The organism is Pseudomonas vanderleydeniana (genome assembly GCF_014268755.2).
Classification (GTDB): Bacteria; Pseudomonadota; Gammaproteobacteria; order Pseudomonadales; family Pseudomonadaceae; genus Aquipseudomonas; species Aquipseudomonas vanderleydeniana.
Genome location: NZ_CP077093.1, coordinates 2,405,617 through 2,463,287, shown reverse-complemented (window position 1 = coordinate 2,463,287; position 57,671 = coordinate 2,405,617). Strand labels below are relative to the sequence as shown.

Below are 57,671 nucleotides of genomic sequence, written 5' to 3'. Positions count from 1 at the left end.
CGCATCATCCTGTTCATCCTCCGCTTCCTCCTTGGCACTGAACGCGCTCATGCACACCAGGCGGTGCTCGCCGGAATCACCGACCAGAACCCAACTCTGCAGGGCCTCGTCGAAGGTGGCGGCCTGTACCTGGGCCAGGCTGAAGGTCCAGCGCTTGGCCGCGCGACCATCCATGCACTCGATCAGCAGGCCGGCATCGTCGAGGGTGAAATCGAAGGCGTGCAGCCCGTCGATTTCCAGCATGTCGCAGGCTTGGAGGGCGGAGAGCAAGGTGTCGGTCATGGCGTTTTCTATCATTTTTCGGGAAAGGGGCAATGATAGGCGATATTGCGCCATAAAGGTTCCAGGGACTCAGAAACCGATGTGGCGAGCGGGCTTGCCCGTGCGGGGCTGCGGGGTAGCCCCAAAACCTGCAGCCATGGTTTTCCAGATAAAACCCGGCCGCCCGCTTTACGACTGCTGCACAGTCGAGCGCGGGCAAGCCCGCTCGCCACATTGTCCGGCACCCGCCCTCAGTGGGCCAGCAACGAGCCCCCCACCTTGCCCGCCAGCTTCTCCGGCTTGATCAGGAACCGCGCCAGCGCCGGCAGCAGCCACAGCGCACCGAACATGTTCCACAGGAGCATGAAGGTCAGCATCAGGCCCATGTCGGCCTGGAACTTGATCGCCGAGAAGATCCAGGTGCAAACACCGATCGCCAGGCACAGGCCGGTGAACAGCACGGCCTTGCCGGTGGAGCGCAGGGTCTGGTAGTAGGCCTCCTGCAACGACAACCCGGCGCGCAGGAAACTCTCCAGGCGGCTGTAGATGTAGATCCCGTAGTCCACGCCGATGCCCACGCCCAGCGCCACCACCGGCAGGGTCGCGACCTTCACGCCGATCCCCATGAAGGCCATCAGCGCGTTGCCCAGCACCGAGGTCAGCACCAGCGGCAGGACGATGCACAGGGTCGCCGCCCAGGAGCGGAAGGTGATCATGCACATGGCCGCGACGCAGATGTACACCAGGATCAGGATGGTCAGTTCCGCCTGCTTGATCACCTCGTTGGTGGCCGCCTCGATCCCGGCGTTACCGGCGGCCAGGAGGAACTCCAGGCCATCCTTGTTGTTCTCCTTCGCGAAGTCCTGCACCGCATGCACCGCCCGGTCGAGGGTGGCGGCCTTGTGGTCGTTGAGGAACACCAGCACCGGCGCCAGCGAGCAGTCGGCGTTGTACAGGCCGTCGGCACGGGAGATGGAGTTGTTCAGCACGTCCGGGTTGCGCGACAGGGTCTCCCACTTCAGGTTGCCCTCGTTCATGCCCTTGATCATCTGCTTGGACACGGTCACCAGGGAGATCGCCGACTGCACGCCCTCGGTGTTCTGCAGTTTCCACATCAACTCGTCGATCGGTGCCATGGCCGCGTAGCGCGAGCAACCCTCGGAGGCGGTCTTGACCATCACCACCAGCACGTCGGAGCTGGTCGAGTAGTTGTTGATGATGAAGCTGTTGTCCTTGTTGTAGCGCGAGTCGGGACGCAGTTCCGGCGCGCCCTGGTCGAGGTCGCCGATCTTCAGGTTCTGGCTGTACCAGAGGCCGCCGCCGAAGGCCAGCAGGGCCAGGATGATGGACACCGGCGCGACCCGGGGGCTGGCGAAGTTCGACAGCAGGCGCCAGAACGGATGCTCGCGGGTCGCATCCTTTTTGCTGCGCTCGACGGCCTTGCGGCTGATGCCGACATAGGAAATCGCCACCGGCAACAGGATCAGGTTGGTGAACACGATCACCGCCACGCCGATCGACGCACCGATCGCCAGTTCGCGAATCACGCCGATGTCGATGATCAGCAGCGTGATGAAGCCCACGGCGTCGGCCAGGATCGCGATCATGCCGGGCAGGAACAGTTGCCGGAACGTGCGCCGCGCCGCCGTCAGGGCGTTGTCGGCCTCGCTGGACTGCAAGGCGATACCGTTGATTTTCTGCACGCCGTGGGAGATGCCGATGGCGAAGATCAGGAACGGCACCAGCATCGAATACGGGTCCAGCCCGAAGCCGGCGGCATGCATCAGCCCCAGTTGCCAGATCACCGCCACCAGGGTGGTGATCAGCACGGCGATGGTGCTGCGGATACACCAGGTGAACCAGTACAGCAGCACCAGGGTGATGACGAAGGCCACGCCGAAGAACAGCACCACCATGATCAGGCCGTCGATCAGGTCACCGACCTTCTTGGCGAACCCGACGATGTGGATCTTCACATTGGGGTTCTGCGCCTCGAACTTGTCGCGGATCTTCTCTTCGAGCTGGTGCGAGAACTTCTGGTAGTCCAGCTTGAGCAGCTTGCCCTGGTCCTGCGGGTCCGGGTAGGCCTCCAGCAGCGGGATGTCGACGATGCTCGACTTGAAGTCGTTGGCCACCAGGCGGCCGACCTGGCCGGACTTGAGCACGTTGTTGCGCAGCTGGTCGAGGCTGTCGGCCGAGCCGTTGTAGCTCTGCGGGATCACCTCGCCGCCGGCGAAGCCCTCCTCCGTCACTTCGGTCCAGCGCACGCTGGGGCTCCACAGCGACTTGAGGCCGGAGCGGTCGACGCCGGGGATGTAGAACACCTCGTCGTGGATCTGGCGCAAGGTGTCCATGTATTCCTTGCTGAAAATGTCGCCGTCCCGGGCCTCCACCGATACACGCACGGTGTTGCCGAGGTTGGCCAGGTCGTTGCGGTGCTCCATCATCTTTTCAATGAACGGATGCTTGAGCGGGATCATTTTCTCGAAACTGGTGGACGGACGGATCAGCGTCGCCTGCCAGAACAGGAAGATACTGACCAGCAGGCAGATCGCGATCACTGCCGGGCGGTTGTTGAAAATCAGGCGTTCGAGAAACGTCGCCTTGTCCTGATGATGACTGCTCATGTGAAACTCCCCGCCTTCTTGTTATTTGCCCTGCTCGCTGCCGGTTGGCGAGGTGAGGTGGGCGCCGCCCTGGCCGACCAGGATCAGGTTGCCGTTGCCGGCCGTGGTGACCGCCGATAAGGAAATGCGGTCGGGACGATTGAAGACACTGAAGGTCACGCCGTCATCGGTGCTGCGGATCACGCTGCCACCGTTGCCGACGATCACCAGCGAACCGTCGGCCAGCAGCGCGCCGCCGGACAGGCCGAACTCCAGCGCACCACGGGCGGCCTTGAGTTCCACCGGCTCCCAGCTGGAGCCGAAATCGGTGGAGCGATAGAGGTTGCCGCGCAAGCCGTAGGCCATCAGCGTGGCCGGCTCCGCGGTACCGATCACGCCGAACAGCGAGCCCTGGTAGGGGCCATCGAGGCGCTCCCAGGTCTGGCCCCAGTCGGCCGACCGGAACATACTGCCCTGCTCCCCGACGATGAACAGGCCGGAGTCCTTGACCGCAGCGATGGCGTTGAGGTGGTACTGGTCTTCGTTGTCGAGGCGGTCGCTGGCGTCTTCCCAGTGCTGGCCGCCATCGGTGGTTTCGAGCAGGGCCCCATAGGCGCCCACGGCAAAACCGGTAGTGGCATCCTTGAACCAGACGTCCAGCAGCGGTGCTTCACGCTTGAGGTCTTCGAACTGCTTGGTCCAGGTGGCGCCGCCATCACTGCTGGCGAGGATCTGTGCGTCATGGCCGACAGCCCAGCCGTGCTTGTCATCGGCGAAGTAGACCGCCGTGAGCAGTTGCCGGGTCGGTACCCGGGCCTGGGTCCAGGTCGTGCCCTGGTCATCGGAAAACAGGATGTGCCCGCGATCCCCCACGGCGACCAGGCGGGCACCGGCGTGGACCACGTCGAGCAGCAGGCCCTTGGCGGCCTTGGAGGACTCGATGGCATAGACACCGTCAGCCGCACCGGCAGCGGTCGCGTCCACGGGGCCTGCCAGCAGCGCCAGCCCGGACAAGGAGAGCATCGAGGTCAGCAAGACCGCGCGCCGCCAGGTTGGCGGTCGGCGGGAACCCGTACCCTTCACAGGCTCATTCATAGACCTTTTCCCCCTTTATTATTGTTAGGTCGTCCAACCTTTCAGGGCGCCTTCAAGGGCGTTTTCAGCGTTGCCGATCGTCTGAAACCAGCAATCTAGAGCCCCTTCCAAGGCTGGAGCTATCCTATCGGGCTTTGGAATCGTCTGACAATCGACGCCACGTTATCTTTTGTTAACCCGGGGCCTTGCGGGGGGACATGAATATCGGGGCATCAGGAGGGGTGATGAACGAGGGCCACGGATGTGGCCTTTGCAGGGGGTTGGCTGTCGATGCACAGAAGCACTGCTTAAGGTGTGCTGCTTGTGCTGCATTGCATTGTGGCGAGCAGGCTTGCCTGCGCTCGGCCGCGCAGCGGCCGCAAAACCTGACAACCCGGTATACCTGATACACCGCAATCGCCGGGTTTGGGAGCGCCTCGCGCTCCAGCGCGGGCAAGCCCGCTCGCCACAAGATCGGCTCAGGCCTGACATGGAAAGCTCAGTCCGGAGCCACCCACTGGTCTGGCAGAACAACCTCAGGCCAGGCTCTTGCTGACCACCTCGTAGACATCTGCCGACAGTTCGCCCGAAGCACGAATGCGCTCCAGCTCGGCCTTCATCAGCGCCTGGCGGGCCTTGTCGTACTTGCGCCAGCGGGTCAGCGGCGCCAGCTGGCGCGAGGCGATCTGCGGGTTCAGCGCGTTGAGCTGGATCACGATGTCCGCCAGGAAGCGATAGCCGGAGCCGTCCGCCGCATGGAAGTTGATCAGGTTCTGCCCGGCGAACGCACCGATCAGCGCGCGCACCTTGTTCGGGTTGCGCAACGTGAATGCCGGGTGCTCCATCAGCGCCTTGACCCGCTCCAGGCCACCGGGCAGCGTACTGCCGGCCTGGACGCTGAACCACTGGTCCATGACCAGCGGGTTGTCCTTGAAGTGCTCGGCGAACACCGCCAGGGCCTTGGCCTTCTCTGCCTCGAACGGCGAATTCACCAGCACCGCCAGGGCGGTCAGGCGTTCGGTCATGTTGTCGGCGGCGTCGAACTGCTCCAGGGTCGCGGCCAGCACCTGCGGCTTGCCACTGAGCATCAGGTAGGACAGCGCGATGTTCTGCAGCGCACGACGGGCGAAGTGCTCGTTTTCGGCAATGTAGGCGGTGTTCTTCGACACTTCGCGGTTGGCCTGGTAACGCTGCCACAGGCTGTCGAACAGTTGCTCGGCCAGTTGCTGGCGGGCGAATTCGCGGGCCGCGTGGATCGAGTCGACTTGCGCCACCTCGCTGATTTCGGTGAGGTAGGCCTCGCTCGGCAACGACAGCATCTCGGCGACCATCGCCTGGTCCAGCTGGTCGTTGGCCAACACGCTGCGCAGTGCGACGACCAGGCGCTGGTCGAGCACCAGTTCCTGCCCCTGCTGATGCTGCCCGATCAGGTCCTGCAGCACCTGCACCGACAGTTGCTGGCCGGCGTCCCAGCGGTTGAAGCCATCGCGGTCATGCTGCATCAGGAACATCAGCTGGTCGCGGTCATAGGGGAAGCTCAGCTTGACCGGTGCCGAGAAACCGCGCAGCAACGACGGCAACGGCTTGGCCGCGATGCCAACGAAGGTGAAGGTCTGCTCGGCCTCGCTCACCGACAGCACGCGGCTGGTGGCGCCCGGAGCGGCCTCCCCGGCCAGTTGCAGGGCGATTTCCGCGCCCCGGGCATCCAGCAGGCCCAGTTCCACGGGGATCACGAACGGCAGTTTTTCCTGCTTGTCCGGGGTCTGCGGGCAGCTCTGGCGGAAGGTCAGGCTATAGGTCTGCGCCTGCGCATCGTAGCGTTCGCTGACCGCCAGGCGTGGCGTGCCGGCCTGGCTGTACCAGCGCTTGAACTGGGTCAGGTCGACGCCGTTGGCGTCTTCCATGGCCTTGACGAAGTCATCGCAGGTCACCGCCTGGCCGTCGTGGCGTTCGAAGTACAGGTCGCTGCCCTTGCGGAAGCCCTCGGCACCGAGCAGGGTGTGGATCATGCCGACCACTTCCGAGCCCTTCTCGTAGACGGTCAGGGTGTAGAAGTTGGAAATCTCGATGAAGCTGTCCGGACGCACCGCGTGGGCCATCGGGCCGGCATCCTCGGCGAACTGGTGGGTGCGCAGGTAGGCGACATCCTGGATGCGCTTGACCGTGCGCGAGTTCATGTCCGAAGAGAAGCCGGCATCACGGAAGACGGTGAAACCTTCCTTGAGCGACAGCTGGAACCAGTCGCGGCAGGTCACGCGGTTGCCCGACCAGTTGTGGAAGTATTCGTGGGCGACGATCGCCTCGACCCGCTGGTGCGCGGCGTCGGTGGCGGTTTCGGCGCGGGCCAGCACCGCGCTGGAGTTGAAGATGTTGAGGCCCTTGTTCTCCATGGCGCCCATGTTGAAATCGTTGACCGCGACGATCATGAAGATGTCCAGATCGTACTCGCGGCCGTAGACCTCTTCGTCCCAGCGCATCGACTTCTTCAGGCTGTTCATGGCGTGCTGGCACTTGTCGATGTTTTCCGGCTCGACATAGATACGCAGCGCCACGTCGCGCCCGGTCATGGTGGTGAAGCTGTCCTCGACGCACCACAGGTCACCGGCCACCAGCGCAAACAGGTAGGCCGGCTTCATGAACGGGTCTTCCCAGGTCGCCCAGTGCCGCCCGTCTTCCTGCGGACCACTGCCGATCGGGTTGCCGTTGGACAGCAGCACCGGGTACTGGTGCTGCTCGGCAATGATCGTCGTGGTGAAGGTGCTCATCACGTCCGGGCGATCGAGGTAGTAGGTGATCTTGCGGAAGCCTTCGGCCTCGCACTGGGTGCAGAACATGCCGCTGGACTTGTACAGGCCTTCCAGTGCGGTGTTGCTTTCCGGGTGGATCTTTACGCTGGTGTCGACGGTGAAGCTGTTGCCCGAGGGCTGCAGGGTCAGGTGATTCTCATCCAGCTGGTAGTCCGCGGCGCCCAGCTCACGGTCGTCCAGGCTGACCGACAGCAGTTCGAGCAACTGGCCATCGAGCACCAGCGGCGGCAGGCCGGCCCCGCGTACCGGGTTGCGGCGCATCAGTAGTTGCGCATGGACCAACGTGTGGTCCTCGAACAACTCGAAGGTCAGGTGCGTCTCGTCGATCAGGTACTCGGGGGCCTGATAGTCCTTCAGATAGATCATCTTCGGCTGTTCGGTGCGCATGGGTGCGTCCTTTTACTGATGCACGGCGAGCTGGTAGGCCGTGTATTTACGGATATTGATCACGCCGGTGTCGAAGATCAGGTACTGACCCTTGATCCCCATCAGCGTGCCTTCGGCAATCGGGTTCTTGTCCAGGTTGAAGCTGACGATCTTGGTCGGATAGGCCTCGATCGGGTAACGGATTTCCAGCGGTTCGATGTCCAGCACCGGCTGGATCGCCTGCAGGCCGAAACGCTCCTGCAGGGCCAGCAGGCCTTCGGCGCAGGATTCGAACAGCTGGTCGCGAACCTGGCACAGGTCCACTGCCTGCGCATCGCCCTTGAGCAAGGCGCGCCAGTTGGTCTTGTCGGCCACCTGGCTGCGGAACAGGTCCTCGACGAAGCCGGACTGCTGGCGGGTCGCCACGCGCATGATCGGCAGCGCCTGGCTGGCGCCCTGGTCGAGCCAGCGGGTCGGCAGCTGGGTAGCCCGGGTGATACCGACCTTGATCCCCGACGAGTTGGCCAGGTAGACCACATGGTCGGTCATGCAGAACTGCTCGCCCCAGGCCGGCTCGCGGCAGGTGCCGGCGTCGTAATGGCAACGCTCCGGACTCATGATGCAAGTGTCACACTGCGCCAGCTTGGTCATGCACGGGTAGCAGTAACCCTGGCTGAAGCTGGTCTTGGTCTTGCGCCCACAATGGGTGCAGTGGATGGCGCCCAGGAACTCCAGGCGCAGCTTCTGGCCGATCAACGGATTGACCGGCACCTCGCTGTCACCCAGGCGGAAAGTGTATTGCACGGTCGACGCGTCCAGACGCGTCGCCATCTTGCTGACTGCACCACGGCCGAGCTCGATCAATGGATGGCATCCGACTTGAACAGGATGTTCGGGATCGGCGCCGACTTCGACGCGCATTCCTGCGGCCCCATGTAGCCGGTACGTTCCTCTTCCGGCAGGTTTTGGGTTTCCCAGGCGATCATGGCCTGCAGCGACAGCTCGCGCTGTTCAGGGGTGAGCTTGCGGCCATCGGACCATTTGCCGATTTCCACCGCCAGTTTCAGGCTCTGGTAGATATCGGGCGTGATGTTTTCAATCATTTCGATGAAAGAGGACATTAAAAGTCTCCAGACTTTTTCAAGACATTCGAATCAGGCGGCCAGTTTACGCCGGGACCACAGCCCGCCCAACAAGCCGGTGAAACATCCGATGAGCAGCCCACCGACGTGGGCGCCGTTGGCGATTTCGCCGAAGCCCATCAGCGAGACCAGCCCGGACAGGCACACCAGCAGCCAGATCAGCATCATTGCCAGCACGCCACGCGGCAACCGGTAGACCGGATTGGGCGACAGCCACTGGTAGATCCAGCAATGGCCGAGCAGGCCGTAGAGCACGCCGGACAAGCCGCCGAACAGGGTCGGGCCGCTGACGTAGTATTGGGTGAAGTTCGACACCAGGCTGAACAGCAGGGTCAGCCCCAGCAGGTTGACCCCGCCCTGGCGCAGCTCGATGCGCTTGCCCAGCTCCCAGTACCACATGCCGTTCATGGCGATGTGCAGGACACCGAAGTGCAGCAGCATCGGTGTCACCAGCCGCCACCACTGCCCCGCCGCCAGGCCATCGGCCAGGGGCGTGAACTGGATGTACTCGCCGCTGACACGGAAGTCGAGGAAGGTGAACCAGTGCACCATCGACAGGCTGTCACCGAGCCAGGTGATCGCACCGACCACCAGGCTGAGCAGCAGCACCCCTGCCGTGATCGGACTGTGCCGTACCTGCAGCGCCAGGCTCGGGCGGCGTGGTGCCTGCAGTGGCGGCGGTGCCTCCAGCTGATGGTGTGGATCGCCTTCGGGAAAACGCTGGTAGAGCTCCAGCACGTCGGCGCTCATCGACTCCGGCACCCACAGCACCTGCTCACCCGCCTCCTCGTTGATCCGATGCGGCACCTGCAGGCGCTGCAGCAATTGCACGAAGCCGCTGAGGTCGATGCCCAGCGGCAGGCGCAAGACGGCAATGGCGGTCATTTCAAGGCCTCGGGACGTTCGACGTCGACCCAGACGAACTTGTTCGGGTCGAGCTGGGTTTCCTGGTCCAGGCGATAGGCCGCCAACTTGCCGTACAGCACCGCGCTGTAGTCCAGGCAGGCCAGGTTCGGGCGGATCGGCATCGGCCGGCCGCTGCGCCAGTAGTGCCCGACGAACAGCATCGGTTCATCCAGGCCGTAGCGCAGCAAGGCGTTCTTCTCCCGCGGCGACAGCGGCTTGCTCGCCACCTGTTCGGGCAAGGCATCGGGCTGGAAGACGATGTCGCCGTAGGTCTGCGGATCGTCTTCCCAGAACTTGGTGCGGAAGAACGCGCGGGTCAGGCCGTCGCCGCCGGTGAGGGTCAGGCCGTCCGGCAGGCGCATGTCGGTGCCACGCAACAGGCGGTTGAGCACCGTGCTGGCAAAGCTGCCGGACACTGCCGAGGCCTGGACGAAATGCTCGTCGATGCGCCCCTGCGGATACTGCGCGCGTAGCGGCTCGATCAACCCGGCGTCCCAGCAAGCGTGAACCACACGGAAACGCCCGGCATCGATGAACAGCGGCAGTTCGTAGAACCAGCCGAGGAAGTCATGCCAGTCAGCCGGGTGCCCCTCGAACTGGGTCAGGGTCTCCTGCAGCAGACGGGCATGGCGCGGCGTGTGCTCGCGCACGAACTGCTTGCCGCTGTCCGGCGGTGCCGCAGTGGTCCAGCCCAGGGCGTTGAACTCGTGGTTGCCCATGATGCACAGCGCCTGCCCCGCCTCGACCATGTCGTGGACGATGTGCAGCGCCTCGCGAATCCGCGGGCCACGGTCGATGATATCGCCGAGGAAGACCGCCATGCGCGAGGAGTGCCGCCAGACACCACCCAGCTTGTGATAGCCGAGCATGTCCAGCAGGTGTTCGAGGGTATGGGCGCAACCGTGCACATCACCGATCAGATCGTAGCCACGCGCGGGATCGAGCATCAGTCGCCTCCACCACCCAACCGGCTGCCCCAGCCGAGCTTGGTCCTGCAGACTTCATAGTAGTTGTGATCCAGCGGGTGGATCAGGCGCAGTTTCTGCGGCTTCTTGCTGATGGTCACCGTATCACCCGGCGCGCAGGTGAAATGGTTCTGGCCGTCGCAGGAGACTTGTGGGTAGATCTGCATGTCCCGGGATACCACGATCTTCAGTTCGCTGTTGCCATCCACCACGATGGGGCGGCTGGACAAGGTATGGGGGTACATCGGCACGATCACAATGGCATCGAGCTTGGGATGCATGATCGGGCCACCGGCCGACAGCGCGTAGGCGGTGGAACCGGTGGGGGTGGCGACGATCAGGCCGTCGGCCTTCTGGCTGCAGACGAACTGGCCGTCGATGTACAGCTCGAACTCGATCATCCGCGTCGACTTGCCGGGGTGCAGCACCACGTCGTTGAGCGCATCGCCCTGGCCGATGGCTTCGGCATGGCGGCGGACCTCGGCCTGCAGGAGGAAACGGTTTTCCACCAGGTAATGGCCGTCGAGGACCTTGGCCACCTCGACCTCGAGGTCGTCCGGACGGATGTCGGTCAGAAATCCCAGGTTGCCGCGGTTGATCCCCAGCACCGGCACGTTGTGCCGCGCCAGCGCACGGGCCGCGCCCAGCAGGCTGCCGTCGCCACCGACGACGATGACCATGTCGCAGACCTCGCCGAGCATCTTGCGCGAGGATGTCTGCAGACCGTGCCCGGGCAGGACTTCGGCGATGGTGTCCTCGAGGATCACATGCATGTGCCGCTCGAGCAGGAAGCGCTTGAGACGGCGAACGGTATCCAGCACCTGCGAACTGCCCAGGCGGCCAATGATGCCGATATTGCGAAATTGCTCCATGGGGCTCCTGAAAAGGTTCTGCAGCAGGCAAAAGAACGATTATGGGCGAAAGCCGGTCCCAGACAAAATCCTTTCAGCCTTCAAGCAAACGGCTATGCTCGCAGAATGATCCTGTTTCCCGGCTTGCTCAACCTCCCCCGCCAGTTGCGCCATCCCGAAGTGCGCGACCTGGCCTGGGTCATCCTGGCACCGCCGATGCTGCGCGACACCCCCTGGCCACAACGCCATCCGCTGGCCGGCAGCGACTGGGTGCAGTCGCCCGGGCAACTGGAACATTGGCTGCGCGGGCTGGATGACGACAGCAGCGACCTGCAGCACTGGCTGGCCCAGGCCACCACCCGGCGCCTCGGGCTGTACTACGAACGGCTCTGGCAGTTCGCCGTGCGCCACGCCCCCGGGATCGAACTGATCGGCGCCAACCTGCCGATCCGCCGCGAAGGCCACACCTTGGGCGAACTCGACCTGTTGCTGCGCGACCGCGACGGTGTGCACCACCTGGAACTGGCGATCAAGCTCTACCTGGGACCGCAACAGGGCCACGGCGAAGCGCTGGAGCACTGGCTCGGTCCCGGCTGCCATGATCGCCTGGACCGCAAGCTGGCGCACCTGAGCGAGCATCAGTTACCGATCTCCGCCCGCCCGGAAAGCCGCGAGGCGCTGGCAGCGCTCGGCATCGAGCATTTCAGCGCACAGCTATGGCTCGGCGGCTACCTGTTGTATCCGTGGCCCGGCAATTCATGTCCGCCACACGGGGTGCATCCGCAACACCTGCACGGGCGCTGGCTGCATCAGCGCGACTGGGCGGACTTTCGCGTGCAGAGCCCGCCCGGCCGCTGGCAGCCGCTACCGCGCCAGGCCTGGCTGGCGCCGGCGCACTACAGCCAAGAGCAGGCCTGGAGCGAAGAGCGGCTGGACGACTGGCTGGACCAGCTCGATCCCCAGGCGCCGGCGCAACTGCTGGTGCGCCTGATCCGCAATGGCGACGGGGACTGGGAGGAAGCCGAGCGGCTGTTCCTGGTTGCCGATCTTTGGCCGAATGTGCCAGGTTCGGCCTAGGCTGGGGCAACACGGGCGGGGCCTGTTCGCGGATAAATTCGGCTCCCACAAGGTACCGTGCCGCCCACAAATCGTGTGATCGACGCAAACTGTGGGAGCAGGCGGTCCGGCGCCCCGGTTTATCCGCGAACCGCCCAAGGCGGCCAGTATCCGACCGCTCATCGCAGGGGGAATTAAAGACAGTTGGCTCCCACAGGTTTGTGTCCGAGCCGGACTCAGCGATGCGTCGGACTGCCGCGAACAGGGCCTACAGGGACAACCGCAAGGCCAGGGCCGCGAGGGTCACCAGCAGCACCGGCAGGGTCAGCACGATTCCGACCTTGAAGTAGTAGCCCCAGCCGATACGGATATCCTTGCGCTCCAGCACATGCAGCCAGAGCAGGGTCGCCAGGCTGCCGATCGGGGTGATTTTCGGCCCCAGGTCGCTGCCAATGACGTTGGCATAGATCATCGCCTCCTTGACCACACCAGTGGCATGACTGGCCTCGATGGACAGCGCACCGACCAGCACCGTCGGCAGGTTGTTCATGATCGACGACAGCAACGCGGTCAGCAGCCCGGTGCCCATCGCCGCGCCCCAGACCCCGTGGTCGGCGAAACGGTCGAGCCAGCCGGCGAGATAGCCGGTCAGCCCGGCATTGCGCAGGCCGTAGACCACCAGGTACATGCCCAGGGAAAAAATCACGATCTGCCAGGGTGCCTCGCGCATCACCTTGCGCGTGGAAATCCGGTGGCCACGGGCGGCAATCCCCAGCAGCAAGGCGGCGCAGGCCGCCGAAATGGCGCTGATGGGAATCCCCAGTGGCTCGAGGGCGAAGCAGCCGACCAGCAGAATGCCCAGCACCCACCAGCCGGCGATGAAGGTCGCCCGGTCGTGGATGGCACTGGCCGGTTCGGCCAATTGGGCCGGATCGTACCGCTGCGGAATGTCGCGACGGAAAAACACCAGCAGCACCAGCAACGTCGCCGCCACGCTCACCAGGTTCACCGGTACCATCACCGCCGCGTAGGCATTGAAACCGATGTGGAAGTAGTCTGCCGAAACGATGTTGACCAGGTTCGACACCACCAGCGGCAGGCTGGCAGTGTCGGCGATGAAGCCGGCCGCCATAACGAAGGCCAGGGTCGCCGCCGTAGAGAAGCGCAGTGCCAGCAGCATGGCGATGACGATCGGGGTCAGGATCAGCGCCGCGCCATCGTTGGCGAACAACACCGAGACCAGCGCCCCCAGGAGCACGAAGGCGGCGAACAGTCGGCGCCCGCTGCCCTGCCCCCAGCGTGCGACATGCAGCGCCGCCCAGGCGAAGAAACCGGCCTCGTCGAGCAGCAGGCTGATGATGATCAGGGCGATGAACGTGCCGGTGGCGTTCCAGATGATCTGCCACACCAGCGGGATATCGCCGAGGTGGACTACCCCACTGAGCAGGGCCAGCAGCGCACCAAGCGTGGCGCTCCAGCCGACGCCGAGGCCCTTTGGCTGCCAGATCACCAGGGTAATGGTCAGCAGGAAAATCAGTACTGCAATCAGCATGAGGGCAAGATCCGTGAGGGCGGCGGGTGATTCGGGGAGGACGGCTCAGCAACAGACTGCCAGGCCAGGCTGATAATTCCGAAGGCAGGCGATGAAACACCATCTTCCCATTCGCGGGCAAGCCCGCTCCCACAGGGTGGCGTGGCTCATCCCAGAGGGCGAGGGAGACCGCCAGGAAAAGTGATTTTCATTCACGAAACTTCGCCCCTCCCCGGCCAATGTGTCTCAGGCAAAGGGTACAAAAGCGTATTAGAGTGTAAGAAGACTCCGTCACTCAAGAACGGAGCTTGCAAGCCCTGATGGCTGCCCCTGATGAGTGAGGTACAACGTATGCCCTGGAAGAACACCGACAGCCGCTATAGCAGCATGTCGATCGCTCTGCACTGGCTGATGCTGGTGCTGCTGGCCATTGTCTACTGCTGCATCGAGTTTCGCGGTCTGTTTCCCAAGGGCAGCGGCGGCCGGGCGCTGATCGTCGAGTTTCACTACATGCTCGGGCTGACCGTGTTCGCCCTGGTCTGGTTGCGCCTGGTGGCCCGGCTGATCGGCACGGCGCCACGGATCGTACCGACGCCACCGAGCGGGCAGATGCTGCTGTCGAAGCTGATGCACATCGCGCTGTATCTGTTCATGATCGCCACGCCGCTGCTCGGCTGGCTGGTGGTCAGCGGCCAGGGTCACCAGGTGATGTTCTACGGCATCGACCTGCCGACACTGATTGCCGAGAACCGCCCGCTGGCCAAGGAAATCAAGGGATGGCACGAGCTGGCTGGCACCCTCGGCTACTGGTTGATCGGCCTGCACGCACTGGCCGGGCTCTATCACCACTATGTGGTGCGCGATAACACCCTGGCGCGCATGCTCCCCAGGCACAGGACCTGAACACCCCGCTCCTACAGTCATTGGTTTTTGATGATCGTTCCCACGCTCCGCGTGGAAACGCAGCCCGTGAGGCTCGGCGTCGCAAGAGCGGACGCAGAGCGTCCTGGGAGGCATTCCCACGCAGAGCGTGGGAACGATCGAAAGTCCGGCTCCTACAGGTTTCGGTTACGACGAGGGGACACGGTTACAGCGCAAAACCACGGCGCCCCTGCAAACCGCCGGTATGCACGAAGACCCATCGCGTGCCCATGCCGAAGCATCCGGCAGTTACCTGCTCCCGTAACGCCAGCAAGGCCTTGCCCGTATACAAGGGTTCCAGCGGCAACCCACCCTGCTGTTCGCTATCGGCAATGAACGCCAGCAGTTCCGGGTCAACCTTGGCGAACCCGCCACGACAGGCCTCGATCAGTTCGTAGCCGCTGTCCGCTACACCCGCCTCGACGAGAATATTCCTCATCGATGGCGCGACGCCGTGATCGTCCGGCACCGCCAGAGCGGCATGAACCGCACGCTGCCCGGCTTCGGCCAGCACCAGGCCGGCGGCAGTGGTACCGGTACCCGCCGCCAGCCACCAACCCTGGAAATCGTCCCAACCGAGCGCGGGCAACTGCGCCTCGACCATCGCGACAAGCCCCCGGCAACCCCGTGCCCCCGCCAACCCACCACCACCCTCGGGCACGGCATGCAGCCGCGGGTAGCGCGCTTGCCAGGGCGTCCAGAAATCCGCCTGATGGCGCTTGCGATAGCCCTCGTAGCCGAGCCAGTGCAACTCCATGCCGAACGCCTGGAGATCGAGCACGGTCGGGGTGTCGAGTGGATGCCCACGCAGCAGGCCAACGGTGGCAAAGCCGAAGCGCTTGCCGGCGGCGGCCAGGGCGTGCAGGTGATTGGAATGGGCACCACCGAGGCTGATCAGGCCTTCGGCGCCGACCTGGCGGGCGGCGACAATGTGCTCGTTGAGCTTGAACCACTTGTTACCGCTGATCAGCGGATCGATCCGGTCCAGACGCAGGACGGCCACCTCGACACCGGCTCGGGAAAGCCAGTCGAAATGAAGGGGTTCAAGTGGCGCATGGGGGCGCCAGTCGGGCGGTGGCAGCATCGGGTGAGGGTCACGGAGCAGGATGACACCAGTCTACCAGTCCCTGAAGAAGTATCGACTGTCGCGCCGAGGAGCCAAGTGGCGAGCGGGCTTGCCCGCGCTAGACCGCGAAGCGGGCGCAAAACCGGATAGCGCGGGTTACCTGGTTCACCGTGGGCTCAGGCTTTGGGGCTGCTACGCAGCCCAGCGGGGCGGTGCGGCGTCCCGACAAGCCCCTCGCCACAAGATGTCGGGCCGCCCTGGATCGGTCAGAGTTCGGCAGCCAGCCGCGAGCCCTGGTTGATCGCCCGCTTGGCATCCAGCTCGGCCGCGACATCCGCACCACCGATCAGGTGCACGTTCTGCCCCGCCGCCAGCAGCCCTTCCTGCAGCTCGCGCAGCGGGTCCTGGCCGGCACAGATGACCACGTTGTCGACCGGCAGTACCTGCGGTGCCTCCTCGCCGATGCGGATATGCAGGCCCTCGTCGTCGATCTTCAGGTACTCGACGCTGTTGAGCATCTGCACCCGCTTGTTCTTCAACCCGGTACGATGGATCCAGCCGGTGGTCTTGCCCAGGCCATCACCGACCTTGGACGCCTTGCGCTGCAGCAGGAACACCTGCCGCGCCGGCGCATGCACCTCGGGCTTGATCCCGGCGATACCACCGCGAGCCTCGAGCGCGGTGTCGATCCCCCACTCGTGCCAGAACGCCTGGCGATCCTGGCTGGTGGCCACGCCCTGGTGCACCAGGAATTCCGAAACGTCGAAGCCGATACCGCCGGCACCGATCACCGCGACCTTGCTGCCCACCGGCTTGCGGCCCAGCAGCACGTCCAGGTAACTCAGCACCTTGGCGTGCTCGACACCCGGAATCGCCGGCACCCGCGGGCTGATACCGGTGGCGAGGATGATCTCGTCATAACCGCCAGCCACCAGTTGCGCGACGTCCACACGGGTGTCCAGGCACAGTTCGACATGGGTGGTCTGCAACTTGCGCTTGAAGTAGCGCAGGGTCTCGTAGAACTCCTCCTTGCCGGGCACGCGCTTGGCGACGTTGAACTGGCCGCCGATCTCGCCGGCCGCATCGAACAGCGTCACCTGGTGCCCACGCTCGGCCGCCACGGTCGCCGCTGCCAGCCCCGCAGGCCCGGCGCCGACCACGGCGATCTTCTTGATCTGCTTGACCGGCAGGTAGTTCAGCTCAGTCTCGTGGCAGGCCCGCGGGTTGACCAGGCACGACGTCAGCTTGCCGCCAAAGGTGTGGTCCAGGCAGGCCTGGTTGCAGCCGATGCAGGTGTTGATCTCGTCGGCACGCCCGGCCGCCGCCTTGTTGACGAAGTCCGGGTCGGCCAGGAACGGCCGGGCCATCGACACCATGTCGGCATCGCCCTCGGCCAGCACCTGTTCGGCGACCTCGGGGGTGTTGATGCGGTTGGTGGTGATCAACGGGATCGACACCGCACCGCGCAGCTTGGCGGTGACCTTGGTGAATGCGGCGCGCGGCACCTTGGTGGCGATGGTCGGGATACGCGCCTCGTGCCAGCCAATCCCGGTGTTGATGAGGGTCGCCCCGGCCTGCTCGATGGCCTTGGCCAGTTGCACGATCTCCTCCCAGGTACTGCCGCCTTCCACCAGGTCGAGCATCGACAGGCGGAAGATGATGATGAAGTCGGTGCCAACCGCCTCGCGCACCCGCCGGACGATTTCCACCGGCAGGCGCATGCGGTTCTCGTAGCTGCCGCCCCAGCGGTCGGTACGGTGGTTGGTGTGGGCCGCCAGGAACTGGTTGATGAAGTAGCCTTCCGATCCCATGATCTCGACACCGTCGTAGCCGGCGGACTGGGCCAGGGTCGAGCAGGTGACGAAATCGACGATCTGTTTCTCGATGCCCGCTTCGTCCAGTTCCCTGGGCTTGAACGGGTTGATCGGCGCCTGGATCGCGCTCGGCGCCACCTGTTTCGGGCTGTAGGCATAACGCCCGGCATGCAGGATCTGCAGGCAGATCTTGCCACCGGCCTCATGCACCGCGCGGGTGACGATGCGATGCTGCTCCGCTTCCTCGCGGGTGGTCAGCCGGGCCGCGCCGGAGTAGACCCCGCCCTCCTCGTTCGGCGCGATGCCGCCGGTGACCATCAGGCCGACACCGCCACGGGCGCGCTCGGCGAAGTAAGCGGCCATGCGTTCGAAACCACCGGGCTTTTCCTCCAGGCCGGTATGCATGGACCCCATCAGGGTGCGGTTGCGCAGCGTGGTGAAACCCAGGTCGAGCGGGGCCAGCAGGTGCGGGTACGAGGTGGCGGTCATGGCAACTCCAGTACAGGCTAGATCACGGAATGCGGGGGCTCTGCGGCTCCCGTCAGGTGTATGAGTGGCACATTAAAGAGCCGCCGATGACGGCTCAATGATCGAAACTGACAAGTTATTGATCCAAATGTGCAGCCGCTCTTGGCAACTGCGGCCATCAGTCCTACCCTAGTCGACGAATTCCGCCCAAGGCCGCCCGCTTTACCCCATGCGCAAACTTTTCGCCGGTTTCCTTCTCATCGTCCTGATCGTCGGGCTGACCAGCTACGGCCTCTGGACCAAGCAGCGCAGCAGCGGCCACTACCTGTCCGACCTGCGGATCCGGCTCGCGCTGAACCAGGGCAGCCCCGGCGAACATGGCAACCTGCTGGGCATCCAGCCGGAGTTGTTTCCCAGCGACTACCAGAGCCTGCCACGCCTGCACCGCAAACTCGCCGCCTACCTGCAACAGGCGCGCAGCCTCGGCCTGCTCAACGCCCGAACCGTGGTGGTACTGCCCGAGCATGTCGGCACCTGGCTGGTGCTGCGCGGCGAAAAGGACGACCTGTTCCAGGCCCTCACCCAGCAGGAGGCGATGAATTGGCTGATGGTCAGCAACCCGCTGAAATTCAGCGATGCGTTGTCCAAGGCCAAGGGACGTAGCCGCCTGGACGATGCCCGCCTGCGCATGAAGGCCAAGGCCATGGCCAGCGACTACCAGGCGCTGTTCGGCGGGCTGGCGAAGGAGTTCGGAGTGACCCTGGTGGCCGGCACCCTTCTGCTGCCGACGCCGTTCGTCGAACAGGGCACGCTGAAATTCGGCCGCGGCTCGCTCTACAACGCCAGCGTGACCTTCGGCGCCGACGGCCTGCCCCTTGGCCAACCCCAGCGCCAGCGGTACCCGACCTTCGAACAGCGCGGCTACGTGCTGGGCGCCGCCGACCAGGGGATGAATGTCGTCGATACCCCGGCCGGCCGCCTGGGCATCCTGATCGGCAGCGACAGCTGGTACCCGGAAGCCTACCGCCAACTGGACGCCCTCGGGGTCAAGCTGATCGCGGTGCCGGCCCATGTCGCCGGCAAGGGTGCCTGGGACAGGCCCTGGCGTGGCTTCAAGAGCGCCATCACGCCAGCCGAGATCAGCCTGCGCCCGGGCGAACTCAGCGAAGGCGAAGCCTGGCACCGCCTGACCCTGATCGGCCGGCCACCCGCCAGCCAGTCCATCGCCGGAATCAGCGTGTTCCTGCGCGGCCAGCTCTGGGATCAGCGCAGCTCGGGACAAAGCTTCATCAGCTACAACGGGCAGACCTTCACCCAGGATGACGCCGGTGGACGCGGCGCCCGCCTGATCAACCTGTGGTTGCCATGAAACCGGTCGCCATGCGCCTGGGCGACCTGTCGGTGGGCTTCGTCCACAGCCTCGTCGATGCGGTCCGCGAACTGGGCTGCAATCCCCAGGAACTGCTGGAGCAGTACGGACTGGATACGGCCCGCCTGGCCGAGCCGGGGGGCAGGCTGTCGATCCCGCGCTACATGCGCCTGGGCCATGCCGCCATCCAGCTCACCGGCAACCCGGCCCTTGGCTTGCACATGGGCCGCTTGAGTCGCCTGAGCCAGGCTGGCCTCGCCGGTATCACCGCGGCCCAGGCGCCAACCGTGCGCGAAGCAGCCCGCACCCTCACCCGCTTCGAACCGCTGTACGGCTCCAACTACCGCGGCCAGTCGAGCTTCCACGAGGATGCCGGGGGCGCCTGGCTCCGTTTCTATTCGATCAGCCCCTACAACGCCTACAACCGCTTCGTGGTCGATTCGATCATCGCCGGCTGGCTGAAGCAGCTGTCGAGCGTTGCCGGTCAACCGCTACGGGCCGAACGAATCGAGATCGAGTTCGCCACGCCGGACTACGCCGCCGATTACCACCTGCTCGGCGACTGCCCGCTACAGTTCGACGGCGAGATCAACCAGCTGCGCCTGGACCAGGCCAGCCTCGGCCTGCGCAACCCGGAGCATTGCCCGAGCACCTGGCGGCAACTGCTGCAACTCTGCGAGCGGGAACTGGAACAATTGACCCGCACCCGCAGCCTGCGTGAACGCATCACCCGATTGCTGGGACCGTTGCTCAATGGTGGCCGGGAACCCGACCTGGAAGAAGTGGCGGCACGCCTGAAACTGCCGACCTGGACCTTGCGCCGCAAGCTGGCCGAGGAAGGCACGCAGTTCCGTGCGATTCTCAACGACACCCGCCGCGACCTGGCGATGACCTATATCCGTGATACCGAGCTGGCCTTTGGCGAAATCGCCTACCTGCTTGGTTTTGCCTCGGCCGAGGCCTTTCAGCGCGCCTTCAAGCGCTGGAACGGCCAGACGCCCGGCGAATTTCGTCGCAGCCAGCGACATTCCGCCTGAGCAAAAAAAAACGCTACCGTTTACAGCTCGGTAGCGTCGTCTGCCGGTTCGACAGGGTCCATCTCGAACGCGTGGAATTCCAGCAGTTCTTCTTGATAGTCATCCATTGTGAAGCTCCTTGTATTCGCAGGTAAAAGCGCTTGTATTACCGACCCGCAGGGCCAGCATAAGTTGCCCGTATGAAGAAAAAATGAAGCGCTCCCTTACCAGACGAACTCCCTGTTTGAAAAACTAGCAGATGGGTCAGGTTTTTTTCCAGTCATTTTTCATTCACATTCAATTTAATTGCATTTGCAATCAGATATCAACCTGCCTTAGGGTAAAAAGCCCCCCCAGGCAGACCCGAACATGAGCGCATCCGCCAGATCCACCGAAACCGCACGTGCCTGCATCGAAGCCCTGCTGGCCGACACCCCGGCAGCGGGTTCACCGCTGTCCAGCGTGCTGGCGATCGCCGACCGGCTGGAGCATGGCAGCACGGCAACCCGGCAGGCCTGGGTCATCCGCAATCATCGGCACCCCACGGCGAAACCATCGGCCCACATCAGTGCCTGGTCGATGCGCTTCTCCCGGCAGCGAGCGGAAAGCCCGCTGTTGTACCTGCTCAGCGCCGAGCATTGCACCGGGCTCCGCGCGGCGACCGGGGAAACCCGGCAGCGAGGTATCTTCTGCAACGATATCGAGACCCTGCCCTCGCGCTGGCCCAAGGGGGCGCAGCCTTCGCTGCCGTTATGGCTGGCAGGCAATCCGCGCTGCCAGCCGTTCGACCCGGCTTCCGGTGCCGAAGCGCGGGCGATTGTGCTGGGCGCCTTGCAGCGGCTGTATGTCGAGGGTGACTCGGGGTTCTACTACCTGGCGCTGCACGATCGCGAGCAGGGTTTGACGTTGACCCCGGAGCAGGCCAGGGATGCATTCAGTGGCATGTATTGCCTGGGCGAACGGCGTCCGGCGCAGGTCCGCCTGCTTGGCGCGGGTCGCGCGCTTGAAGAAGTCATGGCGGCCGCCCGCCTGCTGGAGCAGGACTGGGGAGTGACCGCTGAGGTCTGGAGTTGCCCCAGCTACACCCGCCTGGCCCGCGATGCCGGTCGTGCCGAGCGCTGGAACCGCCTGCACCCGAGCACGCGCAAGCGGCGCTCGCACCTGGCGGCCTGCCTGGGTGACAGCATCGCTCCGGTGATCGCTGTCACCGGATATCCGCAGACCGTGGTCGCCCCGCTGGCCGGGCATGTCGCCGCACGGTTCGTCGGGCTGGGGGCCGGCTCACTCGGCCCGACGGCGCCGGACCGTCACTGGATCACCGCCCTGGCGCTGGGGGCGCTGGCGGATGAGCAGCAGGTTGCAGCGGGGGTCGTTGGACAGGCGTACGAGCGTTATGGACTGGCTTGACAGTTGGGACGCTATCGCCAGCAAGCCGGCTCCCACAATGGCCGCAGCGCTCCTGATCCTGTGCTCGGCACAACCCCTTGTGGGAGCCGGATTTATCCGCGAAGCTTTTTAGCGATTTCAAGGATGCTAAAAGCTTCGCGGATAAATCCGGCTCCCACAGGACCAAGGCCAGCCAGAATGCCAGAGGCGATCACTCAGCCCTTGCCGCGCTTGCGTGACTCGCTGCCGGCACTGCGCGCCAGGTCGGCGGTACGTTCCAGCGCATCGGCGAACCCCTGGCGCTGGCCGTCGTCGAGCTGCGAGAGGAACAGTTCGGCCACCGCCTCTTCGTAGATTTTCCACATCTGCTTGCGCAGTACCCGCCCGGACTCGGTGATCGACGCCAGGGCGCCGCGCCCATCGCCCTCGGAACGCGAACGTTGTACCAGGCCGTCCTTCTCCAAGCGGTCGACCAGCCGCGTGAGGTTGTAGCGCTCAATGGCCATGACATCCGCCAGTTCATGCATGCGCCGGCTGCCATCCGGGCCGCTCTCCAGCCCCCACAAGGCATCGTACCAGGCATACGGCGGCAACCCGGCCTCGGCCAGCCGCCGCTCTATCTCACGGATGACCGTACGGTGAGCCCGGACAAAGCGAAACCATACATCGGGCTCGTTGGAAGCCATGGATACCCTCCGGGGGAAATCAAGAAGGTTGCAATGGTAGCGCATGCCGGGATAGATTCGGATATGTGATTGCAATTGCAATCACTTTCCCAGCGCAGCGCGACACCACCCACAAGGTCCGAATGTCGCCCCCGCGCCGCCATCACGCTGCCCATCGGCAGCCTCCAGGAGCCCGGCATGACTCACCCCAACGCCCTGATTCTCGACGACGACCCGCAGGAAACCCGCGAGTGGCTCGAATCGATCGAGTCCGTCCTGTCCACCGAAGGTCGCCCTCGCGCGCACTACCTGATCGACCAGTTGCTGGATTTCGATGTCGCCCGCCATGGCGACTTCCACGGCCGGGTCACCACGCCCTACGTCAACACCATCAGCCCCGAACGGCAGAAACCCTACCCGGGCAACCTGGCCCTCGAACGCCGGCTGAATGCCTATATCCGCTGGAACGCGATGGCCATGGTGCTGCGCGCCGGCAAGCATTCCGGGGTCGGTGGCCACATCGCCACCTATGCCTCGGCGGCGGTGCTGTACGACGTCGGTTTCGATCACTTCTTCCGTGGCCGCACCGACCACTTCGACGGCGACATGATCTACATCCAGGGCCACTCCTCGCCGGGCATCTACGGCCGCGCCTACCTCGAAGGCCGGATCAGCGAAGCCCAGCTCGACAACTTCCGCCGTGAAGTCGGCGGCGAGGGCCTGTCGAGCTATCCGCATCCACGGCTGATGCCGGACTTCTGGCAATTCCCCACCGTGTCCATGGGGCTCGGGCCGATCACCGCCGCCTACCAGGCACGCTTCATGCGCTACCTGGAATATCGCGACCTCAAGCCACACCAGGGCCGCAAGGTCTGGGCCTTCCTCGGTGACGGCGAGATGGACCAGCCGGAATCCCTGGCGGCGATCTCCCTGGCCGGGCGGGAAAAACTCGATAACCTGATCTTCGTCGTCAACTGCAACCTGCAGCGCCTCGATGGCCCGGTGCGTGGCAACGCCAAGGTGATCCAGGAGTTCGAGAGCCTGTACCGCGCCGCCGGCTGGAACGTGATCAAGGTGATCTGGGGCAGCGGCTGGGATGCGCTGCTGGAGAAGGACCGCAGCGGCCTGCTGCGCCAACGCATGATGGAATGCGTGGACGGCGAGTACCAGAACTACAAGTCGCAGAACGGCGCCTATGTGCGCGAGCATTTCTTCGGCAAGTACCCGGCCCTGCTCGAACTGGTGGCCGACCTGAGCGACGACGAGATCTGGAAACTGTCCCGTGGCGGCCACGATCCGGACAAGGTCTACAACGCCTACGCTGCCGCGATGCGCCACAGCGGCCAGCCGACGGTGATCCTGGCCAAGACGGTGAAAGGCTTCGGCATGGGCGAAGCCGGTGAAGGCCAGAACATCAACCACCAGTTGAAGAAAATGGACCTGGACGCGGTCAAGGCCTTCCGCGACCGCTTCGGCCTGGAAGTCTCGGACGCGCAATTGGCCGAGGAAATCCCCTACCTCAAGCCGCCGGTCGACAGCGAAGAGGCCCGCTACTTCGCCGCTCGCCGGCAGCAACTCGGCGGCCATGTACCGGCCCGGCATTCGGCCTGCCAGAGCCTGCAGATTCCGCCACTGGAGAGCTTCGACGCGCAGTTGAAAGGCACCGGTGAGCGCGCGATCTCCACCACCATGGCCTTCGTGCGCATTCTCGGCACGTTGCTCAAGGACCCGCACATCGGCAAGCTGGTGGTACCGATCGTGCCCGACGAATCGCGCACCTTCGGCATGGAAAGCCTGTTTCGCCAGATCGGCATCCACTCCGCCGTTGGCCAGCTCTACACACCGCAGGATGCCGGGCAGTTGAGCTACTACAAGGAAAGCCGCGACGGCCAGATCCTCCAGGAGGGCCTGAACGAATCCGGTGGCATCTCCTCGTGGATCGCCGCCAGCACCTCCTACAGCAACCACGGCCTGATGACCGTGCCGTTCTACATCTACTACTCGATGTTCGGTTTCCAGCGGGTCGGCGACCTGGCCTGGGCGGCCGGTGACGCACGGGCGCGAGGCTTCCTGCTCGGCGCCACGTCGGGGCGGACCACCCTGATGGGCGAAGGCCTGCAGCACGACGACGGCCACAGCCACGTGCTGTCCTCGACCATCCCCTGCTGCGTGTCCTACGACCCGACCTTTGCCTTCGAGCTGGCGGTGATCATCCGCGAGGGCATGCGGCGCATGTACGTCGAGCAGGAGGACGTCTACTACTACATCACCCTGCTCAACGAGAACTACCCGCACCCGGCGATCCCCGAAGGGGCCGAGGACGGCATTCTCAAGGGGCTCTACCTGCTCGAGCGTGGCGCCGAGCCGGTCGACGAACAACCCCGCGTGCAGTTGATGGGCAGCGGCTCGATCCTGCGTGAAGTGCTCGCGGCAGCACAGTTGCTACGCAGTGATTTCGGCGTGACGAGCGATGTCTGGAGCGCCACCAGCCTGACCGAGCTACGACGCGAAGGGCATACGGTGGAGCGCTGGAACCTCTTGCATCCGCAGGAGGAACCGCGCCGCAGCTACGTGGAAAGCTGCCTGCGCGAGCACAGCGGGCCACTGGTGGTGGCGACCGACTACATGAAAATCTTCGCTGACCAGATTCGGCCGTTCGTCAATGACCGGCGTTTCGTCGCCCTCGGTACCGATGGCTTCGGCCAGTCGGATACGCGCGAGGCCTTGCGGCAGTTCTTCGAGGTGGATCGCCACTTCATCGTCCTGGCCGCGCTCAAGGCGCTGGCTGACGACGGACAGGTGCCGCGCAGCAGCGTGGCGCAGGCTATCAGTCGCTACGGGATCGAGGTCGACAAACCCGATCCCGCGGCGATCTGACCCGACGCCTCACTGGGCCGGCGTAGCCGGTTCGGTGGTGGCCGGAGTGGCTGCCGGAGCGGACTCGGCTGCCGGCGAGGTCGTTGTCGGCGGGGTCGGTTTCTCAGTGGCCGGCGCCGTTTCGGCAGGTGTTGCCGGGGCAGCCGGGGCCGCTTCAGGCAGCGGTTTGATCTGCTCGGGAACTGCCGGGGCACTCAAGGCCGGAGCGGCCGGGCTCGGTTCAGCATGGGCAGGTGCCACATGACTGGGCTCCGCGTGCGCGGGCTCGGCCGTCTTGGCCGGTTCAGGGGCCGCTTCCGGCCTGGTCGCCGCGGCACTCTCCGGCACGCCCAGGTCAGCCTTGGGCTTCTCGTCGGTGTGCTGCTCCTTCTTCACCTCGGGCGGCAGGAACAGTTCCACCAGGTTGAAGAAACGATCATAGAAGGTCGCCGAGGACACCGTCTCACTGGCGACCTTGACCATCGAGTCATCCGTCGAGCCGATCGGCATCGACACCGAACCCAGCACGCCCACGCCCAGGCTCGCCGAGTTGTTGACCTTCTTCAGCGCGTAGCGGTCCTGCAGGGCGTTGGCGAACACTGTCGAACGCTTGCCACTGCTGCCATCGGCCGCGCAGACGATGCTGAAGCTGATCTGCAGGTGGGTCTCGCCAGTCTGCTGGAAGCTCTTGTTGCCGGTGATCAGCTTCGGATCGGTACTGGTGATGATGTAGCCCTGGCTGAGCAAGGCGCGCCGGGCCGCTTCGCAGGAGGCCTTCTCGTTCACCGAATAGTTGCGCGAGAAGGTCCCGGAATCGGCGAAGTTCTCATGCTCGTAAACGGCGGTCTTGGGCGAGGAGCAACCTGCGGCGCCCACCAGCACCACGGCCAATGCCAGGGTACGCAAGTGGAATGATGTCGACATTGAAAATCCTGAGTAAATCGGTCCGGGGCGTATTGTGCATCAGATCGCCATTCCAGAGCGCGCGCTTTTAGTGTCTTAAATACCTTACGACAGCGTTTTTTCAGGAAAAAGACCTTCGCTCAGGTGATCGATCAGTACCCGCAGTTTTGCAGAAGCATGACGACTTGACGGCCAGAGCATCCAGAAAGTTCCGCTGTGCTCCAGGTAATCGTCGAGAACCCGCACCAGTCGACCCTCGGCCACCGCCTCGCCGATCATGTAGTCCGGCAGGCAGGCAATGCCCAGCCCCTGCTGGGCCACATAGCTCAGCACCTCGATCGGCGAGGAGATCATCAGCGTCTTCATCGCCGGTTCTTCCTCGCCCGGGGCCAGGCGCAGGGGCCAGGCCTCCAGCTTGCCGGTGGCGCAGAACTTGTGCCGCAGGCTCGCATGCCCGGCCAGGTCCGCCGGCACCCGTGGCAAGCCGTGCCGGTGAAAGTACTCGGGGGCCCCCACCAGCGTCAGCTGGTAACGCCCCAGCGCACGGGACATCAATCGCGAATCCTGCGGCTGGCCGGTACGCACCACGGCATCGAAGCCCTCCTCGATGACGTCCACCATGCGATCGGACATATCGACTTCCAACTCGATCTGCGGGTAGCGCCGCATGAAGTCGACCAGCACCGGCATCACCAGGCCCCGTGATTGCGGCAGGCTAATGCGCAACTTGCCATGCGGCTCGCGAGTGGTATCGATCAACTCCTGCTCGGCGGCCTCCGCCTCGGCCAGGATGCGCCGGCTGCGCTCCAGGAACAGCGCGCCCTCGGCAGTGAGCGTGATACTGCGGGTGCTGCGGTGAAACAGCCGCACGCCAAGCCGCGACTCAAGACGGGCGATGCTCTTGCCGACCGCCGAGGAAGACACCCCGAGCACCCGGCCGGCTTCGGTGAAACTGCGGGTGTCGGCCACCTGCACGAACACCGAGATACTGCCCAGGCTGTCCATCATCCGCGCCTCCATGATTGCGGACTTCAATGTCCGATAAGTTTGGAACTCTAGCCTGTTTTTCTCCCTCACGCAGCTCACTAACCTCGGAGCCCTGTTCCAGACATCGCAGACAAGGACTCCCATGAACACACAGAGCTGTCGTCTCACGCCCTCGGCCACCGCCGATCGCCTGCCGCTTTCCGGACTGCTGGCCCTGGCCGCGGCCGGCTTCATCACCATCCTCACCGAGGCACTGCCCGCCGGTTTGCTGCCGCAGATGAGCAGCGACCTCGGTGTCAGCCAGGCGCTGATCGGACAGTTGATCACCGCCTATGCGCTGGGCTCGCTGCTCGCCGCCATTCCGCTGACCCTGCTGACCCAGGGCTGGCGGCGTCGACCGTTGCTGCTCAGCGCCGTCGCCGGCTTTGCACTGGTCAATGCCGTGACCGCGCTGTCCAGCCACTACTGGCTGACCCTTCTCGCCCGGCTGCTGGCCGGCGTGTTTGCCGGGCTACTGTGGGCACTACTGGCCGGGTACGCCAGCCGCATGGTGGCCAGCCACCTGCAAGGCCGGGCAATCGCCATCGCCATGCTGGGCGCGCCGCTGGCGCTGTCCCTGGGGATTCCGCTCGGCACCTTCCTGGGCAGCAGTTTCGGCTGGCGCCTGAGCTTCGCGATCATGACCGGCCTGACCCTGCTGCTGATCGGCTGGGTACGCTGGCAAGTACCGGACTTCCCCGGACAAGCCGCCAGCCAGCGTCCGCCCCTGCGGCGCGTGGCCGGCCTGCCGGGCGTACAGGCGGTGCTGCTGGTGACTTTTCTCTACGTGCTGGGGCACAACATCCTCTACACCTACATCGCGCCGTTCCTGGACCCGGCGGGCCTGGCCGAACGGGTTGACCAGGTGCTGCTGGTCTTCGGCCTGGCCGCCCTGCTCGGCATCTGGGGCACCGGCCTGTTGATCGACCGCTGGCTACGACCACTGACCCTGACCAGCTGCGCACTGTTCGCCGGCTCGGCCATGGCGCTGGGATTGTGGAGTGCCTCGACGGTGTCGATCCACGTCGCCGTGGCGGTCTGGGGCCTGTCGTTTGGTGGGTTGCCGGCACTGCTGCAGACCGCACTGGCGAAAACCGCCGGGGAAGCAGCCGACATCGCGCAATCGATGCTGGTGACCGTGTGGAACCTGGCGATTGCCGGTGGCGCCATGAGTGGCGCGCTGGCATTGAGCGGACTGGGCGTCGGGGCCTTGCCGTGGATGGTCGCCGCCTTGTTGGCCATGGCGCTGCTGATCACTGTCCAGGCCAGGAGCAACGGATTCCCCGCCAGGGGCTGAAATCCCGGGCGCTTTCCTACAGGCAAAAAAAAAGCCCCGACAAGTCGGGGCCTTTCTTTCGCTTCGAGGAGTTCAAGGGCCTCGAAGCCTTGTATGGCGCAGCGGACGGGACTCGAACCCGCGACCCCCGGCGTGACAGGCCGGTATTCTAACCGACTGAACTACCGCTGCGTATCGCTCGGACTTACATCCGTTTGAAACTTTTGAAACCCATGATAAGAAAGCTTCGGTACTTTCAAATCGCAGGCCGTCTGTTTGATTAAACAGGCGACCTGTACAAAATATGGCGCAGCGGACGGGACTCGAACCCGCGACCCCCGGCGTGACAGGCCGGTATTCTAACCGACTGAACTACCGCTGCGCGTCGGTTGGATGCTCCTCACGGAACGTCCGATTCTCTTGCGAGATGCTTTCTTGCGAAAGACTCGAGAAGTGGTGGGTGATGACGGGATCGAACCGCCGACCCTCTGCTTGTAAGGCAGATGCTCTCCCGGCTGAGCTAATCACCCTTTGCTTCGTCGAGGCCGCGAAATTTACGCAGGTAGAGAAGCTAAGTCAATAGCCCGCTTGAAGTTTTTCTGAAAAAGACACATCCGTGTCAGTTTCGGAGCCACCAGAACCTCATGCCAAGCGGGCTGCAGCCCCCTACTCGGCGTAGATCATCTTCTTGCTCATGCCGCCATCGACCACGAATTCCTGGCCTGTGACGAAGCCTGCGCTTTTCGACAACAACCACGCCACCGTCGCGGCCACATCCTCGACCGTGCCGACCCGGCCCACCGGATGCTGGGCATGATCGCCCTCGCCCAGCGGCTCGGCCCGACGCTGCGCCGGATCACGGGCATCGATCCAGCCCGGGCTGACCACGTTCACACGGATCTCCGGACCGAGGCTCATCGCCAACGCATGAGTCAGGGCGAGCAAGCCACCCTTGCTCGCCGCATACGCCTCGGTATCCGGCTCCGACTGCGAGGCACGGGTCGAGGCGATGTTGACGATCGCCCCGCAATGCGCGCGCAGGTACGGCGCACAATGCTTGGCCAGCAGCATCGGCCCACCGAGATTGACCGCCAGCACCCGGTTCCAGTGCGCCAGGTCGAGGCTTTCGAGGGTGATATTGTGCGGATCGGCAATCGCCGCGTTGCTCACCAACGCATCGAGCCGACCAAAACGCCCCAGCACCTCGGCCACGCCACGGGCCACTTGCGCCTCGTCAGAGACGTCCATGGTGATGAAGCAGGCATTCTCGCCAAGCACCTCGGCCACCTTGCCACCACGCACCGGATCGAGATCCGCCAGCACCACCTGCCAGCCTTCGCTGATCAGCCAGGCCGCGATCCCCAAGCCGATGCCCCGCGCCGCGCCAGTCACCAGCGCGACGCGACCGTTGCTAGCAACGGTCGCGTCGAAGTCCAACTCGATCACAACGCAGCCAGGCCGCGCGCCAGGTCGGCCTGCAGGTCCGCGACATCTTCCAGGCCGACCGCCACGCGGATCAGGCTGTCACGGATGCCCGCCGCTTCACGCTCCTGCGGCGACAGGCGGCCGTGGGAAGTAGTGCTCGGGTGGGTGATGGTGGTCTTGCTGTCGCCCAGGTTGGCGGTGATCGAGATCATCCGGGTGGCGTCGATGAAGCGCCAGGCGCCCTCTTTCCCACCCTTGACCTCGAAACTCACCACCCCCCCGAAACCGCGTTGCTGACGCTGGGCCAGCTCGTGTTGCGGATGGCTCTTGAGGCCGGCGTAGTGAACCTTCTCGATGCCGTCCTGCTGCTCCAGCCATTCGGCCAGGGCCAGGGCGTTGGCGCAGTGCGCACGCATGCGCAGGTTCAGGGTTTCCAGGCTCTTGAGGAAGATCCAGGCATTGAATGGGCTGAGGCTCGGTCCGGCGGTACGCAGGAAGCCGACGACTTCCTTCATCTGCTCGCTGCGACCGCAGACCACCCCACCCATGCAACGACCCTGGCCATCGATGTACTTGGTCGCCGAATGCACCACCACGTCCGCACCCAGCTTCAGCGGCTGCTGTACCGCCGGCGTGCAGAAACAGTTGTCGACCACCAGCAGCGCGCCCTTGGCATGGGCGATTTCCGCCAGGGCGGCGATATCGACCAGCTCGGCCAGCGGGTTCGAAGGGGACTCGACGAACAACAGCCTGGTGTTGGGCTTGATCGCCGCGTCCCAGCCGGACAGTTCCGCCAGCGGCACGTAGTCGACCTCGACGCCAAAGCGCTTGAAGTACTTCTCGAACAGGCTGATGGTGGAACCGAATACGCTGCGCGACACCAGCACATGGTCGCCGGCACTGCACAGGCTCATGACCACCGCCATGATCGCCGACATGCCGGTCGAGGTCGCCACGGCCTGCTCGGCGCCTTCCAGGGCGGCGATGCGCTCTTCGAAGGAGCGTACGGTCGGGTTGGTGTAGCGCGAATAGACGTTACCTGGCACATCGCCAGCAAAGCGCGCGGCCGCGTCGGCGGCGGTGCGGAACACGTAGCTGGAGGTGAAGAACAGCGGGTCGCTGTGCTCGCCTTCCGGGGTGCGGTGTTGACCGGCACGGACGGCCAGGGTGTCGAAGGCTACGCCGTCGAGATCGCTGTCCAGCCGACCGGCATCCCATTCCTGACTCATGCTGCCACTCCTTGCTCTCAATCTTTGGAAGATACGGAACCGGCCCCTGGAGAGACGCATATGACTGTAGGCGCGCGGCTTGCCCGCGAAGCTTTTGGTGGCCTTGGGCGGCCTCTTCGCGGGCAAGCCCTGCTCCTACAGGGATCGCGGCCAGTTCAAGGAACGCGGCATACCAGACGCCGCGCCGCAGGGCCGGGTTCCAATCAGTTGTTGTAAAGGTCGATGATCGCGCTGACCGCCTGGGTCTTGGCCTTGGCCGCGTCGTTGCGCGCCTGCTCGATCCGGTTCAGATAGTGCTCGTCGATATCGCCGGTCACGTACTTGCCGTCGAATACCGCACAGTCGAACTGTTCGATCTTGATCTTGCCACCGCCCACGGCCTCGATCAGGTCCGGCAGGTCCTGATAGACCAGCCAGTCGGCACCGATGAGGTCGGCAACGTCCTGGGTGGTACGGTTGTGGGCGATCAGTTCATGAGCACTCGGCATGTCGATGCCGTAGACGTTCGGGTAACGCACGGCTGGTGCCGCCGAGCAGAAGTAGACGTTCTTCGCGCCGGCTTCACGGGCCATCTGGATGATCTGCTTGCAGGTGGTGCCGCGCACGATCGAGTCGTCCACCAGCATCACGTTCTTGCCGCGGAATTCCAGCTCGATGGCGTTGAGCTTCTGGCGTACGGATTTCTTCCGTGCGGCCTGGCCCGGCATGATGAAGGTCCGGCCGATGTAGCGGTTCTTCACGAAGCCTTCGCGGAACTTCACACCCAGGTGGTTCGCCAGCTCCAGGGCCGCGGTACGGCTGGTGTCCGGAATCGGGATGACCACGTCGATGCCATGGTCGGGACGCTCGCGCAGGATCTTCTCGGCCAGCTTCTCACCCATGCGCAGACGCGCCTTGTACACCGACACACCGTCGATGATCGAGTCCGGACGCGCCAGGTAGACGTGCTCGAAGATGCACGGGGTCAGGCTCGGGTTGGTCGCGCACTGACGGGTGTGCAGCTTGCCGTCTTCGGTGATGTAGACCGCTTCGCCCGGGGCCAGGTCGCGGATCAGGGTGAAGCCGAGCACATCCAGGGACACGCTCTCGGAGGCGATCATGTACTCGACGCCTTCATCGGTGTGACGCTGACCGAACACGATCGGACGGATGCCATGGGGATCGCGGAAACCGACGATACCGTAGCCGGTGATCATCGCCACCACCGCGTAGCCGCCAACGCAACGGTTGTGCACGTCGGTGACTGCGGCAAACACGTCTTCCTCGGTCGGCTGCAGCTTGCCGCGCAGGGCCAACTCATGGGCGAACACGTTGAGCAGCACTTCCGAGTCGGAGTTGGTGTTCACGTGACGCAGGTCGGACTCGTAGATTTCCTTGGCCAACTGTTCGACGTTGGTCAGGTTGCCGTTGTGCGCCAGGGTGATGCCGTATGGCGAGTTGACGTAGAACGGCTGGGCTTCAGCCGAAGTCGAGCTGCCGGCAGTCGGGTAGCGCACATGACCGATGCCCATGTGACCTACCAGGCGCTGCATGTGGCGCTGCTGGAATACGTCGCGGACCAATCCATTGTCCTTGCGCAGGAATAACCGGCCGTCATGGCTGGTCACGATACCGGCAGCGTCCTGGCCGCGGTGCTGGAGCACGGTTAGCGCGTCATACAGCGCCTGATTGACGTTCGACTTACCGACGATACCGACGATGCCACACATGCGACGCAACCCCTACTTAATGAATCTGAACTGAACGACTCTTACTGGGCGGGTTTGCCCGGCAAGAGATGCTCCTTGAACGGAATATCAGCGGGTACGCTGATTCCGCTGGCTAGCCACTGACTGCTCCACCCCAATATGAGGTTCTTTGACCAATCTGCAACCATTAAAAATTGTGGCACGAGCCGGGACTCCTGCCACCACTGGTCCTGCTGTACCGGCCCGAGGCTGAGCAGCCCGACCGCGACGACCACCAGCAGCGCGCCACGCGCGGCGCCGAAGGCCATGCCGAGAAAGCGATCGGTCCCGGACAGGCCGGTGACGCGAATCAGCTCGCCGATGAGGTAATTGATCATGGCGCCGACCAGCAGGGTCGCGACGAACATGATTGCACAGCCCGCGATCACGCGTGCCGAAGGTGTCTGGATATAGTCGGTGAGGTACACGGACAGCGAGCCACCGAACATCCAGGCGACGACACCGGCGATGATCCAGGTGAGCAGGGACAAGGCTTCCTTGACGAAGCCGCGGCTCAAGCTGATCAAAGCAGAAACGACGATTACCGCGATAATCGCCCAGTCAACCCAGGTAAATGGCACAGTGCAGCCTACAGACGGATAAGGCGGCGCATTTTAGCAGAGCGCCGCCTTGCTGGTAAGGCGATTGTTCGGTGGATTTCGTACAACCCGGCGCTTAACCGCGCTCGGGTTGGAAACGGACGACAAAACCCTTCAGGTTCTGCTGACGACCGAGCAGGTCACGCAGGCGATCAGCCTCCGCGCGCTCGATCAGGGGACCGACAAATACCCGGTTCTTGCCTTCGGCGGAACGGATATAGGCGTTGTAGCCCTGACTACGCAGGTTCTTCTGCAGGCTCTCGGCGCCCTCTCGGCTCGACAGGCTGGCCAACTGCACCGACCAGCTGATCGGCAGGCCGTTGGGGTCCACGCGGTTCTGCGTGGTATCGAGCTTGGCAGGGGCCTGTGCCACGACCTGGGCTGGCGTCTGCACGGGGGCAGCCGCTGGCTTGGCGGCCGGGGCAGGCACCGGCGTCGCCGGCTTGGTCGCGACCGCTGGAGCCACCGGCTTGGCGGCGGGTGCGACAGGAGCCGTAACGACCGGCTTGGCCGCGGGCGCTGCCGGAGCAGCCACCACCTCGTCTTCCTCAGGCGGCATCGATTCCTGCGGCAGCACCTGCGGCTCAGGCACCGCCACCGGTTCGACACGCACCTGGGGCATGGCCGAAGCCTGCGGCGCCGGCGGTGGGTCGACACGCACCTGACGCTGCTCATCCTGACGGGAAAACAGCATCGGCAGGAAGATCACCGCCAGCGCCACCAATACCAGCGCGCCAACCATCCGCTGCTTGTAAGCCCTATCCAGCAATGCCATCTGCAGCTTCCTCCGTGTCGCGCCGGGCCAGCCATTCCAGCGCCTCGGCTACGCAAAAGAACGATCCGAACAACAAAATCTCATCACCGGCTTCGGCCTGGGCACACTGCCCTTCCAATGCCGCCGCAACACTTTCGTAAGCCGTCACCGCCGCACCACGGGCCTGCAAGGCAGCCTGCAGGTCCGAGGCCGGGCGACTGCGCGGCGACTGCAGCGACGTGACCGCCCAATGCTGCACGTGGGCCTGCAACTGCGCCAGCACGCCATCGAGATCCTTGTCCGACAGCAGGCCAAACACCGCCAGGCGTCGCCCGGCCAGCGGCTGGCGCGCCAGGCGCTGGGCCAGGTACTCGGCGGCATGCGGATTATGCCCGACATCCAGCATCAACCTGACCGGCCGCCCCTGCCAATTGACGGTGCGCCGGTCCAGCCGACCCACGATCCGCGTTGCCTGCAACGCTGCGGCGATACGCTCGGGCTGCCAGGGCAAGCCCATCAATGCATAGGCCTGGAGCGCCAGCGCGGCGTTTTCCATCGGCAGGTCCAGCAACGGCAGGTCCTGCAGCTCGAGCGGCCGGCCCTTGTCATCAAGCCCCCGCCACTGCCAATACCGCTCGGTGGAAGCGAGATCGAAGTCGCGACCACGCAGGAACAGCGGGCTACCCAGCTCGCGCGCCTTGTCCAGCAGCGGCTGGGGCGGGTTCAGGTCGCCACACAGCGCCGGCCGGCCGGCACGGAAGATCCCGGCCTTCTCGTAGGCCACCGACTCACGGGTGTTGCCCAGGTACTCGGCATGATCGACACCGATGCTGGTCACCAGGGCGAAGTCGGCGTCGACCACGTTGACCGTGTCCAGACGCCCGCCCAACCCCACTTCCAGCACCACGGCATCCAGCTGCTCACGCTCGAACAGCCAGAACGCCGCCAGGGTGCCCATCTCGAAATAGGTCAGCGAGGTTTCGCCACGACCGGCCTCCAGTGCGACGAAGGCTTCGCACAACTGGGCATCGCTCGCCTCGACACCATTGATCTGCACACGCTCGTTGTAGCGCAGCAGATGCGGCGAGCTGTAGACACCGACCTTGAGGCCCTGCGCCATGAGCAGGGAGGCCACGAAGGCACAGGTCGAGCCCTTGCCGTTGGTGCCGGTCACGGTCACTACCCGAGGCGCCGGCTTGCCCAGCCCCATGCGGTTCGCTACCTCTTGCGAGCGCTCCAACCCCATGTCGATGGCCGATGGATGCAATTGCTCCAGGTAGGCGAGCCAGTCGCCCAGGGTACGTTCGGTCATACGTTTGCCGGGGCCGGTGGAACAACGACAGGCTCGACAGGTGCCGCCACGTAAGCCGGCGTCGGCAGACCCATCATCTGGGCCAGCAGGCTACCCAGGCGTGGGCGCAGTTCCTGGCGCGGGATGATCATGTCGATGGCACCGTGCTCCAGCAGGAACTCGCTGCGCTGGAAGCCTTCCGGCAGCTTCTCGCGCACGGTCTGCTCGATCACGCGCGGGCCGGCGAAGCCGATCAGCGCCTTCGGCTCACCGACGATCACGTCGCCGAGCATCGCCAGGCTGGCGGAAACGCCACCGTAGACCGGGTCGGTCAATACGGAGATGAACGGCAGGCCTTCTTCACGCAGGCGAGCCAGCACGGCCGAAGTCTTGGCCATCTGCATCAGCGAGATCAGCGCTTCCTGCATCCGCGCACCGCCGGAAGCCGAGAAGCAGACCATCGGGCAGCGTTTTTCCAGGGCATAGTTGGCGGCACGCACGAAACGCTCGCCGACGATGGCACCCATGGAACCGCCCATGAACGAGAATTCGAACGCGGACACCACGATCGGCATGCCCAGCAGGGTACCGCTCATCGAGACCAGGGCGTCTTTTTCGCCGGTCTGCTTCTGCGCCGCGCTCAGGCGGTCCTTGTACTTCTTGCCATCGCGGAACTTCAGGCGGTCGACCGGCTCCAGGTCAGCCCCCAGCTCGGCACGGCCTTCGGCGTCCAGGAAGATGTCGATGCGGGCGCGGGCGCCAATACGCATGTGGTGGTTGCACTTGGGGCAGACGTCCAGGGTCTTTTCCAGCTCCGGACGATAGAGCACCGCGTCGCACGACGGGCACTTGTGCCACAGGCCCTCGGGCACCGAGCTCTTCTTCACCTCGGAACGCATGATCGAAGGGATCAGTTTGTCTACTAACCAGTTGCTCATGCTTTCTTTCTCCAATTCGTTTTCGGCCCGTCGGACAACCGGGCCCGCCTGTTTTCTGTGGCGGTAAGCATGGACGGCGGCAGATTGCCGCCCGTCACATCGGCGATCAACTGGCGCGTACGGCCTGGATGAACGCCTTGATCTTCGCGGGGTCCTTGATGCCCTTGCTCAGTTCGACCCCACCGCTGGTATCCACGGCATACGGCTTGACCTGGGCGATGGCCTGCGCCACGTTGTCCGCGGTCAGGCCACCGGCCAGGATGATCGGCTTGTCCAGGCCCTGCGGCACCAGAGACCAGTCGAATACCTCACCGGTTCCCCCCGGCACGCCTTCGACATAGGTGTCGAGCAGGATGCCACTGGCCCCGGGGTAGGCCTGGCAGGCCGCGGCGATGTCGTCACCGGCCTTGACCCGCAGCGCCTTGATGTACGGCCGATTGAAGCCTTCGCACTGCGCGCTGGTCTCATCGCCATGGAACTGCAAGAGGTCCAGCGGCACCGCGTCGAGAATTTCGCCCAGTTCGCAACGGCTGGCGTTGACGAACAGGCCCACGGTGGTGACGAACGGCGGCAGCGCGGCAATGATGGCCCGCGCCTGCTGGAAGGTCACCGCCCGGGGACTCTTGGCATAGAACACGAACCCGATGGCATCGGCTCCGGCCTCGACCGCGGCCAACGCATCTTCAATGCGGGTGATTCCGCAAATTTTGCTGCGAACGGCGGACATTTCGTCAGAACCCCAAGGTTTTCCGGATAAAGTCCCGGATGGTAGCAAATGCTTTTCCGGGCGTCAGCCGGCAAGCTCCGAGAATCCGGTCAGGAAGTGTGGCCCGATATAACGCTCGGGCAACTCGAACTCGTCGCGGTACTCCACCTGCACCAGGTACAGGCCGAACGGATGCGCGGTCACCCCACCCGTGCGGCGGATACGGCTTTCCAGCACTTCACGGGCCCACTCGACCGGACGCTCGCCGGCCCCGATGGTCATCAGCACTCCGGCGATGTTGCGCACCATGTGGTGCAGAAAGGCGCCGGCCCGGATATCGATGACAATCATCTTGCCGTGCCGGGTCACCCGCAGGTGATGCACTTCCTTGATCGGCGACTTGGCCTGGCACTGCCCGGCGCGGAAGGCACTGAAGTCGTGGGTACCTACCAGGTAGCGCGCGGCCTCGGCCATGCGCTGTTCATCCAGCGGCCGGTGGTTCCAGGTGATTTCCTCGTTGAGGTGCGCCGGGCGGATCTGGTCGTTGTAGATCACGTACCGGTAGCGCCGGGCGATCGCCTTGAAACGGGCATGAAAATGCGCCGGCATGACCTTGGCCCAGCTGACACTGATGTCATGGGGCAGGTTGATGTTGGCGCCCATGGTCCAGGCCTTCATCGAGCGCTCGGCGCGGGTATCGAAGTGAACCACCTGCCCGCACGCGTGCACCCCGGCATCGGTACGCCCGGCGCACATCAGCGAAACCGGCGAATCCGCCACCTTCGACAGCGCGTCTTCCAGGGTCTCCTGGACCGACAGCACACCCGAGGCCTGGCGCTGCCAGCCGCGATAGCGCGAGCCCTTGTATTCCACACCCAGGGCGATTCGGTAAAAGCCTTCGGCCGCCATTTCGGCAGCCGGGTTATCTATATTTGCCAAGAACTTACAGCCTGATGATGGACGCAAAGGCGTGCATTATAAGGCCGTCGCCCAAGGACGCCACGCACCGGATGCTATTAGTTTGCAGCACGCGACAGCCAGGCGTCGGCCGCGAAGATTGCGCCACCGCGGAAAATATCGCTATATACAAAAAAACATAACGATAGACCCCCTACCCGAGAGCCGATGAATGAACGCAATCGATAAACAGGCGGTCGGCCAGGCCTACAGCCTGGACGGCATGCTCCACGCCAAACGCATGACCTGGCAGGCCATCGAGGAAATGGCCCGGCGCATAAAGCCCGGCATGCTCGAGTCGCAAGCCCGGGCGATGGGCCTTGAAGTTCTCAAGGAACAAGGCATGGACCGCATCTGGCACCCCCTACTGATCCGCTTCGGCACCAACACCCTGAAGACCTTCAAGCAGCGCTCCGAGGGCGACCCGGCGCTGGGCGAGAACGATATTTTCTTCATCGACCTGGGCGTGGTCTGGGACCGCCACGAAGGCGACTCGGGCGCTACGCTCACCACGGGCAACGACCCCGAGATGATCGCCTGCGCAGCAGCGGCCAAGACCCTGTTCGATCGTGTCCGGGATCACTGGGAACAACAGCGCGTCAGTGGCCCCGAACTGTATCGCTACGCCGAGGAACAGGCCGTGGCCATGGGCTGGATCCTGAACCTGGAGATCAAGGGCCACAGGGTCAGCGACTTCCCCCACGCCATCTACCGCGCCGGCGATCTGGGCGATTTCGAAGCCTGCCCGGATGTCGGCCTATGGATCCTGGAAATCCAGATCGCCCATCCAACGCGCCCGTTCGGCGCCTTCTACGAGGACCTGCTGAGCTGAGTGACCATCGGCCCGCCACGCAAACGACAACGGCAGCCCGAGGGCTGCCGTCGTGTCTATCGCGGGCGGATCGACTCAAGCCAGGCGCTTGAGCATTTCCTGGGCTTCGGTCTTCTGCACGTCACTGCCTTCACTGATCACTTCAGCCAGAATGTCGCGGGCGCCATCCTTGTCATCCATGTCGATGTAGGCCTGGGCCAGATCGAGCTTGGTCGCCGCCTCATCGGTTCCTGCGAGGAAATCGAACTCCGGCTCGTCATCACCCAGCGCGTCCTCCTGCTCAGTGAAGCTCGGCGTTGCCAGCGGCGGCTGCTCCAGACTCTGCGACAGGCGATCCAGCTCGGCATTGACGTCATCGAGCTCGTTGGTGAAAGCATTCGGCCCGGTGTCAGCCAGCAGATCATCGATCGCCAGGTCATCGGCCCCCAGATCGCTGCCAGCCAGGTCATCGGCCAGCGACAGGTCGAAGTCCGCCGGCAGCCCCAGGTCGTCCAGCGCATCCAGAGTCGGAACCTCGCCTTCCGGCACCTTCGGATCGTCGGCCAGCCCGAGCAGGAAGTCGTCATCGGCCAGGGGCGCAGCGACCGGCTCATCCCCTCCCAGGTCCAGGTCGAAGTCGGCCAGGTCGTCCAGGCCATCCAGCTCGTCCTTGGCCGCGGTCTGCTGCGCCAGCACCGAATCGAAGCTGAGGTCGTCATCGAGCTGCAGGTCGTCCAGGCTTTCCTCGACAGCCGGAGCAGCGACCGGGGTCACCGCCGCAGAAGCGGCTTCCAGGTCATCCAGGCTGAGATCGAAGTCATTGTCGAACACGTCCGCAGCCGGTTCAGGCGCGGCCACCACGGGCTCCGGAACGACAACCGGAGCCGGCTCGTCATCCTGCAGCAGGTCCTGGACGAACTGTTCATCCAGCTCGGCTGCGGCAGCTGCCGCCCCAAGACCGACCGCAGCCGCAGCCGCCGCCACGACCATGTTAGGGAAGCGACTCTTGAGCTGCTCGACCTTGGCCGGGTTGTCACCCGTGGCCGGCAATTGCTGCTCCTGGCGCACGAACGCATCGCGGTCACCCTGGCGACCGTAGACTTCCATCAGCTTCAGACGCACATCACTGCGCTGCGGCTCCAGCTTGACTGCCTCTTCCAGCAGATCGGCGGCCTGGTTCAGGCTACCACGCTGGATATGCAGTTCGGCCTGACCCAGCACATCGATCGGATGTTCAACTGCGGGAGCCGGCGCCGGGGCCGGCGCCAACTTTACATTGGGCGCGGGTACCTCCAGGCCCTCGAAGCTGCTTTCCGGCATGTCCAGGTCAGCCGAGAAGTCGGTTTCCTCGGACAGCGCCTTGGCCATGCGCTGATGCTTCTCGGCTTCCTGCTGGGCCTTTCGACGACGGACCAGCAACAACAGGAGCAGCAACGCCACCAGCACCACGGAACCGGCGATCAGGCCCATCAGGATCGGACTGGACAGCAGGTCGTCGAGCTTGCGCTCTTCGGTGGGCGCCGGCTGGGGCGCAGGCTCGATCGGCTTGGCAGCCTCGGCTGGAGCAGGTGTCGGCGTAGCGGCAACCGGAGCCGGAGCAGGAGCCACAGGCTTGGCCACCAGTTCAGCCGATACTGCCGGCTGAGCCGGGGCCGGCGCAGCAGCGGCGGCCGCACCCTCGGCCTGCAGCTTGGCCAGTTGGTCGTTCTTGAGATCGATCAGACGCTGCAGCTTGTCCAGCTGGCTCTGCAGGTCTTCCATGCGGCTCTTCAGCTCCGCATTGTCACGACGGGTGGCGTCGAGGCTTTCCTGGGTCATCGCCAGCTTGTTGGTGAGATTCTTGCTATCACCGGCCGCGCCCTTGCCACCCTTCTTGCCACTCTCGGCGGACACCAGGCTCAGCTTGTCCTTGTGCTCGCCGGCAGCAGGTGCACCCTGGCCGCCCTTGTGTCGGGTGGCGTCGATCTGCTGCTTGCCGCCATGCCCCTGGCCCGTACGGCGGCCCTGGCGCCAGGCGGCGTTCTGTGCGGCTACCTCGGCGATGGCCTTGGACTGCGGCAGGGCGGTGCTCTGCACGGTGTCAGGCATGCGCAACACCTGGCCGGTCTTGAGCCGGTTGATGTTGCCACCGACGAAGGCCCCCGGGTTCAAGGCCTGGATAGCCAGCATGGTCTGCTGCACGGAAGCGCCATTACGCTCACGGGCGGCGATTTCCCAGAGGGTATCCTTGGCACCGGTGGTGTACTGCTTGGCTTTCGTCGGCGCAGTGACTGGCGCGGTCGGCGCGACAGCAGGCTTGGCGGCTTCGCCGGCCGGGGCGTATTTCGATGGGTCGAGCAGCACGCTGTAGTCACGCATCAGCCGGCCCTGAGGCCACTGCACCTGGACCAGGAAGCGCACATAGGCTTCGGACAGCGGCTTGCTCGAGGTGACCCGAACCACACTGCGACCGTTGGGATTGATGACCGGCGTGAAGGTCAGGTCATTCAGGAAGTCCTGGCGATTGACGCCGGCATCGCTGAACGCCTGGGGAGAAGCGAGGCTGGGAACGATGTCGGAAGCACTGAGGCCACCAACGTCCTGCAATTCGATTTCCACCAGCAGTGGCTGGTTCTGGGTCGACTTCAGGGTCATCTCCCCCAGCCCAAGGGCATGCGCCATACCGGAAGACAGCGCCGAAGCGGCCGCTATTGCTAACACCAGTTTGCGAACTTGAACCATCAGCCTCTTCCTTTGTTTGTGCGTTCCTCGGCCAGCGAGAAGGTGGTGTAGCTGCCTTTCGGCATGGTGTGCAGCTCTGAAAATGTGACTGCGTCACCCTGTTGTCGCCGATGCCCCTGCAAGTGCCCGTGGGGCAGCTCACCTTCAGCAACCAGCCTGAGCATAGCGTCAGGCCAGAATCATTCTGCAAATTGTCGCCAAGTATCTTTTACAGCGGGTCTTTTATCAACAGCTCAGCCAGTTGCACGGCGTTCAGTGCCGCGCCCTTGCGCACGTTGTCCGTCGTCAGCCACAGGTTGAGCTGCGCCGGGTCATCCACGCCATGGCGGACCCGTCCGACGTAGACCACATCCTGGCCGACGGCATCACCGACCGCGGTCGGATAATCGTCAGCGTCCACCAGCTCGATGCCAGCAGCAGCCTCCAGCGCCTCGTTCACCGCTTGCAGGTCGACGTCGGCAGCGGCCTGCAGGGACACACTATAGCTATCGCCAAAAAACACCGGGGCTTGAACGCAAGTGACTGAAATTTTTAGTAAAGGTGCTTCCAGCAGTTCGCGCAACTCATTGACCAGGCGTTTTTCCAACGGCACATGTCCCTGGGCATCCGGCTTGCCGACCTGAGCCAGCAGGTTGAAGGCCACCTGGCGGTCGAAAACACGCGGTTCCAGCGGGCGCATGTTGAGCAGTTCCGCAGTCTGGCGAGCCAGCTCACTGACCGCTTCACGCCCCTGGCTGGACATCGCCAGGCACGCGGTCAGGCTCACCTGGCGAATCTCCAGCAGGCCCTTGAGCGGCGCCAGGGCCACGGCCAGCGCGGTGGCCGAAGCACTCGGGCTGCCGACCTGTACCGGTTTGCCCAGGCCGGACAGAATCCCGGGATTGGCTTCCGGCACCACCTGCGGGACCGGCAGAGCCCCCGACAGGTCGATCACCGCACAACCGGCTGCCGTCGCACGTGGAGCGAAACTGAGGGTGACCGCCGGGCCTGCGGCAAAGAATGCCAGCTGGACCTTGGCGAAATCGAATTCGTCGACTTCGCGAACACGCACGTTCTTGCCCCGGAAAGGCACCGACTGCCCTGCCGACTCGCTGCTGGCCAGCAGGTGCAGGTTGGCCACCGGGAAATCCCGCTCCTCGAGGATCTGCACCAGGGTTTCACCGACCGTGCCAGTGGCACCGATGACGGCAATATCAAGAGACTGGCTCATGGGATTTTCCTCAGGCAAAACGGGGGGAGCGGCACTTTACCCGTGAGCGGGCGGCCAGGCAATTTCTCGATGCTGGCGCCATGCTCCTGGGCAAGCGGACTGTTGTGGCGAGCGAGCTTGTTTGGTGAACATGCTGGTGATGGGTGGAACAGACTCGTGTGGCGAGCGGGCTTGTCGGAACGCCGCACCGCCGCGCTGGGGCGCGAAGCGGCCCTGACACCTGCGACCCCATTCTGCCTGACGTACCGGGGAAGCCGGCTTGGGGCTGCCTCGCAGCCCAGCGCGGGCAAGCCCGCTCGCCACACAAGGCCGCTCGCCACAAGTCCTTCATCCCAATCCATTCATCAGGGGAGCAGGAGCACCACAATAGTCCGCCTGAACCACCCACCAACAAAAAACCCGCGACTCTTGCGAGTCGCGGGTCGTTTTCAAGCCTTCGGCGAATCAACGCTCCAGCAGGATCCGCAGCATGCGGCGCAGCGGTTCGGCCGCACCCCACAGCAACTGGTCGCCAACGGTGAACGCACCGAGGAACTGCGAGCCCATGTTCAGCTTGCGCAGACGCCCTACCGGGATGTTCAGGGTGCCGGTGACCTTGGTCGGGCTCAGCTCCTGCATGCTGATCTCGCGCTGGTTCGGCACCAGCTTGACCCAAGGGTTGTGCTGGCTGATCAGGCCTTCGATGTCGGCCATCGGCACATCCTTGTTCAGCTTGATGGTCAGCGCCTGGCTGTGGCAACGCATGGCGCCGATGCGCACGCAGATACCGTCCACCGGGATCGGGTTCTTGAAGCGACCGAGGATCTTGTTGGTCTCGGCCTGGGCCTTCCACTCTTCGCGGCTCTGGCCGTTCGGCAGTTCCTTGTCGATCCACGGGATCAGGCTGCCAGCCAGCGGTACGCCGAAGTTTTCGGTCGGATAGGCATCGCTGCGCATGGTCTCGGCGACCTTGCGGTCGATGTCGAGGATGGCGCTGGCCGGGTTGGCCAGGTCATCGGCGACCGCCGCGTGGGTCGCGCCCATCTGGCGGATCAGCTCACGCATGTTCTGCGCGCCGGCACCGGAAGCGGCCTGGTAGGTCATGGCACTCATCCACTCCACCAGGCCAGCCTCGAACAGACCGCCCAGGCCCATCAGCATCAGGCTGACGGTGCAGTTGCCGCCGATGAAGTTGCGGGTGCCGGTGTCCAGCTGCTGGTCGATGACCTTGCGGTTGACCGGATCGAGAACGATGACCGCGTCATCCTGCATGCGCAGGCTGGAAGCGGCGTCGATCCAGTAACCCTGCCAGCCGGCTTCGCGCAGCTTGGGGAAAACCTCGCTGGTGTAGTCGCCGCCCTGGCAGGTCAGAATCACGTCGAGGGTTTTCAGCTCTTCAATGCTGTAGGCGTCCTTCAGCGGAGCAATATCCTTGCCCACGGCAGGGCCTTGGCCACCGACATTGGAAGTGGTGAAAAACACCGGCTCAATAAGATCGAAGTCCCGCTCTTCCAGCATCCGCTGCATGAGCACGGAACCGACCATACCGCGCCAACCGATCAGACCTACACGTTTCATCGCAACTACACCTTTTACAAAAGTGGGTCACCGCTTCCGGGGATGAAAGAAGCGGTGGGCCCGAGAGATTACAGATTCCGCAGCGCCTCGGCTACTGCGTTACCCATTTCCTGCGTTCCGACCCGGGTGCAACCCTCGGACCAGATGTCGCCGGTGCGCAAGCCGCGGTCCAGCACCACGCTCACCGCCTGCTCGATGGCCGCCGCCGCTTCGTTCAGGTTGAAGCTGTAGCGCAGCATCATCGACACCGAGAGGATGGTTGCCAGCGGGTTGGCGATGCCCTGTCCGGCGATGTCCGGAGCCGAGCCGTGGCATGGCTCGTACATGCCCTTGTTATTGGCATCCAGGGAGGCCGACGGCAGCATGCCGATGGAGCCGGTGAGCATCGATGCCTCGTCGGAGAGGATGTCGCCGAACATGTTGTCGGTGACGATCACGTCGAACTGCTTCGGTGCACGCACCAGCTGCATCGCCGCGTTGTCGACGTACATGTGGCTCAGCTCGACGTCCGGATAGTCCTTGGCGACCTCCTCGACCACTTCACGCCACAGTTGGCTGGACGCCAGGACGTTGGCCTTGTCCACCGAGCAGAGCTTCTTGCCGCGTACGCGGGCCATGTCGAAACCGACACGGGCGATACGGCGGATTTCGCTTTCGCTGTACGGCAGGGTGTCGTAGGACTGGCGCTCGCCGTTCTCCAGCTCGCGGGTGCCACGTGGCGCGCCGAAGTAGATACCGCCGGTCAGCTCGCGCACGATCAGGATATCCAGCCCGGCAACGATTTCACGCTTGAGGCTCGAGGCGTCGGCCAGTTGCGGGTAGAGGATCGCCGGACGCAGGTTGCCGAACAGGCCCAGTTGCGCACGGATTTTCAGCAGGCCACGTTCCGGGCGGATGTCACGCTCGATCTTGTCCCACTTCGGCCCACCCACGGCGCCCAGCAGCACCGCGTCGGCGGCACGGGCACGCTCCAGGGTCTCGTCGGCCAGCGGCACGCCGTGCTTGTCGATGGCCGCGCCACCGATCACGTCGTGGCTCAGCTCGAAGCCCAGGTCGTACTTCTCGTTGGCCAGCTCCAGCACCTTGACCGCTTCGGCCATGATTTCCGGACCGATACCGTCGCCTGGGAGAATCAGAATCTGCTTGCTCATGCTTTCCTCATGTCATCTGTCGGGTCGACCGTGAAACCGGGCGACCTGGAAAAAGTCTATCGCTCGGCCCACAGCACCAGTACATCTGTACTGAACGAACCATCGGCCTCAATCTCAAAATATTCCTGCACTTCGCTGCCCATTGCCTGCTGCAGGTCACGAATCGCCACCCGCAACGGCGCCGGAGTGCGCATGCGCTCGACCCAGGAGTTGAACTCCAGGCGCAACCGCTGACGGCCGGTACTGCGCACGTGCAGGCCCGCCTCACTGACCTGGCGCCCCCACTCGGCGGCCGAGTAATCACGCACGTGACTGGTATCGCGCAACACCTCGACAGTCTGCAGGTAGGTGTCGAACAACGGGCTGCCCGGGGACATTACGTCGATGAAGGCCGCCACGCCACCCGGTTTCAACACCCGCCGCACTTCCCGCAGGGCCAGGCCGAGATCACTCCAGTGGTGCGCGGAGTAGCGGCTGAAGACGAAATCGAACTCGCCATCGGCGAACGGCAGGCTTTCCGCCGCGCCTCGCACGGTTGCGATATTGTCCAGGCCACGATCCCTGGCGGCTGCGGCGACCACGTCGAGCATCTGCGGCGAGAGGTCGTAGGCGGCCACCTTGCCCACCAGCGGGGCGACGTGAAAACTCACATGACCCGCACCGCAACCCAGGTCCAGCACCCGCGCATTGGCGTGCCCGGCCAGCTCGGCCTGCAGCAGCGCGAACTCGGCGCCCTGGGCGTGTACGGCGCTGCTCAGGTAGGCAGCCGCCTGTTCACCAAACTGCTTTTGTACCACTTGGCTGTGGGCGTTGCTGGTCATGGGGTGGTCCTTTTGTCGGATTGCCGGTGGAGTTTGAGGGCCCCCTTCGCGGACAAGCCCTGCTCCTACAATTCACCGATATTGCGTACGCCTTCAACCTTGCGGGAGCAGCGCTTGTCGGAGCGCCGAACCGCCGCGAATCGGGCCCGCCCTGCCGATATCGAATCAGGCGTCGCGGAACAGCCACGGCTGGCTGGCGCGATGCTTGGCCTCGAACGCCGCGATCGCCTCACCGTCCTGCAGGGTCAGGCCGATATCGTCCAGGCCGTTGAGCAGGCAATGCTTGCGGAACGCATCGACTTCGAAGTGATAGACCTTGCCGTCCGGACGGGTCACGGTCTGGGCCGCGAGATCGACGGTCAGCTGGTAGCCCGGAGTGGCCTCGACCTGCTGGAACAGCTCGTCGACTTCGCTCTCGCTGAGAATGATCGGCAACAGGCCGTTCTTGAAGCTGTTGTTGAAGAAAATGTCGGCATAGCTCGGCGCGATGATGCTGCGGAAACCATACTCGTCCAACGCCCACGGCGCGTGCTCACGGCTGGAACCGCAACCGAAGTTTTCCCGCGCCAGCAGCACGCTGGCACCCTGGTAGCGCTCGGCGTTGAGTACGAAATCCTTGTTCAGCGGACGCTTGGAGTTGTCCTGGTAGGCATAACCGACGTCCAGGTAGCGCCACTCGTCGAACAGGTTCGGACCGAAACCGGTGCGCTTGATCGATTTGAGGAACTGCTTGGGAATGATCTGATCGGTGTCGACGTTGGCGCGATCCAGGGGCGCGACGAGACCGGTGTGCTGGGTAAAGGCTTTCATGTTGGTTTTCCTCAGATCAATTCGCGAACGTCGATGAAACGGCCGTTGATGGCAGCCGCCGCGGCCATGGCCGGGCTGACCAGGTGGGTACGCCCACCGGCACCCTGGCGCCCTTCGAAGTTGCGGTTGGACGTCGAGGCGCAGTGCTCGCCGCTTTCCAGGCGGTCCGGGTTCATCGCCAGGCACATCGAGCAGCCCGGTTCACGCCACTCGAAGCCGGCTTCGAGGAAAATCTTGTCCAGGCCTTCCGCTTCGGCCTGGGCCTTCACCAGGCCCGAGCCCGGTACGACCAGCGCCTGCTTGATCGTCGCGGCCACCTTGCGGCCCTTGGCAACTTGCGCGGCAGCACGCAGGTCTTCGATGCGCGAGTTGGTGCAGGAACCGATGAACACCCGATCCAGCTGGATATCGGTGATCGCCTGGCTGGCGGTCAGGCCCATGTACTTGAGTGCACGCTCGATGGAACCACGCTTGACCAGGTCCGGCTCTTGCGCCGGGTCCGGCACGTTCTGGTCGACGGCGAGCACCATCTCCGGCGAGGTGCCCCAGCTGACCTGTGGCTTGATCTGGGCGGCATCGAGCTCGACCACGGTGTCGAACACCGCATCGGCATCGGAGACCAGGTCCTTCCAGGCTTCCACGGCCAGGTCCCATTCCGCGCCTTTCGGGGCGAACGGACGGTCCTTGACGTAGGCGACGGTCTTTTCGTCCGTCGCCACCAGGCCCACGCGGGCACCGGCTTCGATGGACATGTTGCAGATGGTCATGCGGCCTTCGATGGACAGGTCGCGGATCGCACTGCCGGCGAACTCGATGGCATGGCCGTTACCGCCGGCGGTGCCGATCTTGCCAATGACGGCGAGCACGATGTCCTTGGCGGTCACGCCGATCGGCAACTGCCCTTCGACACGAACCAGCATGTTCTTCATTTTCTTGGCGACGAGGCACTGGGTGGCAAACACGTGCTCGACCTCGGAGGTGCCGATACCATGGGCCAGGGCGCCGAAGGCACCGTGGGTCGAGGTATGGGAGTCACCGCAGACCACGGTCATGCCCGGCAAGGTCGCGCCCTGCTCCGGGCCGATCACGTGGACGATGCCCTGGCGCACGTCGTTCATCTTGAATTCGGTGATGCCAAATTCGTCGCAGTAGTCGTCGAGGGTCTGCACCTGGATACGCGACACCTGGTCGGCGATCGCCTCGATGCCGCCCTTGCGCTCAGGGGTGGTCGGTACGTTGTGATCGGGCGTGGCGACGATCGAGTCGACCCGCCATGGCTTGCGGCCGGCCAGCTTGAGGCCTTCGAACGCTTGTGGCGAGGTCACTTCGTGAATGATGTGACGGTCGATGTAGATCAGCGACGACCCATCATCGCGCCGTTTCACTTCATGGGATTCCCAAAGCTTGTCGTAAAGCGTTTTGCCAGCCATCAGACGTTTCCTCATCAGCTTGTTTCTATGCCCCGGGTCTATTGATGACAGTTCTCAATAACCCTTTGGCTTGTGAGGTCGATGCTATGAGGTTAGAGTGAATAACTCAAATTCATAATTTTTATGCTTTGGATAGCCATCTGGAATACCGATCATGGATCTGGCCAACCTCAACGCCTTTATCGCGATTGCCGAAACCGGCAGCTTCTCCGGCGCCGGCGAACGCCTGCACCTGACCCAGCCGGCGATCAGCAAACGGATCGCCGGCCTGGAGCAGCAACTGAACGTCCGGCTGTTCGACCGACTGGGCCGCGAGGTCGGCCTGACCGAGGCCGGCCGCGCCCTGCTACCCCGGGCCTACCAGATTCTCAACGTGCTCGACGACACCCGCCGGGCCCTGACCAATCTGACCGGCGAGGTCAGCGGGCGCCTGACACTGGCCACCAGCCACCACATTGGCCTGCACCGCCTGCCGCCGCTATTGCGTGCCTATACCCGGCAGTACCCACAGGTAGCGCTGGACATTCAGTTCCTCGATTCGGAAGTCGCCTACGAGGAAATTCTTCACGGACGAGCGGAACTGGCCGTCATCACCCTGGCGCCGGAACCCCACCACCTGGTCCGCGCCGTTCCGGTATGGGACGACCCGCTGGACTTCGTCGTCGCTCCCGAACATCCGCTGGTCAGCAACGATACCGTCAGTCTGGGCGATATCGCTCACCGACCGGCGGTCTTCCCCGGCGGCAACACCTTCACCCATCACATCGTCCAGCGCCTGTTCGAGGCCCAGGGCCTGACGCCGAACATCGCCATGAGCACCAACTACCTGGAGACCATCAAGATGATGGTGTCGATCGGCCTGGCCTGGAGCGTGCTGCCACGCACCATGCTCGACGAACAGGTCGCGCGCATACCTTTACCGGGCATACAGCTCACTCGCCAGCTAGGCTATATCCTGCATACCGAACGGACGCTGTCGAATGCCGCACGGGCCTTCATGGCCTTACTGGATGCGCAGACGGATTTGCCGCCCCCTGCGGCATAAGCCGGCCCTGCCTCAGCCCAGGCCTCTTGCGGCAATAACGTGCCTTTCACCCAAGGACTGCCGTTGATGCCCAAGAACGCTAGTCGTATTCCGCCCTTGCCGCGCATCCATGCTCTCGACCCTCACGAGTCGGAAAAAAGCTGGGAAAGCGCCCCGCAGTTACTGGCCGCCCTCAATGGCGCCCGCCTGGGAGCCTGGTCCTGGGATATCGAGAGCGGCCAGGTCAGCTGGTCCCGCGGTACCCAGGCGCTGTTCGGCTTCGACCCGCACCAGCCGCTGCCCAAGGATGTCGACTACCTCGACCTGCTGCCGGCCGAGGATCGTGCCCGCACGCTACGCACCTTTCGTGCCGTGCTGGCCGGCGAACCGGTGGAACAGGCCATGCACCACCGCATCCGCTGGCCGGACGGCAGCCTGCATTGGCTGGAGATCAGCGGCAGCCTGCTGCCGGACAAGAACGGCAAGTCACGGATGATCGGGGTGATCCGCGAAGTCACCCAGCAACGCCAGCGCGAACAGGCCCTGAGCAGCTCGGAAAAACGCTTCGCCACGCTGTTTCACCTGAGCCCCAACATGGTGCTGCTGACCCGCGAGGAGGACGGCCTGATCAGCGAGGCCAACCAGTATTTCGAAAGCCTGTTCGGCTGGCCGGCCCTGCAGGTGATCGGCATGACCACCCTGGAACTGGGCCTGTGGGTCCATCCGGAAGAGCGCGGGCGACTGGTCCAGGCCCTGCGCACCCGGGGCGAGTCGGTCAGCCAGGAGGTCCAGTTCCGCGCCAGCAATGGCCAGATCCACGATGGCATCCTCAGCGCCCAGCGGGTCGAACTCGAAGGCCAGGCCTACCTGCTCAGCACCTTTCTCGACACCACCGAGCGCAACAATGCCGAACAGGCCCTCAAGGACAGCCAGGAGCGGCTCGACCTGGCCCTGGATTCAGCCCAATTGGGCACCTGGGACTGGCACATCCCCAGCGGCATGCTTTATGGCTCGGCACGCGCAGCACAGCTGCACGGCCTGGAACCACAACCGTTCCACGAATCCTTCGATGCCTTTTTCGACGGTGTGCCGCCCGAAGAACGCGAAAACATGCGCGAGGCCTACCACAGCTTGCGCGAAGGCCCGGCGGGCAACTACCAGGTGACCTATCGGGTCCAGCTGGACAATGGCACCTCGCGCTACCTGGAAAGCCGCGCCCGACTCTATCGCGACAACGAGGGCAAGCCGCTGCGCATGGCCGGCACCCTGCTCGACATTACCGAACAGGTGGAGCGCGAACAGCGCCTGCAGGCCTCGGAAGAGAAATTCGCCAGCCTGTTCCAGGCCAGCCCGGACCCGATCTGCGTGACGTTGCAGGACACCGGCCAGTTCATCGAGATCAACCCGGCCTTCACCCAGACCTTCGGCTGGAGCCTCGACGAGATCCGCCACCGCAGCGCCGACCAGATTGGCCTCTGGGAGGACTCGGCCAAACGCCTGCAACGCATCCAGCAGGTGATCCGCGACCAGGCGCTGAACAATGTCGCCGTAGTCGTACACCACAAGAGCGGCCAGGCCCTGACCTGCGTGATCAACAGCCGGCAGATCGAAGTCGAGCAACGCCCCTGCATCGTCACCACCCTGCGCGACATCACCCAGCAACAACGGGCCGAGGCCGCGCTCAAGGCCAGCGAGGAGAAATTCGCCAAGGCCTTCCACTCCAGCCCCGACGCCATCACCATCATCGAGCGCCAGAGCGGGCGCTACCTGGAGGTCAACGACGGCTTCTGCCGGTTGACCGGCTACTCCAACAGCGAGGTCATTGGCCGCACCGTGTATGAGATCGGTATCTGGGCCGACCACAAGGAACGCAGTTCCCTGCTCGATGAACTCAAGGAGCGCGGCCACGTCCCCCATCGCGACATGCTCGGGCGCAACAAGCGTGGCGACATACTGACGGTGGAAATCTCGGTCGAGCCGATCACCCTCAACGAGACCGCCTGCCTGCTACTGACCGCCCGGGACATCAGCCTGCTGAAAAATGCCCAGGCGCAGATCCGCCACCTGGCCTATCACGACCCGCTGACCAACCTGCCCAACCGGGCCATGCTGACCGACCGCCTGAGCCAGCAGATCGCCCTGCTCAAGCGCCACAACCTGCGCGGCGCCCTGCTGTTTCTCGACCTGGACCACTTCAAGCACATCAACGACTCCCTCGGCCACCCGGTGGGCGACACCGTGCTCAAGGTGATCACCGCGCGCCTGGAGGCCAGTGTCCGCATCGAGGACACCGTGGCACGGCTCGGTGGCGACGAGTTCGTGGTGCTGCTCAGCGGCCTGGAAGGCTCGCGCAACGAAGTGACGCAAAAGGTCCATGACCTGGCGGATACCATCCGCGAATTGCTGGCCGAGCCGATGTTCCTCGACGGCCAGCGCCTGCAGGTGACGCCGAGCATTGGCGTGGCACTGATCCCCGACCACGGCTCGACCCCGGCCGACCTGCTCAAGCGCGCGGATATCGCGCTGTACCGGGCCAAGGACTCCGGGCGCAACATCACCCAGATGTTCCACAGCACCATGCAGAAAGCCGCCAGCGAGCGTCTGCGCATGGAGAATGACCTGCGCCAGGCGCTCTCGCGCGGCGAATTCAGCGTGCATTTCCAGCCGCAGGTGGATGCCCGCGACAACAACATCATCGGTGCCGAGGCGCTGGTGCGCTGGCATCACCCGGAACTGGGCGCGCAATCACCCACCGAGTTCATCAAGGTCCTGGAGGACAGCGGCCTGATCCTCGAAGTCGGCACCTGGATTCTCGACCATGCCTGCGAGGCCTTCGGCGTACTGTTGCGCGAGGGGCTGATCGTGCACTCCTTCAGCCTGTGCGTGAACATCAGCCCGCGGCAGTTCCGCCAGGCCGATTTCGTCGAGCGGGTGGAGCGCTGCCTGCTAAGGCACAACGTGCCGTCCTCGATGCTCAAGCTGGAAATTACCGAAGGCATCGTGATCCAGAACATGGAGGACACCATCAGCAAGATGCGTCGCCTGAACAAGCTCGGCGTGAGTTTCGCCATGGACGACTTCGGCACCGGCTATTCGTCGCTGACCTATCTCAAGCGCCTGCCGGTGGACGCGCTGAAGATCGACCAGTCGTTCGTCCGCGACGCGACCCACGACCCCAACGACGCGGAAATCATCCGCGCGATCGTCGCCATGGCTCGCAGCCTGGGGCTGATGGTGATTGCCGAAGGCGTGGAGTTGCCCGAGCAACTGATGTTTCTCGAAGGCCTGGGCTGCCACCTCTACCAGGGCTACCTGCACAGCCGGCCGCTACCACTGGAGGATTTCAAGAAGCTCCTCGGGTGAGCATCCCCGTGCTGGGTTCTTGGGGTTAGCATCCTGGTGATGGGTGGAACGGACTTGTGTGGTGAACGGACCTATGTGGCGAGCGGGCTTGTGTGGCGGGCAGGCTTGTGTGGCGAGCGGGCTTGCCCGCGCTGGGGCGCGAAGCGGCCCTGAAACCCGCGACCCCATTCTGCCTGGCGTACCGGGGAAGCCGGTTTGGGGCTGCCTCGCAGCCCAGCGCGGGCAAGCCCGCTCGCCACAAGTCGCCATGGCCCACAGCCTGGGGCTGATGATAACTGCCAAAGGGGTGGAGTTGCCGGAGCAACTGATGTCCCTCGAAAGCCTCGGTTGCCACCTGTACCAGGGATGCATCGATCTCAAGACCCCCACTCACCCAAGGTGCCAACCCCAAAAAATACAAAACCCCGCCGAGGCGGGGTTTTGTCTTGCAGGCTCGAGCTTAGTGCTGCAGAGCCGGTTGCTGCGTCCCACCGATCGGGATGCGCTTGGCTTTCGCCTCTTCCGGCACGACCCGCAGCAGGTCGATGTTCAGCAGACCGTTGCTCAGGCCGGCAGCCTTGACCTCGATATGGTCGGCCAGGCGGAAGGACAGCTTGAAGGCACGCTGGGCGATGCCCTGGTGCAGGTAGCTGACGTGTTCAGCCTTGGGTTCACGCTTGCCGCCACTGACGGTCAGCACACCCTTCTCAACCTGCAACTCCAGGTCTTCTTCCTGGAAACCGGCGGCCGCAACGACGATGCGGTACTGGTCTTCGCCGTGTTTTTCAACGTTGTAGGGAGGGTAGCTGCTGCCCGGCTCGTTACGCAGCGCAGTTTCGAACAGGTCGTTGAAACGGTCGAAACCCACGGAGGAACGGAACAGTGGAGCCAGGGAAAATGCGGTAGTCATGTCAATCTCCTGAAATTCAGCGAGTGGTTTGATTCGCGACCCGAATTCGGCATCGCGTACCCCTTAGATAGGAACGCCCAAACGCATTTCAAGAGATTGTCGGAAATTTTTTCGGCCGCCGCTTTCAGGCGGCCTCGGACAGAGGCACCTGCAACAGGCGGCTGACCGTGTCGCAATCAGTCTCGCGGCGCACGAGGCCGAACAACTCGACCGCCTCCGGGTAGTTGCGCGTCAGCATTGCCAGCCACTGCTTGAGCCGGCCCGGCGCCTGGCGTGGCGTAAGCTGCGCCCGAGCCTGGAGCCAGAAGTCCTGGAGCAGCGGCAACAATTCGGCCCAGCTCATCTCGACCACCTCTTCACCGGCCTTTTCCGCGGCGATCTGCCGGGCCAGGTCCGGACGCGACACCAGGCCACGACCGAGCATGAAGTCCTGGGCGCCACTGACTTCGCGGCAGCGCCGCCAGTCTTCCAGCGACCAGATGTCGCCGTTGGCGAACACCGGCACCTTGACCACGTCCTGCACCCGCGCCACCCACTCCCAGTGGGCCGGCGGCTTGTAGCCATCGACCTTGGTCCGGGCATGCACGACGATCTGCGACGCACCACCTTCGGCCAGGGCCGTACCGCAGACCAGCGCCCCATCCGGGCTGTCGAAACCGAGGCGCATCTTCGCCGTCACCGGAATGTGCACCGGCACCGCCCGGCGTACATGCTCGACGATGCTGTTGAGCAGTTCCGGCTCCTTGAGCAGCACCGCCCCGCCCCGGGACTTGTTCACGGTCTTGGCCGGGCAGCCGAAGTTCAGGTCGATCACCTGCGAGCCCAGCTCACAGGCCAACGCCGCGTTTTCGGCCAGGCACACCGGATCGGAGCCGAGCAACTGCACGCGCAGCGGCACACCAGCCGCCGTACGGGCCTCGGTGAGCAGTTCGGGGGCGAACTTGTGGTAGTAGGCCGGCGTCAGCAGCGAATCGTTGATGCGGATGAACTCCGTGACGCACCAGTCGATGCCGCCCACGCGCGTCAGGACATCGCGCAGGATGTTATCGACCAACCCCTCCATGGGCGCCAGGGCAATTTGCATGGGTGACTCTCATCAAAAAAGGCGGATATCGAAAGGCGCGGCAGTTTACGGGGTTCCGGGTAAAACCGGTACACCTTCAGACCGGTTGCACCGCTGGCCCGTAGCCCTGGATAAACTCCTCCGGCATGCGCCTGGGCTTGCCACTTGAGAGCTCGATACAGACGAACGTGGTTTGCGCACGCAGCAGGGTCAGGTTATCGCTGGGCCGCACCAGCTGGAAGCGCCGGGTCATTTTCAGGCGCTGGTCCCAATCGACGATCCAGGTCGCCAATTGCAGTTCGTCGCCTTCATAGGCGGCCGCCAGGTAGTCGATCTCGTGACGCACCACCGCCATCGCCCGATCCAGCCGGCGATATTCGGTGAGGTCCAGCCCCAGGCGCTGGGAGTGCCGCCAGGCGCAGCGCTCCAGCCAGGTGACATACACCGCGTTGTTGGCGTGCCCGAGGCCGTCGATATCCTCGGCGGCCACCTGCAGGTCGAGGATGAAGGGTGTCGCCAGATCCCAGCTCATGTACCGCTCCCGGTCGATTCAAAGACCGGGGCAGTGTAACGGATCAGGCCGACTGGCGCTGCGCCACGCCAAGGCTGGCCAACAGCGCGAGCACACCGTCGATCACCCGTGGATCGGCCAGCACCCGCTGGTGGCCGCCACTGTCGAGGCGCAGCAGACGGCTGTCGAACCAGGCCTCGTGAATACGCCGTGATTCATCGACCGCCACCAGTTGATCGTCCTCGGCATGGACGATCAGCCCCGGCATGTCCATCTGGTAGTGCTCGATGTCCAGGTGCTCGGCCCGCATGCCGACATTGCGCTCGACGGCCCGGATGAATGCCGAGCGCGCCCGTGGCGGCAATCCGACGTAGCGGGCGAAGCCGCGCAGCACGCCCAGCACTCGCGCCGGAGCGGCAATACTGACCAGCGCCTCGGTACGCAGCCCGAGCTGGGTCGCCAGCATCGCGCTGGCACCGCCCATGGAATGACCGATCACGGCCCTCAGCGCTGGCAACTCGGCCGCCGCCTCGAGCAGCGCGCGGGCGAATGCCACCACGTTCGCCTCATGCCCGGGCGACTGGCCATGGGCCGGCCCGTCGAGCGCCACGGCGGTATAACCGGCCGCCACCAGGGCCTCGATCAGGCTGGCGAACTGGGTCGGCCGCCCTTCCCAGCCATGCATCAGCAGCACGGTCGGCCCCTGCCCCCAACGCAGTGCGGACAAGCCGAAGCGCAGGGTGATCCTTTCCGCCGTCGCCAGCAATGGCAGCTCCCAGTCCCGCGGCGAACGCTCGCGGGGCGTCATGAACACCTGACGCATCCGACTCGCCGCAACCTCGGGTGCCACTCGCCCCAAGGTGCCGTTGATGCCACGAATCCAGTGCAAAGTATTCATCGGATATCCCCTCAGGGCAGTTCGAAACCTTCAGCGCACCGCCGACTTGGCCGCGCGCAGCAATCGATCGGACAGCTCCCCGGGCCCCAGCGCCCGGGCCACGGCCAGGCCACCGATCATCAGGGCGATATCGGCGAGGGCCTTGTCGGTGTCCTCGGGGCTGGCCGCCAGTTGTGCGACCATCAATTCCACATGTTCGTTGAGCGCCTCGCGAAAGCACGCCGGCAGGCTGCCGATTTCCCCTATCACCGCCGGCAGCGGGCAGGCATGGTCGACAGCATCGCGGTGCTTGCGCGACAGGTAGAACGCCGCGATCAGGGCGCGTCGCGCCTCGCCATCCAATTCATTGTCGACTTCTTCGATCTTCGCCCGCCGTTGCGCGAGCAGTTGCTTGAATGCCTCGAGCATCAACGCATCCTTGCTCTCGAAATGCGCGTAGAAGCCACCCACGGTCAAGCCGGCGGCCGCCATCACTTCACTGACACTCGGCTCGGCCGGGCCATGCTGGATCAGCGCGGCGCTGGCAGCCTGCAGGATGCGTTCACGGGTCTGGGCCTTTTTGTCGTTCATTGCCATCTCCAGCTATTACCTCGAGAATATTATTCTCATAATATTTTTTCGCAAGGGCTTTGCATGACCATTGGTCCGTCTGAACAGTGCGAAAGGGGATTCAGGACTCAGGGCGAAAGGGATAAACGCCGGAAAAACAAAAGGGCCATTCAATGATGAATGACCCTTAAAAATCCCGCAGAGCGGGCAATCGTGGCGTCCCCTAGGGGACTCGAACCCCTGTTACCGCCGTGAAAGGGCGGTGTCCTAGGCCACTAGACGAAGGGGACGCAAACCCTTCTAACATTACAGGAGTCGGCTTTTGGCGACTTTCTACCGCCTGGTGACTCATGCACCTGCGGTATCCTGCAACATCGATTCAAGGCCGGTGTGGCCAGACCTTGAACCTAAATTGGTGGAGCTAAGCGGGATCGAACCGCTGACCTCCTGCATGCCATGCAGGCGCTCTCCCAGCTGAGCTATAGCCCCAGATTTTTCGCCTCGCGGCGCAGCGACATCAACCTGCAATGTAACTTGTGTGAAACTGGCGTCCCCTAGGGGACTCGAACCCCTGTTACCGCCGTGAAAGGGCGGTGTCCTAGGCCACTAGACGAAGGGGACGTAACCCTTGTGTACCCTATCGGCGCTGGTTCCGATTCGCGGTACAAACTCCAGGTCAGTGTAGCGCAACCTGAAGCTTCTAATTTGGTGGAGCTAGACGGGATCGAACCGTCGACCTCTTGCATGCCATGCAAGCGCTCTCCCAGCTGAGCTATAGCCCCACAGTGTCAGACTTCACTTCATCTCAGCGTTGTCGCTGTGTTTCCGTGTTGTCTTGTGGACGGGGCGCATATTAAGTGCGACCCACTCCCCTGTCAAACTTTTTTTGAACATTTTTCAAAAATT

General features: G+C 64.1%; 47 protein-coding genes and 7 tRNA genes (2 of these 54 only partly in view). 10 read left to right on the top strand and 44 right to left on the bottom strand.

Annotated elements, in window-relative coordinates; genetic code table 11:
• Positions 1-8: the 5' end (the start) of a lactonase family protein gene (locus HU752_RS11135; protein WP_186680758.1), read on the bottom strand. 1,165 nt of this gene lie to the left of the window's left edge; 8 of the gene's 1,173 nt are visible here — the first part of the coding sequence; the start codon lies at positions 6-8; its stop codon lies beyond the left edge, outside the window.
• A protein-coding gene (locus tag HU752_RS11130) for a DUF5629 family protein (protein ID WP_186680760.1) crosses the window boundary here: on the bottom strand, positions 1-282 show its 5' portion. It extends 3 nt beyond the left edge of the window; only the first 282 of its 285 coding nucleotides appear in the window; its start codon is at positions 280-282; the stop codon falls past the left edge of the window. Before HU752_RS11130 ends, HU752_RS11135 begins: the two co-directional genes overlap by 11 nt.
• A 230-nt stretch (positions 283-512) precedes the next feature.
• Positions 513-2,888: an efflux RND transporter permease subunit gene (locus HU752_RS11125; protein WP_186680761.1), complete on the bottom strand. Its 2,376-nt coding sequence runs from the start codon at positions 2,886-2,888 to the stop codon at positions 513-515.
• A 21-nt stretch (positions 2,889-2,909) separates the two neighbouring features.
• Complete coding sequence (locus HU752_RS11120) at positions 2,910-3,962, bottom strand: WD40/YVTN/BNR-like repeat-containing protein (RefSeq protein ID WP_186680763.1); 1,053 nt, start codon at positions 3,960-3,962, stop codon at positions 2,910-2,912.
• Between the two features lie 515 nt (positions 3,963-4,477).
• Positions 4,478-7,135: an aminopeptidase N gene (gene pepN, locus HU752_RS11115; protein WP_186680765.1), complete on the bottom strand. Its 2,658-nt coding sequence runs from the start codon at positions 7,133-7,135 to the stop codon at positions 4,478-4,480.
• Between the two features lie 12 nt (positions 7,136-7,147).
• A complete protein-coding gene (locus HU752_RS11110) occupies positions 7,148-7,978 on the bottom strand; it encodes a DUF2797 domain-containing protein (protein WP_186680766.1) in 831 nt (276 codons plus the stop codon).
• Positions 7,975-8,235 carry a YeaC family protein gene (locus tag HU752_RS11105; RefSeq protein WP_186680768.1) on the bottom strand — a complete coding sequence of 87 codons (261 nt, stop codon included), beginning with the start codon at positions 8,233-8,235 and terminating at the stop codon, positions 7,975-7,977. The genes HU752_RS11110 and HU752_RS11105 overlap by 4 nt, the downstream gene beginning before the upstream one ends.
• 33 nt (positions 8,236-8,268) lie before the next feature.
• Positions 8,269-9,141, bottom strand: a complete 873-nt coding sequence (locus tag HU752_RS11100) for a rhomboid family intramembrane serine protease (RefSeq protein WP_186680770.1) — start codon at positions 9,139-9,141, stop codon at positions 8,269-8,271.
• Positions 9,138-10,112 carry a metallophosphoesterase gene (locus HU752_RS11095; protein ID WP_437182363.1) on the bottom strand — a complete coding sequence of 325 codons (975 nt, stop codon included), beginning with the start codon at positions 10,110-10,112 and terminating at the stop codon, positions 9,138-9,140. Before HU752_RS11095 ends, HU752_RS11100 begins: the two co-directional genes overlap by 4 nt.
• Positions 10,109-10,999 (bottom strand): NAD(+) kinase, encoded by an 891-nt coding sequence (locus HU752_RS11090; protein ID WP_054063812.1) that lies wholly within the window; start codon positions 10,997-10,999, stop codon positions 10,109-10,111. Before HU752_RS11090 ends, HU752_RS11095 begins: the two co-directional genes overlap by 4 nt.
• Between HU752_RS11090 and HU752_RS11085 the strand changes: the two genes are divergently transcribed.
• Positions 10,895-12,055: a DUF1853 family protein gene (locus HU752_RS11085; RefSeq protein WP_437182340.1), complete on the top strand. Its 1,161-nt coding sequence runs from the start codon at positions 10,895-10,897 to the stop codon at positions 12,053-12,055. The two genes, HU752_RS11090 and HU752_RS11085, sit on opposite strands and share 105 nt — an antisense overlap.
• A gap of 247 nt (positions 12,056-12,302) precedes the next feature.
• Here HU752_RS11085 and HU752_RS11080 read toward each other — a convergent pair whose 3' ends face one another.
• Positions 12,303-13,586, bottom strand: coding sequence for an arsenic transporter (locus tag HU752_RS11080; protein WP_186680775.1), 1,284 nt, complete (start codon positions 13,584-13,586; stop codon positions 12,303-12,305).
• Between the two features lie 330 nt (positions 13,587-13,916).
• On the opposite strand from HU752_RS11080, the gene HU752_RS11075 reads away from it, so the two are divergent.
• Positions 13,917-14,468 (top strand): cytochrome b, encoded by a 552-nt coding sequence (locus tag HU752_RS11075; RefSeq protein ID WP_186680832.1) that lies wholly within the window; start codon positions 13,917-13,919, stop codon positions 14,466-14,468.
• A gap of 184 nt (positions 14,469-14,652) precedes the next feature.
• Here the strand turns inward: HU752_RS11075 and HU752_RS11070 are convergent, their stop codons facing one another.
• Together HU752_RS11070 and HU752_RS11065 are read right to left on the bottom strand one after the other, a co-directional pair.
• Positions 14,653-15,570 carry a 1-aminocyclopropane-1-carboxylate deaminase/D-cysteine desulfhydrase gene (locus tag HU752_RS11070; RefSeq protein WP_186680777.1) on the bottom strand — a complete coding sequence of 306 codons (918 nt, stop codon included), beginning with the start codon at positions 15,568-15,570 and terminating at the stop codon, positions 14,653-14,655.
• A gap of 248 nt (positions 15,571-15,818) precedes the next feature.
• On the bottom strand, positions 15,819-17,855 hold the full coding sequence (locus tag HU752_RS11065; protein WP_186680778.1) for an NADPH-dependent 2,4-dienoyl-CoA reductase: 2,037 nt from the start codon (positions 17,853-17,855) through the stop codon (positions 15,819-15,821).
• A 208-nt stretch (positions 17,856-18,063) separates the two neighbouring features.
• Here HU752_RS11065 and HU752_RS11060 point away from each other — a divergent pair, with 208 nt between their 5' ends.
• The 3 genes from HU752_RS11060 to HU752_RS11050 all read left to right on the top strand — a co-directional run bounded on the left by HU752_RS11060 (position 18,064) and on the right by HU752_RS11050 (position 21,626).
• Complete coding sequence (locus HU752_RS11060) at positions 18,064-19,203, top strand: carbon-nitrogen hydrolase family protein (RefSeq protein WP_186680780.1); 1,140 nt, start codon at positions 18,064-18,066, stop codon at positions 19,201-19,203.
• Positions 19,200-20,240, top strand: a complete 1,041-nt coding sequence (locus HU752_RS11055) for an AraC family transcriptional regulator (RefSeq protein ID WP_186680782.1) — start codon at positions 19,200-19,202, stop codon at positions 20,238-20,240. The genes HU752_RS11060 and HU752_RS11055 overlap by 4 nt, the downstream gene beginning before the upstream one ends.
• A gap of 348 nt (positions 20,241-20,588) precedes the next feature.
• Positions 20,589-21,626, top strand: a complete 1,038-nt coding sequence (locus HU752_RS11050) for a transketolase-like TK C-terminal-containing protein (RefSeq protein WP_186680784.1) — start codon at positions 20,589-20,591, stop codon at positions 21,624-21,626.
• Between the two features lie 194 nt (positions 21,627-21,820).
• On the opposite strand, the gene HU752_RS11045 is transcribed toward HU752_RS11050, so the two are convergent.
• Positions 21,821-22,291, bottom strand: coding sequence for a MarR family winged helix-turn-helix transcriptional regulator (locus tag HU752_RS11045; protein WP_186680786.1), 471 nt, complete (start codon positions 22,289-22,291; stop codon positions 21,821-21,823).
• A 177-nt stretch (positions 22,292-22,468) separates the two neighbouring features.
• Here HU752_RS11045 and aceE point away from each other — a divergent pair, with 177 nt between their 5' ends.
• The gene (gene aceE / locus HU752_RS11040; protein ID WP_186680787.1) at positions 22,469-25,147 is read left to right on the top strand and encodes a pyruvate dehydrogenase (acetyl-transferring), homodimeric type; all 2,679 of its coding nucleotides are present in this window, start codon (positions 22,469-22,471) and stop codon (positions 25,145-25,147) included.
• 9 nt (positions 25,148-25,156) lie between these two features.
• Here the strand turns inward: aceE and HU752_RS11035 are convergent, their stop codons facing one another.
• Positions 25,157-26,050, bottom strand: coding sequence for a DUF2242 domain-containing protein (locus tag HU752_RS11035; protein ID WP_186680789.1), 894 nt, complete (start codon positions 26,048-26,050; stop codon positions 25,157-25,159).
• An 84-nt stretch (positions 26,051-26,134) separates the two neighbouring features.
• Positions 26,135-27,034: a LysR family transcriptional regulator gene (locus HU752_RS11030; RefSeq protein WP_186680834.1), complete on the bottom strand. Its 900-nt coding sequence runs from the start codon at positions 27,032-27,034 to the stop codon at positions 26,135-26,137.
• A 124-nt stretch (positions 27,035-27,158) separates the two neighbouring features.
• On the opposite strand from HU752_RS11030, the gene HU752_RS11025 reads away from it, so the two are divergent.
• Positions 27,159-28,352: an MFS transporter gene (locus tag HU752_RS11025; RefSeq protein ID WP_186680791.1), complete on the top strand. Its 1,194-nt coding sequence runs from the start codon at positions 27,159-27,161 to the stop codon at positions 28,350-28,352.
• Between the two features lie 94 nt (positions 28,353-28,446).
• Here HU752_RS11025 and HU752_RS11020 read toward each other — a convergent pair.
• The 12 genes from HU752_RS11020 to truA form a co-directional block, all read right to left on the bottom strand.
• A tRNA-Asp gene (locus tag HU752_RS11020) sits at positions 28,447-28,523 on the bottom strand.
• A 113-nt stretch (positions 28,524-28,636) separates the two neighbouring features.
• A tRNA-Asp gene (locus HU752_RS11015) sits at positions 28,637-28,713 on the bottom strand.
• A gap of 72 nt (positions 28,714-28,785) precedes the next feature.
• Positions 28,786-28,861: transfer RNA gene (locus HU752_RS11010), tRNA-Val, on the bottom strand.
• 136 nt (positions 28,862-28,997) lie between these two features.
• Positions 28,998-29,777, bottom strand: coding sequence for an SDR family oxidoreductase (locus HU752_RS11005; protein WP_186689016.1), 780 nt, complete (start codon positions 29,775-29,777; stop codon positions 28,998-29,000).
• A complete protein-coding gene (locus HU752_RS11000; RefSeq protein WP_186689018.1) occupies positions 29,774-30,985 on the bottom strand; it encodes an O-succinylhomoserine sulfhydrylase in 1,212 nt (403 codons plus the stop codon). The genes HU752_RS11005 and HU752_RS11000 overlap by 4 nt, the downstream gene beginning before the upstream one ends.
• A gap of 203 nt (positions 30,986-31,188) precedes the next feature.
• Entirely contained in the window at positions 31,189-32,694 is a 1,506-nt protein-coding gene (purF, locus tag HU752_RS10995) for an amidophosphoribosyltransferase (RefSeq protein ID WP_017904424.1), read from the bottom strand.
• A gap of 41 nt (positions 32,695-32,735) precedes the next feature.
• Positions 32,736-33,293, bottom strand: coding sequence for a CvpA family protein (locus tag HU752_RS10990; RefSeq protein WP_186689020.1), 558 nt, complete (start codon positions 33,291-33,293; stop codon positions 32,736-32,738).
• A gap of 94 nt (positions 33,294-33,387) precedes the next feature.
• A complete protein-coding gene (locus HU752_RS10985) occupies positions 33,388-34,086 on the bottom strand; it encodes an SPOR domain-containing protein (RefSeq protein WP_186689022.1) in 699 nt (232 codons plus the stop codon).
• On the bottom strand, positions 34,070-35,377 hold the full coding sequence (gene folC / locus HU752_RS10980; protein WP_186689023.1) for a bifunctional tetrahydrofolate synthase/dihydrofolate synthase: 1,308 nt from the start codon (positions 35,375-35,377) through the stop codon (positions 34,070-34,072). The genes HU752_RS10985 and folC overlap by 17 nt, the downstream gene beginning before the upstream one ends.
• Positions 35,374-36,294 (bottom strand): acetyl-CoA carboxylase, carboxyltransferase subunit beta, encoded by a 921-nt coding sequence (accD, locus tag HU752_RS10975; RefSeq protein ID WP_186689024.1) that lies wholly within the window; start codon positions 36,292-36,294, stop codon positions 35,374-35,376. The genes folC and accD overlap by 4 nt, the downstream gene beginning before the upstream one ends.
• Positions 36,295-36,400: 106 nt before the next feature.
• Positions 36,401-37,021, bottom strand: coding sequence for a phosphoribosylanthranilate isomerase (locus HU752_RS10970; RefSeq protein WP_186689025.1), 621 nt, complete (start codon positions 37,019-37,021; stop codon positions 36,401-36,403).
• 63 nt (positions 37,022-37,084) lie between these two features.
• Positions 37,085-37,909: a tRNA pseudouridine(38-40) synthase TruA gene (gene truA / locus HU752_RS10965; protein WP_186689056.1), complete on the bottom strand. Its 825-nt coding sequence runs from the start codon at positions 37,907-37,909 to the stop codon at positions 37,085-37,087.
• 220 nt (positions 37,910-38,129) lie between these two features.
• Here truA and HU752_RS10960 point away from each other — a divergent pair, with 220 nt between their 5' ends.
• On the top strand, positions 38,130-38,789 hold the full coding sequence (locus HU752_RS10960) for a M24 family metallopeptidase (RefSeq protein ID WP_186689026.1): 660 nt from the start codon (positions 38,130-38,132) through the stop codon (positions 38,787-38,789).
• 75 nt (positions 38,790-38,864) lie between these two features.
• Here HU752_RS10960 and HU752_RS10955 read toward each other — a convergent pair whose 3' ends face one another.
• The 7 genes from HU752_RS10955 to leuC form a co-directional block, all read right to left on the bottom strand.
• On the bottom strand, positions 38,865-41,489 hold the full coding sequence (locus HU752_RS10955) for a motility hub landmark protein FimV (protein WP_186689027.1): 2,625 nt from the start codon (positions 41,487-41,489) through the stop codon (positions 38,865-38,867).
• A gap of 208 nt (positions 41,490-41,697) precedes the next feature.
• Positions 41,698-42,699: an aspartate-semialdehyde dehydrogenase gene (locus tag HU752_RS10950; protein WP_186689029.1), complete on the bottom strand. Its 1,002-nt coding sequence runs from the start codon at positions 42,697-42,699 to the stop codon at positions 41,698-41,700.
• Positions 42,700-43,143: 444 nt separating this feature from the next.
• Positions 43,144-44,256, bottom strand: coding sequence for an aspartate-semialdehyde dehydrogenase (gene asd, locus HU752_RS10945; protein ID WP_054059667.1), 1,113 nt, complete (start codon positions 44,254-44,256; stop codon positions 43,144-43,146).
• Positions 44,257-44,324: 68 nt separating this feature from the next.
• Positions 44,325-45,407, bottom strand: coding sequence for a 3-isopropylmalate dehydrogenase (gene leuB / locus HU752_RS10940; RefSeq protein ID WP_186689032.1), 1,083 nt, complete (start codon positions 45,405-45,407; stop codon positions 44,325-44,327).
• A 56-nt stretch (positions 45,408-45,463) separates the two neighbouring features.
• The gene (locus HU752_RS10935; protein WP_186689035.1) at positions 45,464-46,228 is read right to left on the bottom strand and encodes a class I SAM-dependent methyltransferase; all 765 of its coding nucleotides are present in this window, start codon (positions 46,226-46,228) and stop codon (positions 45,464-45,466) included.
• Between the two features lie 165 nt (positions 46,229-46,393).
• Positions 46,394-47,038, bottom strand: a complete 645-nt coding sequence (gene leuD / locus HU752_RS10930; protein WP_186689038.1) for a 3-isopropylmalate dehydratase small subunit — start codon at positions 47,036-47,038, stop codon at positions 46,394-46,396.
• A gap of 11 nt (positions 47,039-47,049) precedes the next feature.
• Positions 47,050-48,468 carry a 3-isopropylmalate dehydratase large subunit gene (leuC, locus tag HU752_RS10925; protein ID WP_186689041.1) on the bottom strand — a complete coding sequence of 473 codons (1,419 nt, stop codon included), beginning with the start codon at positions 48,466-48,468 and terminating at the stop codon, positions 47,050-47,052.
• A 154-nt stretch (positions 48,469-48,622) separates the two neighbouring features.
• Here leuC and HU752_RS10920 point away from each other — a divergent pair, with 154 nt between their 5' ends.
• Together HU752_RS10920 and HU752_RS10915 are read left to right on the top strand one after the other, a co-directional pair.
• The gene (locus HU752_RS10920) at positions 48,623-49,513 is read left to right on the top strand and encodes a LysR family transcriptional regulator (RefSeq protein WP_186689043.1); all 891 of its coding nucleotides are present in this window, start codon (positions 48,623-48,625) and stop codon (positions 49,511-49,513) included.
• Between the two features lie 66 nt (positions 49,514-49,579).
• Positions 49,580-52,855, top strand: coding sequence for a PAS domain S-box protein (locus tag HU752_RS10915; protein ID WP_186689045.1), 3,276 nt, complete (start codon positions 49,580-49,582; stop codon positions 52,853-52,855).
• Between the two features lie 439 nt (positions 52,856-53,294).
• Here the strand turns inward: HU752_RS10915 and HU752_RS10905 are convergent, their stop codons facing one another.
• The 9 genes from HU752_RS10905 to HU752_RS10865 all read right to left on the bottom strand — a co-directional run bounded on the left by HU752_RS10905 (position 53,295) and on the right by HU752_RS10865 (position 57,547).
• Positions 53,295-53,744 carry an Hsp20 family protein gene (locus HU752_RS10905; RefSeq protein WP_186689047.1) on the bottom strand — a complete coding sequence of 150 codons (450 nt, stop codon included), beginning with the start codon at positions 53,742-53,744 and terminating at the stop codon, positions 53,295-53,297.
• A 124-nt stretch (positions 53,745-53,868) separates the two neighbouring features.
• Positions 53,869-54,828: a tRNA dihydrouridine synthase gene (locus HU752_RS10900; protein WP_186689049.1), complete on the bottom strand. Its 960-nt coding sequence runs from the start codon at positions 54,826-54,828 to the stop codon at positions 53,869-53,871.
• A gap of 76 nt (positions 54,829-54,904) precedes the next feature.
• Complete coding sequence (locus HU752_RS10895) at positions 54,905-55,339, bottom strand: acyl-CoA thioesterase (RefSeq protein WP_186689052.1); 435 nt, start codon at positions 55,337-55,339, stop codon at positions 54,905-54,907.
• Positions 55,340-55,382: 43 nt separating this feature from the next.
• Positions 55,383-56,216, bottom strand: coding sequence for an alpha/beta fold hydrolase (locus HU752_RS10890; RefSeq protein WP_186689054.1), 834 nt, complete (start codon positions 56,214-56,216; stop codon positions 55,383-55,385).
• A gap of 30 nt (positions 56,217-56,246) precedes the next feature.
• Complete coding sequence (locus HU752_RS10885; RefSeq protein WP_186689055.1) at positions 56,247-56,786, bottom strand: TetR/AcrR family transcriptional regulator; 540 nt, start codon at positions 56,784-56,786, stop codon at positions 56,247-56,249.
• A 193-nt stretch (positions 56,787-56,979) separates the two neighbouring features.
• Positions 56,980-57,055 (bottom strand) — tRNA-Glu (locus HU752_RS10880).
• Between the two features lie 123 nt (positions 57,056-57,178).
• Positions 57,179-57,254: transfer RNA gene (locus HU752_RS10875), tRNA-Ala, on the bottom strand.
• 56 nt (positions 57,255-57,310) lie between these two features.
• Positions 57,311-57,386: transfer RNA gene (locus HU752_RS10870), tRNA-Glu, on the bottom strand.
• A gap of 85 nt (positions 57,387-57,471) precedes the next feature.
• Positions 57,472-57,547 (bottom strand) — tRNA-Ala (locus tag HU752_RS10865).
• Positions 57,548-57,671: the final 124 nt, after the last annotated feature.

Bases quoted from the DNA above. Each gene is read 5' to 3' on its own strand.
- HU752_RS11065 (WP_186680778.1), bottom strand. From the start codon at position 17,855: ATGACCGCCACCTCGTACCCGCACCTGCTGGCCCCGCTCGACCTGGGT.
- HU752_RS11120 (WP_186680763.1), bottom strand. From the start codon at position 3,962: ATGAATGAGCCTGTGAAGGGTACGGGTTCCCGCCGACCGCCAACCTGG.
- HU752_RS11045 (WP_186680786.1), bottom strand. From the start codon at position 22,291: ATGGCTTCCAACGAGCCCGATGTATGGTTTCGCTTTGTCCGGGCTCAC.
- HU752_RS10915 (WP_186689045.1), top strand. From the start codon at position 49,580: ATGCCCAAGAACGCTAGTCGTATTCCGCCCTTGCCGCGCATCCATGCT.
- pepN (WP_186680765.1), bottom strand. From the start codon at position 7,135: ATGCGCACCGAACAGCCGAAGATGATCTATCTGAAGGACTATCAGGCC.
- HU752_RS11055 (WP_186680782.1), top strand. From the start codon at position 19,200: ATGAAACCGGTCGCCATGCGCCTGGGCGACCTGTCGGTGGGCTTCGTC.
- truA (WP_186689056.1), bottom strand. From the start codon at position 37,909: ATGGCGGCCGAAGGCTTTTACCGAATCGCCCTGGGTGTGGAATACAAG.
- purF (WP_017904424.1), bottom strand. From the start codon at position 32,694: ATGTGTGGCATCGTCGGTATCGTCGGTAAGTCGAACGTCAATCAGGCG.
- asd (WP_054059667.1), bottom strand. From the start codon at position 44,256: ATGAAACGTGTAGGTCTGATCGGTTGGCGCGGTATGGTCGGTTCCGTG.
- HU752_RS11105 (WP_186680768.1), bottom strand. From the start codon at position 8,235: ATGTCCTCTTTCATCGAAATGATTGAAAACATCACGCCCGATATCTAC.
- HU752_RS11080 (WP_186680775.1), bottom strand. From the start codon at position 13,586: ATGCTGATTGCAGTACTGATTTTCCTGCTGACCATTACCCTGGTGATC.
- HU752_RS10935 (WP_186689035.1), bottom strand. From the start codon at position 46,228: ATGACCAGCAACGCCCACAGCCAAGTGGTACAAAAGCAGTTTGGTGAA.
- leuD (WP_186689038.1), bottom strand. From the start codon at position 47,038: ATGAAAGCCTTTACCCAGCACACCGGTCTCGTCGCGCCCCTGGATCGC.
- HU752_RS10885 (WP_186689055.1), bottom strand. From the start codon at position 56,786: ATGAACGACAAAAAGGCCCAGACCCGTGAACGCATCCTGCAGGCTGCC.
- HU752_RS11075 (WP_186680832.1), top strand. From the start codon at position 13,917: ATGCCCTGGAAGAACACCGACAGCCGCTATAGCAGCATGTCGATCGCT.
- HU752_RS10970 (WP_186689025.1), bottom strand. From the start codon at position 37,021: ATGTCCGCCGTTCGCAGCAAAATTTGCGGAATCACCCGCATTGAAGAT.
- HU752_RS10900 (WP_186689049.1), bottom strand. From the start codon at position 54,828: ATGCAAATTGCCCTGGCGCCCATGGAGGGGTTGGTCGATAACATCCTG.
- HU752_RS11035 (WP_186680789.1), bottom strand. From the start codon at position 26,050: ATGTCGACATCATTCCACTTGCGTACCCTGGCATTGGCCGTGGTGCTG.
- HU752_RS11030 (WP_186680834.1), bottom strand. From the start codon at position 27,034: ATGGACAGCCTGGGCAGTATCTCGGTGTTCGTGCAGGTGGCCGACACC.
- HU752_RS10905 (WP_186689047.1), bottom strand. From the start codon at position 53,744: ATGACTACCGCATTTTCCCTGGCTCCACTGTTCCGTTCCTCCGTGGGT.
- leuB (WP_186689032.1), bottom strand. From the start codon at position 45,407: ATGAGCAAGCAGATTCTGATTCTCCCAGGCGACGGTATCGGTCCGGAA.
- HU752_RS10950 (WP_186689029.1), bottom strand. From the start codon at position 42,699: ATGAGCCAGTCTCTTGATATTGCCGTCATCGGTGCCACTGGCACGGTC.
- HU752_RS10985 (WP_186689022.1), bottom strand. From the start codon at position 34,086: ATGGCATTGCTGGATAGGGCTTACAAGCAGCGGATGGTTGGCGCGCTG.
- accD (WP_186689024.1), bottom strand. From the start codon at position 36,294: ATGAGCAACTGGTTAGTAGACAAACTGATCCCTTCGATCATGCGTTCC.
- HU752_RS10955 (WP_186689027.1), bottom strand. From the start codon at position 41,489: ATGGTTCAAGTTCGCAAACTGGTGTTAGCAATAGCGGCCGCTTCGGCG.
- folC (WP_186689023.1), bottom strand. From the start codon at position 35,377: ATGACCGAACGTACCCTGGGCGACTGGCTCGCCTACCTGGAGCAATTG.
- HU752_RS11125 (WP_186680761.1), bottom strand. From the start codon at position 2,888: ATGAGCAGTCATCATCAGGACAAGGCGACGTTTCTCGAACGCCTGATT.
- HU752_RS10895 (WP_186689052.1), bottom strand. From the start codon at position 55,339: ATGAGCTGGGATCTGGCGACACCCTTCATCCTCGACCTGCAGGTGGCC.
- HU752_RS10960 (WP_186689026.1), top strand. From the start codon at position 38,130: ATGAACGCAATCGATAAACAGGCGGTCGGCCAGGCCTACAGCCTGGAC.
- HU752_RS11025 (WP_186680791.1), top strand. From the start codon at position 27,159: ATGAACACACAGAGCTGTCGTCTCACGCCCTCGGCCACCGCCGATCGC.
- aceE (WP_186680787.1), top strand. From the start codon at position 22,469: ATGACTCACCCCAACGCCCTGATTCTCGACGACGACCCGCAGGAAACC.
- HU752_RS11050 (WP_186680784.1), top strand. From the start codon at position 20,589: ATGAGCGCATCCGCCAGATCCACCGAAACCGCACGTGCCTGCATCGAA.
- leuC (WP_186689041.1), bottom strand. From the start codon at position 48,468: ATGGCTGGCAAAACGCTTTACGACAAGCTTTGGGAATCCCATGAAGTG.
- HU752_RS11000 (WP_186689018.1), bottom strand. From the start codon at position 30,985: ATGAGTCAGGAATGGGATGCCGGTCGGCTGGACAGCGATCTCGACGGC.
- HU752_RS11090 (WP_054063812.1), bottom strand. From the start codon at position 10,999: ATGGAGCAATTTCGCAATATCGGCATCATTGGCCGCCTGGGCAGTTCG.
- HU752_RS11085 (WP_437182340.1), top strand. From the start codon at position 10,895: ATGCATGTGCCGCTCGAGCAGGAAGCGCTTGAGACGGCGAACGGTATC.
- HU752_RS11100 (WP_186680770.1), bottom strand. From the start codon at position 9,141: ATGACCGCCATTGCCGTCTTGCGCCTGCCGCTGGGCATCGACCTCAGC.
- HU752_RS10920 (WP_186689043.1), top strand. From the start codon at position 48,623: ATGGATCTGGCCAACCTCAACGCCTTTATCGCGATTGCCGAAACCGGC.
- HU752_RS10890 (WP_186689054.1), bottom strand. From the start codon at position 56,216: ATGAATACTTTGCACTGGATTCGTGGCATCAACGGCACCTTGGGGCGA.
- HU752_RS11060 (WP_186680780.1), top strand. From the start codon at position 18,064: ATGCGCAAACTTTTCGCCGGTTTCCTTCTCATCGTCCTGATCGTCGGG.
- HU752_RS11070 (WP_186680777.1), bottom strand. From the start codon at position 15,570: ATGCTGCCACCGCCCGACTGGCGCCCCCATGCGCCACTTGAACCCCTT.